Here is a 56,532-nt window from a genome sequence, read left to right as displayed (position 1 = left end):
CCGACGCGGCGCTCGAGGTGGCCTCGATCCGATCGCTCGCCGGCCTCCGGCCGAACGGCTCGCTCTCGTTCCGGCCCCCGTTCGAAGCGCCGCACCACACCGCGACCGCGGCGGCGATCGTCGGCGGCGGCAGCCGGATGATCCGGCCCGGCGCTGCCGCCCGGGCGACCCACGGGGTGCTCTTCCTCGACGAGGCACCCGAGTTCCCGCGAGCGGTGCTCGACGTGCTGCGGCAGCCCATCGAGTCGGGCACGATCTCGATCCATCGTGCGAACGCCGTCGCGACGTTCCCGGCACGCTTCCAGCTCGTGCTCGCCTCCAACCCCTGCCCGTGCGGCAACGCGGGCACGAGCGACTGCACGTGCGCACCGATCGTGCAACGCCGCTACCTCTCACGGCTCTCGGGCCCGCTGCTCGACCGCATCGACCTGCAGCTGCGCGTGCCGCGCATCACCGTGGCCGCGATGCGGATGGGCGGCGACGGCTCGACCGTCTCGACCGCGGTGGCCCGGCAACGTGTCACGGAGGCGAGACTGACGGCGGAGGAGCGCCTGCGCGGAACCCCGTGGCGCACCAACGCGGAGATGCCCGGCCCCTGGTTGCGCGGCTCCGGCGGCATGCATCCCGGAGGCACGGCGACGAAGGGCATCGACCGAATGCTCGAGCTCGGTGCGATCACGATGCGCGGCTACGACCGCATCCTCAAGGTCGCATGGACGCTCGCGGACCTCGCCGGGGCCGGCCGGCCCGACGCCGAGCACGTGGGTCGGGCGAGCTTCTTCAAGACGGGAGCCGAGGCATGAGCACCATCCGCCACGACGTCGACGCTGCCGTCGCCGACGCCGTCCGCGGCCGTCCCCGTGACGGCGACGAACGCCGTGCGGATGCCGAGGCACGGGCCCTCCTCGGGTTCCTGTCCGAACCGGGCGATGCCGTGCTCGGCCGAGCCGTCGCCGCGGCCGGTGCTCGCGCCGTCGTCGCGCTCGTCGTCGGCGACGCGCCCGCGTCGGCGCTCGCCGAGGTGCTGGGCCGCGACGGCGGGTCGGCGACCGTCCAGTCGGCGGTGCAGGCGCTGAGGCGGTGGCGACCGCGGCTCGACGACGAGGCGTTCGCCCGCTCCCTGCTGCAGGCCGCGAGGGTCGGTGCGCGGCTGCTCGTGCCCGGCGATCCGGAGTGGCCGTGGCGCGTCGACGACCTGGGTGCCGCGGCGCCCCTCGCCCTGTGGGTGCGCGGACGACCCGGCGCGCTCGCCGAGTCGCGGACCATCTCGCTCGTGGGCGCCCGCGCGGCGACCGGCTACGGCGAGCACATCACCGCCGAGGCCTCGGCGGGGCTCGTCGACCGGGGGTTCACGATCATCTCGGGCGGCGCGTACGGCATCGACGGCATGGCGCACCGCGCCGCGCTCGCGAGCGACGGCACGACCGTCGCCTTCCTCGCGGGCGGCATCGACCGCTACTACCCCAGTGGTCACGAGGCACTGCTCTCTCGTATCGCAGCGACCGGCGCGGTCTACTCGGAGGTCGCGTGCGGCACGTCGCCGTCGAAATGGCGGTTCCTCATGCGCAATCGGCTCATCGCCGCGACCGGCGATGCGACGGTCGTGCTGGAAGCCGGGCTCCGGTCGGGATCGCTCAACACCGCCACGCACGCCACCGAGCTCGGACGCCCGCTCGGGGCGGTGCCGGGTCCGGTCACGAGCCCGGCCTCGGCGGGCTGCCACCGGCTCTTCCGCGACCGCGACGCCATCTGCGTCGTGGACGCGGCCCAGATGGCCGAACTCGCCTCGGGCATCGGCGCGGCCGGCGACGTCGCGACGCCGGGAGGCTCTCGTTCGACGGCCGCACCCGGGCCCGCGCTCTTCGAGCCCGACCACGACGGGCTCCGCGTGCTCGACGCGCTCAGCACGCGTGCGGCGCGCGGCGTCGACGACCTGGCCCGTCGCAGCGGCATGGCACCCGGACACGTGATGGCCACGCTCGCCGAACTCGAGGTCGAGGGCCACGCCCGGCGCGACGTCGGCGGGCTCTGGACACGGCGGGCGGTACGGCGACGATGAACCGTCCGCACGCCGGCTCGTCCGATGGGACGATGCGGAGATCGAGGCGATGCGATCGTCGAACCGATGCGGTCGCGAACGGCGACCGGCGCGCTCACTCGTCGAGCGCGAGTTCCTTCGGCAGTTCGAATTCGCGGGTCGCGAGCTCTTCGACGTTGACGTCCTTGAAGGTGAGCACGCGCACGCTCTTGACGAAGCGGTCGGCGCGGTAGACGTCCCACACCCAGACGTCCTTCATGGTGAGCTCGAAGTAGAAGTCGTGCTCGGTGTCGCGGCGGACGAGCTCGACCTCGTTCGCGAGGTAGAACCGTCGCTCGGTCTCGACCACGTACTTGAACTGCGAGACGATGTCTCGATACTCGCGGTACAGGGCCAGTTCGACCTCGCGGTCGTAGTCTTCGAACTCGTCTTCATCCATCGCGATTCATCCTACGCCGAGCTCGAACAGCGCCGGTGCCTCGGGCTCGCGCTCGTGCAGCCACGTGCGCCGGTGCAGTTCGCTCGCGCCGTGCTGCTCGATCGCGGCGAAGTGGGCGCGGCTCGAGTAGCCCTTGTTCTCGTCCCAGGAGTAGATCGGGGTGTCCGCGTGGGCGCGACGCATCCCGCCGTCGCGGTGGACCTTCGCGATCACCGACGCCGCCGCGACCGAGGCGCAGTCGCGGTCGGCCTTGATGCGGGTGCGAACGCGCGCACGGTACTCGATCGCCGGGCTCAGCCAGTCGTGGTTGCCGTCGAGGATGAGGGGCGCACCGTGCACGGCGACCACGAGCTCGGGCGGCAGCGACGAGAGGGCCCGGGCGCCGGCGAGGCCCAGGCACGCCATGATGCCGAGCTCGTCGATCTCGTTCGCCGACGCCTCGCCGACGGCCGAGGCCATGACCCAGGCGGTCGCCCGCGGCGCCATGGCTTCGCGCCGCGGCTCGGTCATGAGCTTCGAGTCGCGCAGCCCCGTCGGCATGCGCCGCACGGCCGGGTCGATGACGACGAGGCCGACGGTGACCGGCCCCGCGAGCGCGCCACGTCCGACCTCGTCGCACGCGAGCACGAACGGCGCGCCCTCGTCGAACAGCTCGCGCTCGAGCTTGAGGTTCGGGATCGCCTGCTTGGGCATCAGCCGTCGCCTTCGTCGACGCCCTCGAACACCTCGGGGTGGTTGTCGAGCCAGGCCCAGTGCGAGATCGGCCAGCTGACGACGAACGCGCGTCCGACGACGTTCTCGATCGGCACGAACCCCTTCGTCGGCGTATCGGCGTTGTAGCGCGAGTCCTTCGAGTTGTAGCGGTTGTCGCCCATCACCCACAGCGAGTCGTCGGGGACGATCTCGTCGAAGTCCACCTCCGAGACCTTCGACTGGCCCGGCGGCAGGAACACGTACGGCGACTCGTCGAGCGGTACGCCGTTGACGCTCATCTGCCCGAGCGCGTTGCAGCACTCGACGTGGTCGCCGGGCAGGCCGATGACGCGCTTCACGAGGTGGTCGTTCGAGTCGGGGGCGCTCAGGCCGACGAACGCGAGGAACCAGTCGACGGCCGCGACGAGCGGCGGCTGCTGCACCTCGGGCCGAGCCGGCAGCCAGCCGCCCGGGTCCTTGAACACGACGACGTCGCCCCGCGAGATCGGCATCAGCTCGGGCTCGAGCTGATTCACGATGATGCGGTCGTCTTTCACGAGCGTCTCCTCCATCGACTGCGATGGGATGAAGAACGATCGGATGAGGAACGTCTTGATGAGGAACGAAACGAGCACCGCCACCACGAAGATGACGAGCAGATCCCGCAGGAAGAGGAGGATGCCGCGTTGCTTGCGTGTCGTTGCCGTACCCGCGCGATCTTCGCGCGTGGTGGTGTCTTCTGTCATTTAACCGCCCGAGCTCCCCACCAGTCTACGGTGGGGAGCTCGGTCGGAAGTTCGCGGCAGGCCGCGATTCGCGCGTGCCGGATCAGGCGTCGCGCTTCTCCTTGATCTTCGCCTTCTTGCCGCGCAGCTTGCGCAGGTAGTAGAGCTTCGCGCGACGCACGTCACCGCGGGTCACGACCTCGATGTGGTCGATGACCGGCGAGTGGACCGGGAACTTGCGCTCGACGCCCACCTGGAAGCTGACCTTGCGGACCGTGAAGGTCTCGCGGACGCCCTCGCCCGAGCGGCCGATGACGACGCCCTGGAAGACCTGGATGCGCGAGCGCGTGCCTTCGATGATGTTCACGTGGACCTTGACGGTGTCGCCCGCGCGGAAGTCGGGGATGTCCGACCGCAGGCTCGCCGCGTCGACATGGTCGAGGATGTGCATGATGATTCGCTCTCTGCGCCCGCCACCGGTCGAACGCGGATCTTGATGGGAAAGTGTCTGGTGCCGCCTCGCACGGTGACCGTGCGTCGCATGCTCCCCGGAGGCAGAGTCGTCGGCAGGATCGCTCCTGCAGCGGCACAATCCTCTATTGTGCCATGACCGGGGCCCGACGGCCAAAGCGACGAGACGGATGCCTTCGCGGTGCCGCGACCGTGATCAGTCGCGCACCTCGTGGATGATGATCACGTCGCCGTCGCCGTCGTCGAACGGCGGGCGCCGCCCCGAGGCATCCCCGCCGGCGGAACCCCCGCGCTGCTCGGCCGCGAGCCGTTCGAACTCCGCCATCGACGCGTTCATGCGCCTCGCCCCGTCGCGCACGAGCTCCCACAGGACGACCCAGAACGCGGCGATCGCGCCGATCACCGCGAGCAGGCCGAACACGCCGCCCGCAGCCGTGTAGAACCCCGTGCCGATGATGACGGCGTGCCATGCGCCGAGCACGGCGACGTCGGTCCACGAGACCGCACGCTCGCGGCGCACGGTCGGTCGCGCGTTCACGAGGAGTGCGACGACCCCGAGCGTGAGGAACGCGATCGGCACCGTGATGACGAGCCCGAGCGTGCCCCATCCGCCCGAGCCGAAGATCGCCCAGCCCACGAGGAGCCACACCGGCAGCGCGATGATCGCGATGAACTGCCAGCGGTAGAAGAGGCGCCGGATGAGCATGTGCCAAGGCTAATCCCGCCCGGCTGCGAGCGCGCCGGGTGTTCACTCAGGGCGGAGCCGACAGAATGGACTCGGAGAGGATGAGTGTGATCGAACTGAGGACCCCCGCCGAGATCGAGGAGATGCGGCCCGCCGGCCGTTTCGTCGCGAGTGTCATCGAGGCGACGTCGAAGGCCGCGGCCGTCGGCGTCAACCTGCTGGAGCTCGACGCGCTCGCGCACGAGATGATCCGCAAGGCCGGCGCGGAGAGCTGCTACATCGACTACCACCCGTCGTTCGGTGCGAGCCCGTTCGGCAAGGTCATCTGCACGTCGGTCAACGACGCGGTGCTGCACGGCCTCCCCCGCGACTACAAGCTCCGCGACGGCGACCTGCTGAGCCTCGACTTCGCCGCCTCCGTGAACGGCTGGGTCGCCGACTCGGCCCGCTCGATCGTCGTCGGCACCCCGCGCGACGAGGATCTCCGACTCATCGAGACGACCGAGCGCGCGCTCGCCGCCGGCATCGCCGCCGCCCGCCCCGGCAACCGCATCGGCGACATCTCGCGGGCGATCGGCGACGTCGCGAAGGCCTCGGGCTACCGCGTCAACACCGACTTCGGCGGACACGGCGTCGGCCGCACGATGCACGGCGACCCGCACGTGCCCAACTCGGGCCGCCCCGGTCGCGGGCTGCCGCTGAAGCCCGGCCTCGTGATCGCGATCGAACCGTGGTGGCTCGAGACGACCGACGAGATCTTCACCGACCCCGACGGGTGGACCCTGCGCAGCGCCGACGGCTCTCGCGGCGCGCACTCCGAGCACACGATCGCGGTCACCGAGGGCGACCCCATCGTGCTCACCGCCCGCGACTGAGCTGTTCGAGCGGCGTCGGGCTCAGGCCTCGAGCTCGACCTCGAGCATGCCGCCGACGATCCGCGTGCGGTACGTGCGCAGCGCGAGCGAGCCGTCGGTGAAGCACTCCCCCGTGCCGAGGTCGTAGACCTCCTTGTGCAGGGGCGAGGCGATCGTCGGGCGGTCGCCGCGCGACCCCACGATGCCGCGCGCCATCACGGGAGCGCCCGTGTGCGGATCGTGGTGGTCGACGGCGTACACCTCGCGCTCGTCGAGCCGGACCAGCGCGATCTGGTGGGATCCGTGCAGGGCGACCTCGCCCCAGCCGGGTTCGAGGTCGTCGACCTCGCAGGTCGCCAGCCAGGCGGTCGTCGGTTCGATGGCGATGGACATCGCGGGCTCCTCTCGTCGGCGGTCGGCGCGACCTGCGCACCGGACGGCGCGGATGCGACGCGCCGGCTGCTGTGCATCGACCGTAGTCGCGGGCTGTTTCGCCACCCCGCCCCTGCGTGTTTCGCGATCGTGAATCGCACCTCACATCGGCCCGTCGCCGTCGTGCGACGGGCGTGCCGGCTGGTTACCGCGCCGTAACACCGCCGAAACGGCCCCTTCCTACGCTCGCCTCAATCGAGCCCGGGGAGGCAGCATGACCGAGACCAGCCGCGCCGGCGTGCGCGACGTCGTGATCGTCGGCGGCGGGCCGGCGGCGCACCGCCTCGCCGACAGCCTGCACGCCCGCGACGCGGACGGGTCGCTCCGCGTCACCGTCGTCGGCGAGGAGCGCCATGCGCCCTACGACCGCGTCGCCCTGAGCACGAGGCTCGCGGATGCCTCGACCGACCTCACCCTGGAGCCGTCGACCCTGTGGGACGACGCGAGGATCGAGCTCGTCGTCGACGACCGCGTCGTCGCCGTCGACCCCGCCGCGCGCACGGCGACGACCGCGGCCGGCCGGGTGCTGCCGTGGGACGAGCTCGTGCTCGCGACCGGTTCGAGTGCGCCGGTGCCGGAGCTTCCGGGCGCCGAGCACGCCCGCGTGTACCGCACGATCGACGACGTCGACGCACTCGTCGCCGAGACCGCGGCGATCGCACGGGAGCGCGGTCGTCCCGCGCAGGTCGTCGTCGCCGGCGGCGGGCTGCTCGGCCTCGAGGCGGCGGGCGGGCTCGCCGCGCTCGGAGCGCACGCGGCGGTCGTGCACTCGGGCGGCTGGCTCATGTCGGCCCAGCTCGACGAGGGCGCGGGGCGCGCGCTCGGGAGGATCATCGCGGGCCAGGGCATCGGCCTGCATCTCGGCACCCGGCCGTCGAGCGTCGTCGTCGACGACGGCGCCGTCGTCGGCGTCGAACTCGCGAACGGCCGGCGCATCGACTGCGACGTCGTCGTCTTCGCGATCGGCATCACCCCGCGCGACGAGCTCGCCCGCGACCTCGGCCTCGAGCTCGGGCCGCGCGGCGGCGTCGCCGTCGACACCTCGTGCGCGGCATCCCTGCCGAACGTCTGGGCCATCGGCGAGGTGGCGAGCTTCGAGGGCCGCTGCACCGGGCTCGTCGCCCCGGCGAACGCGATGGCCGAGGTCGTCGCCGACCGGCTGCTCGGAGGGACCGCCGAGTTCACGACCGTCGACGACGCGACGAAGCTCAAGCTCTCGGGCGTCGACGTCGCGAGCTTCGGCGACGCGCTCGCACGGACGGAGCACGCGCTCGAGATCGTCTACGCCGATCCGGCACGCGGGCTCTACCAGAAGCTCGTCATGACCGACGACGCCAAGACCCTGCTCGGCGGTGTCTTCGTCGGCGACGCGGCTCCGTACTCCTCGCTCCGGCCGCTGCTCGGCACGGAGCTCTCGGCGGAACCCGCGGCCTACCTGTCGGCGGCCGGCGTCGAGCCGCCCGCCGGCGACGAGCTGCCGGCCGGCGCACTCGTCTGCGCGTGCAACAACATCACGGCGGGCACGATCCGCGACGCGGTCGCGGGCGACGGCCACGGGCCCGGCTGCACCGAGCTCGGCGAGCTCAGGGCCTGCACGCGGGCCGGCGCCCAGTGCGGCTCGTGCGTGCCGCTCGTGAAGAAGCTGCTCGAGTCGGAGCTCGTGAAGGCGGGCGTGACCCCGTCGCGCGCACTGTGCGAGCACTTCGAGCTCAGCCGGCAGGAGCTGTTCGAGTCGATCCGCGTGCTCGGACTCACGTCGTTCGACGAGATCGTCGAACGGCTCGGCACCGGGCGCGGCTGCGACGTCTGCAAGCCCGTCGTCGCCTCGATCCTCGCCACCCAGCACGGGTCGTACATCCTCGACGGCGGGCGCGGCGGCCTCCAGGACACGAACGACCGCGCGATGGCGAACATGCAGAAGGACGGCACCTACTCGGTGGTGCCGCGCATCCCGGCCGGCGAGGTCACCCCCGAGAAGCTCGCCGTCATCGCCGAGGTCGCGATGGAGTTCGGCCTCTACACGAAGATCACGGGCGGCCAGCGCATCGACCTGTTCGGGGCGCGCCTCGACCAGCTGCCCGACATCTGGCGCCGCCTCGTCGACGCCGGCTTCGAGTCGGGACAGGCGTACGGCAAGGCGCTGCGCAACGTCAAGAGCTGCGTCGGTTCGACGTGGTGCCGGTACGGCGTGCAGGACTCGGTCGCGATGGCCGTGCGCCTCGAGCTGCGCTACCGGGGCCTGCGCTCCCCGCACAAGCTCAAGTTCGGCGTCTCGGGCTGCGCCCGCGAGTGCGCCGAGGCCCGGGGCAAGGACGTCGGCGTCATCGCGACCGACGCGGGCTGGAACCTCTACGTCGGCGGCAACGGCGGGTTCCAGCCGGCGCACGCGCAGCTGCTCGCGAGCGATCTCGACGACGAGACGCTCATCCGCTACGTCGACCGGTACCTCATGTACTACATCCGCACCGCCGATCGCCTGCAGCGCACCGCGCGCTGGATGGAGGACCTCGACGGCGGGATCGACCACGTGCGCGAGGTCGTCGTCGACGACTCGCTCGGCCTCGCGGACGAGCTCGAGGCGGCGGTCGCGGCCCACGTCGACCACTACGAGGACGAGTGGGCGGCCACGCTCGCCGACCCCGAGCGGCTCCGGCGGTTCCGCTCCTTCGTCAACGCGCCGGGCACGCCCGACCCGTCGATCGCACGCGTGGCCGAGCGGGACCAGTTCCGGCCCGCGACGCCCGAGGAGCGCGCCGACGGTCGGGCGGTGCTCGTGGCGGGATCGCGGATCCCCGTGCGGGAGGGCGCGCGATGACGGGCCGGGTGACGATCGTCGGCGGCGGACCGGGTGCCGCCGACCTGCTGACCCTGCGGGCCGCGCGAGCGCTCGCCGACGCCGACGTCGTGCTCTACGACCGGCTCGCCCCGCACGACGACCTCGCCGGCCTCGCCCCGGGCGCCCTCCTGATCGACGTCGGCAAGCGTCCCGGCCACCACGCCGTGCCGCAGCACGAGATCGAGGCGATGCTCGTCGGCCACGCGGCATCCGGTGCGCACGTCGTCCGCCTGAAGGGCGGCGACCCGTACGTGCTCGGCCGCGGCGGCGAGGAGGTGCTGGCGTGCCACGCCGCCGGCATCCCCGTCGAGGTCGTGCCGGGCGTCACGAGCGCGATCTCGGTGCCCGCGGCGGCGGGCATCCCGCTCACGCACCGGGGCGTGAGCCACGCGTTCACCGTCGTGTCAGGGCACGCGCCGCTCACCGACGACGAGCTCCGCCACCTCGCGGGGCTCGGCGGCACCATCGTCGTGCTCATGGGCATCGGCACCCTGCCGTCGCTCGCGGCGGGGCTCGCCAGGCACGGACTCCCGGCGACCCATCCCGTCGCCGTCGTCGAACGAGGCTGCACCCCGGCGCAACGGACGACGCTCGGCACGCTCGGCGACATCGTGTCGACGGCCGCCCGGGCCCGGGTCGCCTCGCCCGCCGTCGTGGTCGTCGGCGAGGTCGTGCGCCTCGCGCACGACGGCGACGCGAGCGCCGCCGAGCTCATGGACCGGGCGGCACGCTGGTCGGTGGTCGCATGACGGACGCCTCGGACTGCGCGCCCGGCTTCCGCCCCGACCAGCTCGCCGGATTCCGGATCGGCGTGACGAGCGACCGCCGTGCGGGCGACCTCATCGACGCCCTCGCCCGCCGGGGCGCCCAGGTCCTCCATGCCCCCACCCTGCGGATGGCGAACGCGGTCTCCGACGACCCCGTGATCGAAGACACCCGCGCCATCATCGCGGCGCGGCCCGACGTGCTGCTCGCGACGACCGCGTACGGCGTGCGCCGCTGGTTCGAGGTCGCCGACGCGGCCGGTCTCGGCGAGGACCTCGTCGAGGCGCTCGCCGCCACCGACATCCTCGTGCGCGGGCCGAAGGCGCGCGGAGGCATCCGCGCCGCCGGCCTCGGCGACGTCGGCATGAGCGCCGAGGAGACCACCGAGTCGCTCGTCGACGAGGTGCTCGAGCGCTATCCGCCCGGGCTCACGATCGCGGTGCAGCTGCACGGCTTCCTGCAGCCGCACCAGCTCGAGCGGCTGCACGAGGCGCACGCCCGCGTGCTCACGGTCGAACCGTACCGCTGGGTGGAGACTGATCCCGACGACGACCGAGTCGACCGGCTCATCGACGCCGCCTGCTCGGGCGGGCTCGACTGCATCACGTTCACGAGCGCGCCGGCGGTGCACGCGCTGTTCGGCGCCGCGGAGGCGCTCGGGCGGTACGACGACCTCGTCGACGCGATGTGCGGTCCCGTCGTCGCCGCGGCCGTCGGCCCGGTCACCGCCGCCCCGCTCGAGGACGCCGGCATCAGCCCCATCACGCCCGAGCGCTTTCGGATGGGCGCGCTCATCCGGCTCGTCTGCGAGCACCTCGAGCAGTCGCGCGTCATCCGGCTCGACACCCGGCACGGGCCGCTCGAGCTGCGCGGCTCGGTGCTCGACATCCACGACCGTCGCGTGCCGCTCGCCCCCGTCGCGCTCGCGCTGCTGCGCGCGCTCGTGCTCGCGCACGGCGCGGTCGTGGCACGCGAACGCCTCGCATCTGGCCTGCCAGGCACGACCGACCCGCACGCCCTCGAGGTCGCGCTCAGCCGCCTGCGACGCACGATCGGCGTGCCCGGGCTCATCACGACGGTCGTCAAGCGCGGCTACCGGATCGACGTCTGACGTCGCCCTCACACGGCCCGGCCCACCCGGTGAGCAGGTCGAGACGCACCGTTCACGACCGGAGCGACCGACCGAAACACCCGCTCACTAGCGTCGACCGCACCGACCCCGACCGCAACGGAGGCCCCCGATGACCGACACCGTGCGCACCGACCCGCACCCGCCCACGACCACGACCACGACGCCGTCGACGCCGGCCCTCGTCACCCGACCGGGTCGGTGGATCGACGGCTGGGATCCCGAGGACGCGGCGCAGTGGGCCTCGGAGGGGCGGGCCATCGCCCGTCGCAACCTCCGCTGGTCGATCTTCGCGGAGTTCCTCGGCTTCGTCGTCTGGCAGCTCTGGTCGATCGTCGCGGTCGCGCTCCCCGCGGCGGGCTTCGACCTCTCGACGGGCGAGGTCTTCTGGCTCATCTCGATCCCGAGCCTCGTCGGCGCGACGCTCCGCATCCCGTACTCCTTCCTCGTGCCGCGGTTCGGCGGGCGCAACTGGACGATCGTGTCGGCCGGGCTGCTCCTCGTGCCCGCGATCGCGCTGGCCGTCTGCGTCGCGAACCCGGCGACCCCGTTCCCGCTGCTGCTCGCCGCAGCCGCGCTCGCCGGGTTCGGCGGCGGCAACTTCGCGAGCTCGATGGCGAACATCACGTACTTCTACCCGCAGCGCGAGAAGGGCTGGGCGCTCGGCCTCAACGCCGCGGGCGGCAACCTCGGCGCCGCGGTCGCGCAGTTCGCCGTGCCGGTCGTGATCACGATCGGCGCCGGGGCGAGCCTCCAGCTGCCGCTCGCCGGCTGGATCTGGGTGCCGCTCATCGTCGTCGCGATGGTCGGGGCCTGGCGCCGCATGGACAACCTCGTGGGCGCGAAGGCCGACCTCGCGAGCTCCGCCGCGGCCCTCAAGGAGCCGCACCTGTGGCTGCTCTCGCTGCTCTACATCGGCACCTTCGGTTCGTTCATCGGCTTCGCGAGCGTGTTCCCGAAGCTCATCGCCGACCAGTTCCCCGAGTACGCGTCGTTCGCGGTGGGCGGGGCCTCGGTCTCGCTCGCGTTCCTCGGCGCGCTCGTGGGCTCCCTCGCACGCCCGTACGGCGGCCGGCTCGCCGACCGCTTCGGCGGCGCCCGCATCACGATGACCTCGTTCGCGGCGATGGGCGCGATCACCCTCGTCGTCGTCTCGGTGCCGACGGCGGGATTCTGGCCGTTCCTCGGCCTGTTCCTCCTGCTGTTCGCGGCGGCGGGCGTCGGCAACGGCGCGACCTACCGGATGGTGCCGGTCGTCTTCGCACTCCGCGCCTCGGGCGACGATGCCGGCCGCCGCAGGAAGGCGGCGGCGGCGCTCGGCCTCATCTCGGCGATCGGCGCCTACGGCGGCTTCCTCATCCCGCAAGCGCTGAACCTCTCGTTCCAGGCGACCGGCGGGTACTCGGCCGCGTTCCTCGGCTTCGTCGCCGGCTACGCGGTGCTCCTCGTCCTGACCGCCCTCGTCTACGTGCGGCCCCTGCGGGCGCACCGAGTGTGAGGGGGGCCGGGATGCCCCGATCCGGCGCCGACACCCATTGCCCGTACTGCGCGCTGCAGTGCGCGATGACGCTGGCCGAGGCGGATGCCCCGGGGTCGGCCGACGCCTCGACGTCGACGACGGCGCCCGTCACCGTCTCGGGGCGCGACTTCCCGACGAACCGGGGCGGACTGTGCAAGAAGGGCTGGACGTCGCCGGAGCTGCTGCGGTCGTCGTCGCGCCTCGTCACGCCGCTCGTGCGCGGGGCGGACGGCGAGCTCCGCGCCGCGACCTGGGACGAGGCGCTCGACGTCGTCGCGACCCGGCTGCGCGGCATCCGCGACCGGTACGGTGCCGACGCCGTCGGCGTCTTCGGCGGGGGCGGGCTCACGAACGAGAAGGCGTACCTGCTCGGCAAGTTCGCCCGGCTCGCGCTCGGCACGAGCCGCATCGACTACAACGGCCGCTACTGCATGTCGTCGGCCGCCGCCGCGGGCAACCGGGCGTTCGGCCTCGATCGCGGGCTGCCCTTCCCGCTCGAGGACCTCGACGAGGCCGACACCGTGCTGCTGCTGGGCTCGAACGTGGCCGCGACGATGCCGCCGTTCATCGGCCACCTGGCGGGCGCGCAGGCCGCGGGCGGGCTCGTCGTCGTCGACCCGCGGCGCACGGCCACAGCCCGGCTGACCGACGAGGGCCGTGGGATGCACCTGCAACCGGCTCCCGGCACCGATCTCGCACTGCTGCTCGGGCTCGCGCACATCGTCGTCGCCGAGGGGCTCGTCGACGACGACTACCTCGCCCGGCGCACCGTCGGCCTCGAGGCCGTGCGCCGGAGCGTCGCGGGCTGGTGGCCCGCCCGGGTGCAGTCGGTGACGGGCGTCCCGGCGGCGGCACTGCGCGGGCTCGCACGCCGGCTCGCGGCGGGCGGGCGGACGTTCATCCTGACCGGACGCGGCGTGGAGCAGCACGTCGACGGCACCGACACCGCCACCGCCGCGATCAACCTCGCGCTGCTGCTCGGACTGCCCGGGCGCCCCGGCAGCGGCTACGGCACGCTCACCGGGCAGGGCAACGGCCAGGGCGGTCGCGAGCACGGCCAGAAATGCGACCAGCTGCCGGGCTACCGCCGCATCACCGACCCCGCCGCACGTGCCCACGTCGCACGCGTCTGGGGCGTCGACCCCGAGGAGATCCCCGGCGCCGGGGTGCCGGCCGTCGAGCTCCTGCGGTCGCTCGGCCGCCCGGGCGGTCTCCGAGCCCTCCTCCTGCACGGCTCGAACCCCGTCGTCTCGTCGCCGAACGTCGCCTCGGTGCGCGAGCGGCTCGCGGCCCTCGACCTCCTCGTCGTCTGCGACTTCGTGCCGTCGGAGACCGTCGCGATGGCCGACGTCGTGCTGCCGGTGCTGCAGTGGGCCGAGGAGGAGGGCACGATGACCTCGCTCGAGGGGCGCGTGCTGCGCCGGCGCCGTGCCGTCGAGCCGCCCGAGGGCGTGCGCGACGAGCTCGAGGTGCTCGCCGACCTCGCCCGCCGCCTCGGCTGCCGGGCGCGGTTCGACAGCGACCCCGCCCTCGTCTTCGAGGAGCTCCGGCTCGCGTCCGAGGGCGGCGTCGCCGACTACTCGGGCATCACGTACGAGGACCTCGACCGCGGCGAGCCCGCGTACTGGCCGTTTCCGCGCGGCGGCACATCGACGCCGCGGCTGTTCGCCGAGCGCTTCGCCCACCCCGACGGGCGCGCCAGGCTCGTCGCGGTCGTTCCCCGGCCGGCGGCACGCCCCGCACCGGCGCCCGACGAGTTCACGCTCATCACCGGCCGCCTGCTCGAGCACTACCAGAGCGGGGCGCAGACCCGGCGCGTGCCCGAACTGCTCGCGGCCCGGCCCGAGCTCGTCGCCGCGCTGCATCCCGAGACGGCCCGGCGCCTCGGCGTCGCCGACGGCGAGCGGATCGTGATCGAGAACGGACGGGGGCGCGTCGAGTGCCCCGTCGCCGTGACCACCGACATCCGCGTCGAGTGCGTGTTCCTGCCATTCCACTACGGCGACGCGGCCGCGGCGAACCTGCTCACCTCCGACGCCGTCGACCCCGTCTCGGCGATGCCCGAGTTCAAGACCACGAACGTGCGGATGCGGCGGGCGGGCGCGACCGCGCCGATCGCATCGGCCGCGGCATCCACCTCGCCGCCCGACCGCCCCGCCCGAGACGGGGAGGCCGCATGAACCGGCCGGAACGCGTCGTGCTCATCGGCTACGGCCCGGTCGGCGCCCGCTTCGTCGAGGAGCTGCTGCCCGCGGTCGCCGACGGGCTCGTCGAGCTCACGGTCGTCGGCGGCGAGGCCGTCGAGGCGTACAACCGGGTGCTCGTCGCCGAGTACGCCGTCGGCGGCACTGGGCTCGACGCGATGCTCGTCGGCGATCGCGGCGCCGCCGAGGCGGCGGGCGCCTCGATGCGGCTCGGGGTCACCGCGCGGGCGATCCACCGCGACGAGCGGTCGGTGGAGCTGTCCACCGGCGAACGGGTACGGTACGACCGCCTCGTGCTCGCCACCGGCGCGCGGGCCAACGTACCGACGCTCGACGGCGTCGAGCGGCACCGGCGCGACCTCCGTTCGCTCGAGCGACACCCCGCCGCCCTCGTCGGGCGCGACGATGCGCTGCCGGCCGGCGTCACGACCCTGCGCGACCTCGACGACGCCGAGCGGGTGCTCGCGGCGGTCCGCGGTCGCGAGCGCGTCATCGTGCTCGGCGCGGGGGTGCTCGGGCTCGAGCTCGCACTGGCTGCTCGTCATGCCGGCGCCGAGGTCTGCGTCGTGCACCACGGTCCGCACCCGATGCCGCGCAACCTCGACCGCGGCGCCGGGCTCGTGACGCGCGCCGCGCTCCGGCGCAGCGGCATCGCGGTCGTCGCGAACTCCCGCGCCGAGGCGGTCGGCTTCCGCGGCGAGGACGAGGCCCGGCGGTTCGACCGGCTCGTCACGGCCGACGGCAAGGAGCTGCGCGGCGACCTGCTCGTGCTCTCGTGCGGGGTCTCCCCCCGGAACGAGCTCGCGACGCTCTCGGGCCTGCGCACGGCGGTCGGCGTGCTCGTGCACCCGTCGCTGCAGTCGTGGACCGACCCGGCCGTCTACGCCATCGGCGACTGCGCGCAGGTCGCCGACCACGACCTGCACGGTGCCGACGCCGTCGTCCCCGGCGCACCGTCGGGTCTGATCGGGCCGGGATGGCGCCAGGCGGCCTGGCTCGCGGCGAGCTTCGCCGAGGCGGCCCGCGCCGGCGGCCCGGCCGCGAGCACGGAGCCGGCGGCGACCGGACCGACCGGGCCGACGAGTCGCCCCGAGCCCGCGCCACTCGCTCCCGAGCGCGAGCCGATCGTCATGCTGAAGGCCGAGCACCTCGACGTCGTCGCCGTCGGCGACGTCGCCGCCGACCCGTGGGACGACGACCCCGCCCGGCCGGACCGGCGCGTCGCCCAGTGGGCGGATCCCGAGCACGGCCGCTACGTCAAGCTGGTCACCGAGGGCGGGGTGCTCACCGCCTTCGCGAGCGTCGGGATGCCTCGCACGGCCGCCGAGCTCACGCTCCTGTTCGAGCGGGGCGCCGAACTGCCCGCCGACCGTTCTCTGCTGCTCAGGCTCGACGGCCCCGACGACGATCCGAGCGCGACGGCCGGCGCGCTCGCCCCCGACGCCACGGTCTGCTGGTGCAACGGCGTCACCCACGAGCGGATCGTCGAGTCGGCGGCCTGCGGCAACCGCACGGTCGAGGCGGTCGGCCGCGACACCCGGGCCGGCACGGGTTGCGGCGGCTGCCGCGGGAGGATCGCGGAGCTCCTCGCCGGCGCGCACGAGCCCGCGTCCGACGACGCCGCGAGCCGCGCCGGCTGACGCCGCGAGCCCCCCGGTGCGGGCTCGTCGGGCCGCTCAGGCGCGGGTCGCGGCGTACGTCGTGTCGAACCGGGCGAGCACGAGCTCGACGAGCTCGGTCGGCGCCGGCTCGCCGGGGACGAGCAGCGGCGCTGCGACGACGTCGGCTCCCGACTCGGCGACGGCGTCGAAGAACCGCCCCGGGGCCAGCAGGTAGGGCCCGACGACGACGCGCCGGCCGCGATGGACCTCGCGGATCATCTCGATCGCGTCGGGCAGTCGCGGGAGCGCCGCCGCGATGAATCCGACCGTCACCGGCCGTCCCAGCCGCAGGCCGAGCCGGCGAGCGGTCTCGAAGCACTCGCGCACCGCCCTCGGATCGTTGGAGCCGGCCGCGGCGAGCACGACGACGTCGTGGTCGTCGAGCCCCGCGCGATCGAGTCGGCTCGCGAGCACCCGCACGATGCGATCGTCGGGGCCGAGCTCGGCGGCGAGCCCGACGTCGGAGCCCGATCGGTCGAGACCGACCTGGAGCCCGGTGCGCACGTGGAAGCCGGCCGAGAGCACGAGCGGCACGATCACCGAGTCCTCGTCGCGGTCGGCGAGGAGGTCGGCCAGCCCGCCGGCCCGCGCGTCCACGAACCCGATCGAGACGTCGAGCGACGGCCGTGCCGAGGCGACGGCGTCGACCAGCCTGATGATCGCCTGGCGGTTCGCCGACGTCGGTTCGCCGTGCGTCACGGCGACCAGACGGAGCCGACCGGTGGACTCCTGCGGCTTCGGCCGCCCCGCACCCGTGACGATCATGCTCGAACCCGCGCCTTCCGGCGGGGTCCCTGCGCCCGCCGGTTCGACGGTAGGAACCGGGTGTTACGCGTTCGCGATGCGTGGATTTCGGGCGTGTGAAGAACGGCTCACGCGTCGGCCGCGCCGCGCGGCGCGTCACCCTCGCCGAGCAGCTCGGGCCGAACGCGCCGCGTGCGCTCGACCTGCTGCTCGTGCCGCCATGCCGCCACCGCTCCGTGGTTGCCCGAGCGCAGCACCGGAGGCACCTCGAGCCCGCGCCACTCGGCGGGCTTCGTGTAGCTCGGGTATTCGAGCAGGCCGTTCTCGTGCGACTCCTCGACGAGCGACTCGGGGTTGCCGACGACGCCCGGCACGAGGCGGCCGGCCGCCTCGATCATCGCCATCACGGCGACCTCGCCGCCGTTGAGCACGTAGTCGCCGAGCGAGATGAGGCGCACGCGCATGCGCGTCGAGTAGTGGTCGACGACGCGCTGGTCGATGCCCTCGTAGCGGCCGCACGCGAACACGAGGTGCGGCTCCTGCGCGAGCTCGCGCGCGAGCTGCTGGGTGAACGGCTCGCCGGCCGGCGACGGCACGACGAGGAGCGCCTCGGACTCGCCCTCGCCGACGATGGCGTCGAGCGCCTCGCCCCACGGCTCGGGCTTCATGACCATGCCCGCACCGCCGCCGTACGGCGTGTCGTCGACGGTGCGGTGCCGGTCGTGCGTGTAGTCGCGCAGGTCGTGCGCGGTGACCTCGAGCAGGCCCGACTCGCGGGCCCTGCCGAGCAGCGACAGGTCGAGCACCGAGAAGAACTCGGGGAAGATCGTGACGATGTCGACGCGCATCGGCGGTCCGTCAGGCGCGAGGCTCGTCGGCCGGAGGCTGGTCGACCGCGGGCTCGTCGCTGACCGATGCGGCCTCAGCAGGGGCCGTTGCGTCGTCGGCCTCGGCCGGCGCCTCGGCCGCGGCATCCGCCTCGATCTCGACGATCTCCTCGAAGAGGCCCGCCGGCGGGGTGACGGTGAGCGTGCCGGCCTCGAGGTCGACCTCGGGCACGATCGCCGAGACGAACGGCACCATGACCTCGCGGCCCGCGGCCTTGACGATCAGCAGGTCCTGCGCCGGCAGGTGGTCGACGTGGACGACCTCGCCGATGCGCTCGCCGTCGCGGAGCACCGCGAGGCCGATGAGCTGGTGGTCGTACCAGGCGTCGGGCTCGCCCGCTTCATCGTCGCTGTGCTCGACCCAGAGGATGGCCTTGATGAGCGTCTCGGCCGCCGTGCGGTCGTCGACGCCCTCGAAGAAGCCGACCGGGTGCCCGTTGTACCAGCGGAGCTCGCGCAGCACGAGGTGCTTGCCGTGCCAGGGCGACTCCTTCGGCACCTGCAGGGAGAACTCGGCCCCGGGCACGAAGCGACGCTCGGGGTCGTCGGTGTACAGCTCGAGCTTGATCGCGCCCTTCAGGCCGTGCGCCTTGGTGAGGCGGCCGACCCGGAGCTGCGTCTTCGGTGCGTCGGCCACGTCAGTCGTCGGTGTCGACGACGTCGACCCGCACGCGGCGGCCGTCGGCGAGCGCCGTGACGAGCGTGCGGAGGGCCTTGGCGGTGCGGCCGGCCCGGCCGATGACACGGCCGAGGTCCTCGGGGTTCACGTGAACCTCGAGGACCTCGCCGCGTGCGCTCGACGCGGAGACGACCTTCACGTCGTCAGGGTGATCGACGATCCCCTTGACGAGGTGTTCGAGCGCGGACTGGAGCAAGGCCTTACGCCTCGTCCGTCGCGGTCTCCGCAGCCTCGGCCTCGGCCTCGGCGGGCTCCTCGGCCTTGGGGGCCGGCTTCTCAGCCTTGGGCTTCAGCACCGGCTTCTTCTTCTCGTCGGCGACGAACTCGGCCTTGGCGTCCTTCGTCTGGACGGTCGAGACGGCGTTCGCGTCGCCCTTGAACTTGCCCCAGTCGCCCGTGAGCTTGAGGATGGCGAGCACCTGCTCGGTCGGCTGCGCGCCGACGCCGAGCCAGTACTGCGCACGGTCGGAGTCGACCTCGATGAACGAGGGCTGCTCGGTGGGGTGGTACTTGCCGATCTCCTCGATCACACGACCGTCGCGCTTGGTGCGCGAGTCGGCGACGACGATGCGGTAGTACGGCGCACGGATCTTGCCGAGACGCTTGAGACGGATCTTGACAGCCACGATTCTCCTGAATGTGTAGAAAGGTTGAACCGATCGCCTGGAGCGTGGGGTGCACACCCGGCGGAAGCTCGAATGGTCGGACCACGGCCTGATAGAGGGTCGGGCGGCGGTCCAACCCCCTATTCTGCCAGATCGGGGCGGATGCCGCGAACCGGCGCCGACCGGGCGGCCGGCGCCGATCGCGACGTCAGCGCAGCCCCGCCATCCACGCCTCGACGCCCGCCGCATCGATCGGCAGGCCGCGCGAGAGCACCTCGCTGCCGACGTCGGTCACGACGAGGTCGTCCTCGAGGCGGACGCCCAGGCCGCGGAGCTCGGGCGGGAGCGTCTCGTCGAACGCGTGGAAGTACAGCCCGGGCTCGACCGTCAGCACCATGCCCGGCCGCATCTTCGCACCCTGGTAGGCGGCGTGGCTCGCGGACGAGCAGTCGTGCACGTCGATGCCGAGGTGATGGCCCACCCCGCACACGATGTAGCGGCGGTGCTGCTGCCCGCCGGGCGAGAGCGCCTCGTCGACCGACACCGGCAGCAGGCCCCAGTCGGCGAGCCCGCGGGCGAGCACCTCCATGGAGGCGGTGTGGAAGTCGGCCCAGTCGCGCCCGGGACCGACGGCGGCGAGCCCCGCCCGATGCGACGCCTCGACGAGGTCGTGCACCTCGCGCTGCGCCGTCGAGAAGGTGCCGGAGGCCGGCAGCGTGCGGGTGACATCGGCGGTGTAGCCGCTCGGGCGCTCGACGCCGAGGTCGAGCAGCAGCAGCGCCTCGGGATCGACCGCGCCCTCGGCGCGCACCCAGTGCAGGATGGGCGCGTGCGCGCCCGACCCGACGATGGACGCGTAGCCGACCCCGGCGCCGAACGTGCGGGCGTGCCGGTCGAAGGTGCCCTGGAGCCACCGCTCTCCCCCGCGGCGCACGGCCGCGGGGATCTCGAGCGCGGTCGCCGCGAAGCCGTCGACGGTCGTGTCGACGGCGGCGCGGAGCTCGGCGAGCTCCCAGTCGTCCTTGGTCATCCGGAGTTCGGCGAGCACGCGGCCGAGGTCGCCCGATCGCGGCCGGCCGGCGATCACCGCAGCGGGACCGACCGACGGGACGGTGCCCGCGATCAGCGCACCGGCGGGCAGGTCGAGCGCGTCGATCGACCGGGTGCGCACGCCGAGCGCGTCGCCCCACTCGGCGAGGCCCGGCATGGGACCGACCCAGAGCTCGCCGCGCAGCGGGTCGGCGAAGAATCCCTCGTCGCCGGGGCGGAACGGCGTCGGCAGGTAGAGCGTCGCGTCGTGCCCGCCCGCCGCGGGCTCGAGCACGAGCACGGCGTCCTCGACCGCGGCTCCCGCGAGCCAGAGGAAGTCGCTGTCGGCGCGGAACTCGTGGGCGTTGTCGTTGACGCGCATGGGCGCACGGCCGGCGGCGATCGCGAGCACTTCGCCGGGGAACGCGGCCGAGAGCCGGCCGCGATGGCGGGCGGCCGCCTCCGGCGCACCGCCGGGGACGAGGGGGCTGCGGTCGGCGTCGCCCCAGCCCTGCAGCATGAACTCGCGGAACCCGGGCGATCCGGCGAGGCGCGGCATCCGCGGGTCGGGCTCCGACGGCCGGGGCATCGATCGAGCGGTGACCGGCTCGGCGAGCGGGGTCTCGACCGCGGCGGGTACCGATGCGGGTGCGCCCGGCTCCTCGACGTGGGTGATCGTGGTCGTGCCGTCGTGGGCGGGCATGCTCACTCCTCCTGCGCTGCGTCGCGCGTCACTCGTGGTGATCGGGTGGTGTATTACGCATCACATAGTAGACTCTCGGCATGTCCGATGTCATCGCCGCCATGCGGATGTTCGACGCCGCCGCGCTCCGCGCGCGCATCGACATGCCGAAGGCGATCCGTGCCCTCCAGGCCGCGCTCCGCGACGGCTTCGACCCCGACGACGACCCGCCCCGCTCGATCGTCGACGTGCGTCACGGCCAGCTGCTGCTGATGCCCGCCGACCTCGGCCGGTATGCCGGCCAGAAGCTCGCGACGGTCGCTCCGGCCAACCCGTCGATGGGCCTCGAGCGCATCCAGGCGATCTACGTCGTGCTCGACGCCGAGACGCTCACCCCCGTCGCCCTGCTCGACGGCACCGAGCTCACGAGCCTGCGCACCCCGGCGATGTCGGCCGCGATGCTCGACCTCGTGGCCGAACCCGACGCCACGAGCCTCGTCGTCTTCGGCACGGGCCCGCAGGGGATCCGCCACGTCGAGGCGATGCGCGCGATCCGCCCGATCGAGCGCGTGCGGTTCGTCGGCCGCGACCGGGCGAAGGCGATGCGAGCGGTGGCCGCGTGCGAGGCACCCGGACTCGACGTCGCCGTGGGCGAGGCCGCCGACGTCGCCGACGCCGACCTCGTGGTCTGCGCGACGACGGCTCGCACGCCGCTCTTCGACGCCGACCTCGTGCGCGACCGAACCGCGCTCGTCGCGGTCGGGTCGCACGAGCGCGACGCGCGCGAGCTGCCGGGGGCGCTCCTCGGCCGCGCCCAGGTCGTCGTCGAGACCGATCGGGTCGCGCGCACCGAGGCGGGCGACGTCATCATGGCGTTCGACGAGGGGCACCTCTCCCCCGGCGACGTCGTGCCGATGGCGCGCATCGCGACGGGCGCCGTCGCCGTCGCGAACGACCGGCCCCGCATCGTGAAGACGTGCGGCATGGGCTGGCAGGATCTCGCGGTCGCCCAGGCCGCGATCGACGACGAGGACGGAGCAGCGTGATGCGCTGGAGCACCGAGGACTGGCACACGGCCGGCGAGCCGTTCCGCATCGTCGAGGGCGTCGCGACCGAGGGGGCGACCGTCGCCGAGCGGCGCGTGCACGCCATGACGGGCGAGCCCGATCGGGTGCGCCGGTTCCTCTGCCTCGAGCCGCGCGGTCACGACGACATGTACGGCGGGTTCATCACGCCGCCCGACGACGACGGCGCCGACTTCGGCGTGCTGTTCTGGCACAAGGACGGCTTCTCGACCGCGTGCGGGCACGGCACCATGGCGCTCGGCGCCTGGGCCGTCGCGACCGGCCGGGTCGCCGCCCCCGACGACGGCGAGGCGGTCGTCGTGATCGACGTGCCGAGCGGGCGGGTGGAGGCGCGCGTGCAGCGGTCGGGCGGCGTGACGACCGGCGTCGTCTTCCGCAACGTCGAATCGCGCGTCCTCGAGCGCGGCATCCCGCTCGCGACGAGCCGCGGCGAGGTGCTCGTCGACCTCGTGTTCGGCGGCGCCGTCTACGCGACCCTCCCGGCCGCCTCGCTCGGCCTCGAGGTGGCCCCCGCCCACACGACCGAGCTCATCCGGCTCGGCCGCGAGATCAAGTGGGCGCTGAACGACCACCCGGCCGCGCAGCTCGACGACGACCGGCTCTCGGGCGTCTACGGCACCATCCTCGTCGACGACCTCGGCCGCACCGGAGACGGCCCGTGGCAGCGCAACGTCACGGTCTTCGCCGACGGCGAGGTCGACCGCAGCCCGTGCGGCTCGGGGACCGCGTCGCGAGTCGCGTTCCTCGCGCACACGGGCGAACTTGCCGACGGCGAAATGCTCACGCACGACTCGATCATCGGCACGCGGTTCCTCGCGCGGGTGGCCGCGCGCACCGAGGCCGGGGTCATCCCCGAGGTCACCGGCCAGGCCTACCGGGTCGGCCGCTGCGAGTTCGAGCTCGACCCCGCCGACCCGCTCGCCGACGGCTTCAGCCTGCGCTGATCGCCCCGGGCCGCCGCCTCGGTGATCGAGTGGGCAGAAGTCGTCCAGAATCAGCCCGATCTCGGACGTTTTCCGCCCACTCGGTGCAGACCCGCCTGGCGGCGACCGTCGAGTGGGCAGATGTCGTCCAGAATCAGCCCGATCTCGGACGTTTTCCGCCCACTCGGTGCAGACTCGCCTGGCGGCGACCGTCGAGTGGGCAGAAATCGTCCAGAATCAGCCCGATCTCGGACGTTTTCCGCCCACTCGATACGACACGACGACGGCGGATGCCTCGGGCCGGCCCCGAGGCATCCGCCGTCGTCGTTCGTGCGTCAGTGCGCGCCGGTGAGGCTGCCCCACTCGGCCGAGCGGCCGGCCGCACTGCGGCGCTGCGGCACACCCCACGGGTTGTCGTCGCGGAGCGGTGCGGGCAGCAGCGCCTGCGGTGCGTTCTGGTAGGCGACGCCGCGCAGGAACCGCGTGATCGCCGCGGTGCCGACGCTCGTCGCATCGGTCGTCGTCGCGGGGTACGGGCCGCCGTGCTGCATGGCGCTCGTGACCGAGACGCCCGTCGGCCAGCCGCCGAAGAGCACCCGTCCGCTCGTCTCCGCGAGGGCGTCGACGAGGTCGGCGAGCCCGCCGTCCTCCAGCTCGGCGTCGCTCGCGTGGAGCGTCGAGGTGAGGTTGCCGGGGAACAACTCGCGCTGCACGTCGGGCAGCTCGGCCGCGTCGTCGTAGCGCACGATGATCGAGAGCGGGCCGAACGACTCCTCGAGGAGCTCGTCGCGGTGCTCGCGCAGCGTGCCGAGGTCGACCTCGACGACCGTCGGCGTCGCGAAGCGCTGCTCGGCGTCGTCGACGCGCACCTCGCCCGCGGCGAGCACGGTGACGCCGGGTGCGTCGAGCACGGCCCCGCGCCGCTCCTCGAACGCGCGGCCGATGCCCGGGTTGAGCAACCGGTGTTCGGCGACCGCGGCCGCGGCGTCGCCCACCGCACCGAGCTCGGCCTCGCGCGGCACGAAGAGGAAGCCGGGTTTCGTGCAGAGCTGCCCCGCCGACCCCGAGACCGAGGTCAGGAAGCCATGCAGCAGGTCGGGGTCGCCCGCCACCGCTCCCGCGGTCGCATAGACGGGGTTGACGCTGCCGAGCTCGCCGTAGAACGGGATCGGGCGAGGCCGCGACGCCGCGAGGTCGGCGAGCAGGCGTCCGACGTGCGTCGACCCCGTGAAGGCGCCGGCGCGGATGCGGTCGTCCGTCAACAGCTCGACGCCGGCCTGCTGGCCCGCGACGACCTGGAAGACGCCGTCGGGCATGCCGGCGGCGGCGAGGGCCTCGGCGACGATCTCACCCGTGCGTCGCGACAACTCGGGGTGGCCCGAGTGCGCCTTCACGATGAGCGGGCAGCCCGCCGCGAGCGCCGCAGCCGAGTCGCCGCCCGCGACCGAGAACGCGAACGGGAAGTTCGAGGCCGCGAAGTTGAGCACCGGCCCGACGGGCTCGAGCACGCGCCGCACGTCGGGGCGCGGGCCGATCACGTAGCCGGGGTCGGCGTCGTCGATGCGGGCGTCGAGGTAGGCGCCGTCGACGATCACCTCGGCGAAGAGGCGCAACTGGTTCGAGGTGCGGCGCACCTCGCCCGTGAGGCGGGGCTCGGTCAGGCCCGTCTCGCGCATCGCGATCGCGATGAGCTCGGCGGCGTTCGCGTCGATCGCGTCGGCGACGCCCACGAGCGCGGCCGCTCGGGCGCGGGGCTCGGTCTCGGCGAAGGGGCGGGCGGCGCGCGCCGCGCGGGCCGCGACGGCGTCGAGGTCGGTCTCGGTGGTCATGGATGCCTCCAGCTGGGTCGATTCGAAGGTCTGCGTGGGTGCGTGATTCAGGAGCGGAGGTGTGTGGCACGGCGTGTCGGGCGCCCGACCGGGCCGACACGCCGCTGCGTCCCTGAACAACGCACGGGGCACGTCGTCAGAAGACGAAGCCCTCGGGGAACGGGTCGTCCTCGTCGAGGAAGTACTGGCCGAGGCCGGTCACCCAGGCGCGGCCGGTGATGGTCGGCACGACGGCCGGCACCCCGCCGACCTCCGTCTCGCGGATCAGGCGCCCGGTGAACTCGGTGCCGATGAACGACTCGTTGACGAAGTCGGTGTCGAGCGCGAGCTCGCCGCGGGCGAAGAGCTCGGCCATGCGGGCGCTCGTGCCGGTGCCGCAGGGCGACCGGTCGAACCACCCGGGGTGGATCGCCATTGCGTGCCGCGACCGCACGGCGTCGGAGCCGGGCGCGATGAACTCGACGTGGTGCACGTGGTTCGCGCCCGCGATGACGGGGTGCTGCGGCGGCGCCTGCGTGTTGATGGCGTCCATGATCGCAAGGCCCGCGCGCAGGATGTCGTCTTTGCGGGCCCGGTCGAACGGCAGCCCGACCGCGTCGAGCTCGACGAGCGCGTAGAAGTTGCCGCCGAACGCGACCGAGTACGGCACCTCGCCGTAGCCGGGCACCTCGATCGAGGCATCCAGCCGCTCGGCGAAGCTCGGCACGTTCTCGATCGTGACGTGCTTCGCCCGGCCGCCTTCGACGGCCACGCGCGCGATCACGAGCCCCGCGGGCACGTCGAGCCGGATCTCGGTGACGGGTTCGGTCACCTCGACCATGCCCGTCTCGACGAGCACGGTCGCGACGCCGATGGTGCCGTGCCCGCACATGGGCAGGAACCCGGATGCCTCGATGAAGACGACGCCCCAGTCGGCATCGTCGCGCGCCGGGGGCTGCAGCAGCGCGCCCGACATCGACGCGTGGCCGCGGGGCTCGTTCATGAGCAGGCCCCGCAGCCCGTCGAGGTGCTCCATCGCGTAGAGCCGGCGGTCGTTCATGGTCGCGCCGGGGATCCGGCCGACGCCGCCCGTGACGACCCGGGTCGGCATGCCCTCGGTGTGGGAGTCGACCGCGGAGAGGACCCGGCGCGCCCGCATCAGGCGACCGCCGCCTGCCGCGCCGCGAGCGCCGCGAGCGCCCGCTCGGTGTCGGCGGTGACCTGGGCGTGCTGCTCGGGCGAGAGCGGGCCGCGCGGCGGGCGGGTCGGGCCGCCGTAGGAGTTGCCGCAGATGTCCATCGAGAGCTTGATGGCCTGCACGAACTCGGTGCGCGAGTCCCAGCGGAACACGGCGACGAGCTGCTCGTAGAGCGCCTTCGCCTCGTGCCACTTGCCGTCGGCGCAGAGGTTGTAGAGCTCGACGGCCTCGCGCGGGAACGCGTTCGGGTAGCCGGCGAACCAGCCGACCGCGCCGTTCACCATGAGCTCGAAGAGCACGTCGTCGGCACCGGCGATGATGTCGATGTCGCACAGTTCCTTGATCTCGTAGACGCGGCGCACGTCGCCTGAGAACTCCTTGATCGCGACGACCTCGGGGATCTCGGCGAGCTTCGCGACGAGCGAGGGCACGAGGTCGACCTTCGTGTCGAACGGGTTGTTGTAGGCCATGATCGGCAGCCCGACCTTCGCGACCTCCTGGTAGTGCGCGATGACCTCGCCCTCGTTGGCGCGGTAGATCGTCGGCGGCAGCAGCAGCACGCCGTCGGCGCCGTCCTCCTCGGCGTACTCGGCCCACTGGCGCGCCTGGTGGCTGCCGACGCCGTGCACGCCCGCGATGACGATGCCGCGGCCGTCGACGGCCTCGACGGCGACCTGGATGACCTTGCGGCGCTCCTCGTCGGTGAGCGACGAGTACTCGCCGAGCGAGCCGTTCGGGCCGACGCCGCGGCAGCCGTTCGACATCAGGAAGTCGACGTGCTCGCCGAACTTGTCGTAGTCGACGGCGAGGCCGGCGGGCGCCGAGGCATCGGGCTTGAAGGCCAGGGTGGTGGCGACGACGACGCCGCCGAGGTCCATGTTCTGCGTGGTCATTTCGTGTTCCATTCTGATCGTTGTGGTCGCAGGATGCGACGGGGTGAGGTGAAGTCGGGGCAGTGCGCCGCGCCGCGGCGCCGGGGGTCAGTCGCGCATCGATCGCCGGTTGGTCTCGGGCATCGTCACGACGACGAGGAGGGCGAGCACCGTGACCGCGACCACGTACCAGGCGGGCGCGACGGTCGAACCGGTGAGGCCGATCAGCCAGGTCGCGATGAGCGGCGCGGTGCCCCCGAAGATCGTGAAGGCGAGGTTGTAGCTGATCGACGCGCCCGTGTAGCGCACCCGGGCCGGGAAGAGCTCGACGAAGGCGGCGCCGGCGGGGCCGAAGAAGAGCCCGAGGGCGAGGCCGAGCAGGCTCTGGCTCACGATCGCGGCGGGCAGGGTGCCGACGCCGACGAGGAGGTACGCGGGCACCGCGACGAGTGCGCCGAAGAGGCCCGCGATGAGCAGCATTCGCCGTCGGCCGATGCGGTCGGACACGAGCGCCGCGACCGGCACGGTGAAGAACGTGATGAGGAGCGCGATGCTGTTCGAGATGAGCGCGGCCGACGAGTCGAGGCCGATCGTCACCGTCATGTACGAGTAGAAGTAGCCCGTGAGCGAGTAGTAGCCGAGGCTCGCGACGGCCGCGATGCTGAAGCAGACGACCATGTTGCGCCACTGCTCGCGGAACACCGTGCGGATCGGCGCCGACTCGACCTGGCGGCTTTCGCGCATCTCGACGAAGGCGGGCGACTCGTCGACGCGGGTGCGGATGTAGAGGCCGACGACGGCGAGCGGGGCGCCCAGCAGGAACGGCACGCGCCAGCCCCACGTCTCGTAGGCCTCGGGCGAGAGCACGGTGGTGAGCGCGAGCACGAGCAGCGCCGCGACGACGGGCGGCAGGTTCGACCACGTGTAGACCATGCCGACGTTGACCCCGCGGCGCCTGATCGGCGAGTGCTCGGCGACGAAGGAGTTCGAGCCGATGGTCTCGCCCGCTGCCGACAGCCCCTGCACCATGCGCAGCAGTATCAGCAGTACGGGCGCGGCGACCCCGATGGCCGCGTAGGTGGGCAGCAGGCCGATGAGGGTGGTCGAGATGCCCATGACGAGGATGACGCCGGCGAGCACGCGCTTGCGCCCGAACCGGTCGCCGAGGTTGCCGATCACGAAGGCGCCGATGGGGCGCGCGACGAAGCCGACGGCGTAGACGGCGAACACGGCCATGAGCGCGGCGGCCGGGTCGGACTGCGGGAAGAAGAGCGTCGCGATGACGGGCGCCGCGTACGCGTACACGGCGAAGTCGAACCACTCGACGAAGTGCCCGATGGCCGAGGACGTCATGACCTTGCGGACACGGCGGGCCTCGGCATCGCCGGGCGGGGCGATCTGCTCGTCGAGGTCGGTGGTGGTGCTCATTGCGGCTCCTTTGTCGCGTTACGTGATGTGTAATATATCACACACTACAAGGCGGATGCCGCGGGCCGCTGCGATCGCCGGGCCGGCGGCCGATCGGCTCAGCCTCCGGCGGCCTCCCCCGACGGCGCGCCGGCGCAGTCCGCGAGCTCGCCGATGCGCACCGACGACAGCACGGGCCGCCGGTCGAAGCCGATCGGGCGCCCGAGCACGTCCTCGACGCTGCGACCGCACGTGCGTCCCTGGCAGGCGCCGAGTCCGGCGCGGGTCGCGAGCCGGATGCCGCGGCTCGAGCCCGCCGCATCGGCGGCGCCGCGCAGCGCGGCCACGGTCACCGACTCGCACCGGCACATGATCGTCTCGTCGTCGAGCCACGCGGTCCAGCCCGGTGCGATGTCGTGCGTCGCGAGCCGTGCCGCGAACGCGTGCATGCGACGGCGGGCGGCGAGCGGGCCCCGCATGCGCGGGTCGTCGAGGTCTCCCCCGGCGGCGGCGAAGCCCGCGACCGCGCCCTCGGCCAGGGCCGCGTCGGCCCCGGCGATGCCGGTGACCTCGCCCGCGGCGTACACGCCGTCGACGCTCGTTGACTGTCGGACGTCGACCTCGACGAATCGTGCGGCGCTGATCGCGCAGCCCGCCTGGATCGCGGCCTCGAGCCGAGGCGTGAAGCCGTGGCCGAGCGCGACGGCGTCGCACTCGACGTACCGTTCGGTGCCGGCGATCGGTCGCCACCGGGCGTCGATGCGCTGGATCGTCACGCCCTCGACCGCGGACTCCCCGTGGATGCGGGTGACGGCCCGGCCGAGCCGGTACGGGGTGCGATAGCGGGCGAGCGAGACGGCGTACTCGCCGAGCTCGCCCGCCTTGCCCGCGACGCCGGCCAACTGCCAGGGAGCACGTCCCCAGCCGCGCGCGATGGCGCGCGGCCCGACGGCCTCCACGACCTCGACGACCTCGCCGCCCACGCGTGCGATGCTCGCCGCGACGGGCAGCAGGAACGGTCCGGCCCCCGCGACGACCGTACGGCGCCCGAGCGCGACCCCGTCGCGCTTCGCGAGCGCCTGGGCCGCGCCGGCCGTCGTGACGCCGGGCAGCGTCCACCCGGGCACGGGCAGGGCGCGGTCGTGCGCACCGGTCGCGATCACGAGCGCGTCAGCCTCGATCGTGAGCGCCGTGCGGGCGGCCGCGTCGGCGGGCCCCTGCAGGGCGTGTACGCGGAGGCCCTGCTCGGTGTCGACGCGCCACACGCTCGTCGACGAGTGCACGGTCGCGCGGTCGAGCGCTGCGTGCAACCGCTCGAAACGCGCCCACTGGTGCTGGAGGTGCGGGTCGGTGAGCGTGTCGTGGTGGCGCCAGAACTGGCCGCCGACCCGCTCGCCCTCGTCGATCACCACGACGTCGGCGCCGTGGGCGAGGGCGGCCTGCGCGGCCGCGAGCCCCGCCGGCCCCGCGCCGAGCACGACGACGCGCCGCTTCATCGCGTCTCCCGTTCGACGACGTCGCCGTCGCACGCGGTGCGCTGGCAGGCGCGCACGCTCTCGATGCCGTTCACGGTCACGACGCAGTCCTGGCAGACGCCGATGCCGCAGAACACGCCGCGCTCGGCGCCGTCGGCGGTGCGCCAGCTTCGGCGCCCGGCGGCGAGGAGCACGCCCGCGATGGTCTGGCCGTCGCGGCCGGCGAGCTCGTCGCCTGCGAAGGTGATGCGGATGGTCATGCGACCTCCTTCCGGAGCGCGATTCTCGTGGGCAGGAAGGGTGCCGGGTCGATCGGCGCGGGCGTGCCGAGCACGGCATGGGCGACGAGCTCGCCCGTCGTCGGCGCGAGCCCGATGCCGGCCCCCTCGTGACCGGCGGCGTGGAAGAGCCCGCCGATCTCGCCGTCGGCGCCGATCGCCGGCAGGTGGTCGGGCGCGTACGGGCGGAACCCGTGGTAGCTGCGCAGCAGCATCGTGTCGGCGAGGAACGGGAAGAGGCGAGTGGCCTTCGCCGCGATCTCGGCGAGCGCGGGCAGCGCGTGCTCGGCGCTGAATCCGACCCGCTCGCGGCTCGACCCGATGAGCACGGTGCCGGCCGGCGTCGACTCCACGACGGTCGACGTCTGCAGCGAGGCGTCGCCCGAGCCCACTGCGCCCACGTAGTCGGCGTCGTACACCTTGTGGAAGACCCGCTGCGGCATCGGCACCGTCACGAGGATCATGCCGCGACGCGGCCGGATGTCGAGCCGTGCGCCGAGGAGCGCGGCGACCTCGCCGGCCCACGGCCCCGCGCAGTTGACGACCGCGTCGCCCTCGATCGGCCCCTCCCGCGTCTCGACGCCGACGAGGCGGCCGTCGCGGAGACGGGCGCCGGTGACCTCGGTCACCCGGAGCGTCGCACCGAGGCGCACGGCCGTGGCGATCATCGCCTGCGTGGCGAGGCTCGGTTGCACCTGGGCGTCGTCGGGGTAGTGGATGCCGCGTGCGATCTCGGGCGACAGGTGGGGTTCGAGCGCACGCAGCTCCGCGGCATCCACCTCGTTCGCCGTGATGCCGATGCCGCGCTGCGAGGCGGCGAAGTCGCCGAGCGCGTTCGCGCCGCCCGCGAACGCGACGACGACGCCGCCCTTCGCCTCGAACTCGGTCGCCGGCTGGCCGGCGCCGCGATCGGCGTCGAGCCGTTCGGCGAGCGCGCGCCAGGCGCGGTTCGCGATGATCGCGAGCTCGGCCTCGGGGCCGGGGCCCTTGTCGGAGACGAGGATGTTGCCCTCGCACCGGCTCGAGGTCTCCCCCGCGACGCCTGCGCGATCGACGACGACCACCTCCGCTCCCGCTTCGGCGAGTGCGAGTGCGGTGGCCGCGCCGATCGCGCCGGCTCCGATCACGATGACGCGCACGGCGTCACCCCTTCCTGTGTCGTTCTGCGGTCGCTTGCCTCGAGCCGGCGCGGGCGCTCACGCGCCGAGGTACGCCTCGACCACGCGCGGGTCGGCGGCGAGCTCGGCGGCGGGGCCCGACAGGGTCACCGCGCCGGTCTCGACGACGTACGCGCGATGCGCGATCTTGAGGGCGGCGCGGGCGTTCTGTTCGACGAGCAGCACGGTCGTGCCCTGAGCGTTGACCTGCTGGATGATCTCCATCACCTGCTTGACCACGAGCGGCGCGAGCCCCATCGACGGTTCGTCGAGCAGCAGCAGCTTCGGGCCGCCGATGAGCGCCCGGCCGATCGCGACCATCTGCTGCTCGCCGCCCGAGAGCGTGCCGCCCTGCTGCTTGCGTCGCTCGGCCAGGCGGGGCATGAGCTCGTACACCTCGTCGAGCCGCGACTGGATGGCCCGCTTGTCGCGCACGGTGTAGCCGCCGAGCAGGAGGTTCTCGTGCACGGTCATCGTCGAGAAGATGCGGCGCCCCTCGGGCACGTGCAGCAGCCCGGCGGAGACGATGCTCCACGGCTTCTCGGTCGCGAGGTCGAGGTCGTTCCAGCGGACCGTTCCCGACTTCGGGCGCACGAGCCCCGAGAGCATGTTCATCGTCGTCGACTTGCCGGCGCCGTTGTTGCCGAGCAGGCACACGATCTCGCCCTCGTCGACCGAGAAGCTCAGCTGCCGCAGCGCGTGCACCCTGCCGTAGTAGACGTCGGCCTCGTTCACCTCGAGCACGCTCATCACCGGCCTCCGTCCGCCTCGACGGTGCTCGCGGCACCGCCCTCCTCCTCGTCGACGCCGAGGTAGGCCTCGATCACGACGGGGTCGTTCTTGATCTCGTCGGGTGAGCCGTCGGCGATCTCCTTGCCGTAGTTCAGCACGACGATGCGTTCGGCGAGTTCCATGACGAGGCCCATGTCGTGCTCGATGAGCACGACCGCGACCCCCATGGCGCGGATCTTGCGGATCAGCTCCATGAGCGACTGCTTCTCGTTGAAGTTGAGGCCTGCGGCCGGTTCGTCGAGCAGGATCAGCTTCGGGCTCGTCGCGAGCGCGCGGGCGATCTCGACGCGTCGCTGCTCGCCGTACGGCAGCTGCGTGACGTAGAGGTTCTCGTCCTCGGCGAAGCCGACGAAGTCGAGCCAGCCGCGCGCCTCGCGGGCGCACGCCTCCTCGGCCCTGCGGTAGCCCGGCGTGTGCAGCAGGGTCGACCAGAACCCCTCGCGCAGGTTGGCGTGCATCGCGGTCTTGACGTTGTCGAGCACGCTGAGCTCGCGGAACAGGCGCAGGTTCTGGAACGTGCGGGCCATGCCCCACTTCGTGACGCGCGAGGGCAGCACCCGGTAGAAGCCGAAGCTCTGCAGCAGGTGGGTGAGCCCGAGCCGGCGCCAGAACGCCGGCACCTCGCGCACGATGCGATTGCCGTCGAACACGACCGAGCCCGACGTCGGCAGGTAGAACGCCGAGATGCAGTTGAACGCGCTCGTCTTGCCGGCGCCGTTCGGGCCGATGACGGCGAGGATCTCGCCCTCGCGGACCTCGAAGCTCAGGCCGTCGACCGCCTTGACGCCGCCGAACTGCAGTCGCAGGTCGCGGACCTCCAGGAGCGCGCTCACGGCTGCCTCCCCTCCTCCGCGTCGGTCGCGGGCAGGCCGTCGACCGACTCCATCACGCTCGGCGGCACGGTCGGCTCGCCGAAGTCGACCGCCGACACCGCCGACGTGAAGGGCGGCGGTTGCGGCTTCTGCCGCTTGAGCCACGGCAGCACCGCGGTCGCCGGCCACAGGCCCGCCGGGCGGAACAGCATCACGACGACGAGCAGCACGCCGAAGATGAGGAAGCGCCATTCGGCGAAGTCGCGCAGCAGCTCGGGCGCGAGCGAGACGAACAGGGCGCCGATGATGACGCCGGGCGTCGAGCCCATGCCGCCGAGCACGACGGCCATCAGGATGAGCGCCGAGTACAGGAACTGGAAGCTGTTCGGACTGATCGCCGACAGGTGCGTCGCCATGAGCTGTCCGGCCATGCCGGCCCAGACGGCCCCGATGATGTACGCCGAGATCTTGGCGACGTAGGTGTTGATGCCCATCGCCTCGGCGGCGTCCTCGTCGTCGCGCACGGCCTTCCAGGCGCGCCCCATCTTGCCCTTGCCGAGCCGTCCGGCGCCGATCACGCCGACCACCACGACCACGAGCGCGACGAAGTAGTAGAACACGACGTAGCCGGGGAACTCGATGCCCCCGATCGTGAAGCCGTCGTCGAAGCTCCAGCCGCCGAACTCCCACGACGGGATGCCGTGGATGCCGCTCGGGCCGCCCGTGATCTCGAGGTTGTTCGCCGTGATGCGGATGATCTCTCCGAACCCGAGCGTCACGATCGCGAGGTAGTCGCTGCGCAGTCGCAGCGTCGGTGCGCCGATGACGATGCCCGCGAGCACGCACGAGCAGATCGTCGCGATGAGCGCGAGCCACATCGGGAAGCCGAGCACCGTCGTGAAGATGCCCGAGACGTAGGCGCCGACCGCGAAGAACGCGATGTACCCGAGATCGAGGAGGCCCGCGAAGCCCACGACGACGTTGAGGCCCATGCAGAGCATGACGTAGATGAGCGCGCTCGTCGCGATCGACATCGTGTACCGCGAGGCATCGATGAAGGGCAGCACGAGCAGCAGGAGGACGGCGAGCCCGCCGAGTGCCCGGAGGAACCCGGTCTGCGACGTGAACACGCCGCGGGGTGCGCGCGGTCGGTCGAAGAGCGGCGCGGGCGCGCGCAACGGCGCGTGCTTGAGCGCATGGTCGAGTCGCGTGGCCATGTCACATCCTCTCGACGACGCGGGCGCCGAGCAGCCCGGTGGGTTTGAAGGTCAGGAACAGGATGAGGAACGCGAACGAGAACACGTCGCGCCACTCGCCGCCGAACCACGCCGCCCCGAACGACTCGAGCAGGCCGAGCAGCAGCCCGCCGAGCATGGCGCCGTAGAGGTTGCCGATGCCGCCGATGACCGCCGCCGTGAACGCCTTGAGCCCGATGATGAAGCCCATCAGGAAGTCGATCGAGCCGTAGTAGGCGCCCGCCATGACGCCGGCCGCGCCCGCGAGCGCCGAGCCGATGAAGAAGACGGTCGCGATGACCCGGTTGACGTTCACGCCCATGAGCTGGGCGCCCTGCGGGTCGAGGGCGATGGCGCGCATCGCGCGGCCCTGGCTCGTGCGCTCGACGATGTGGGCGAGCACGAGCATGAGCACGGCGGCGATGACGACGAGCACGAGCTGCGACGCCGTGATGCGCATGCCGAGCACGTCGAACCCGGTCGAGGCGAGCCGGATGGGGAACGCCTCGGGGTTCGGGCCGAACAGCTGGCGCACGCCGTACTCGAGCGTGAACGAGACGCCGATCGCGGTGATGAGCACCGCGAGCCGCGGACTGTTGCGCAGCGGCCGGTAGGCGATCCGCTCGATGCCGACGCCGATGAGGCCCGTGGTCACCATCGAGAGCAGCATGATGACGAGCAGCAGGGGGATCGAGGTCTCGTTCGAGATGCCGAACGCCGAGAGGGTGAAGAACCCGACGAAGGCGCCGAGCATGTAGATGTCGCCGTGCGCGAAGTTCAGCAGCTTGATGATCCCGTAGACCATGCTGTAGCCGAGCGCGACGAGGGCGTAGAACGAGCCGACGATGAGCCCGTTCCAGATGAGTTGCATCACGACAGCGGTGTCCTTTCCGCCGGGGCCTGGGGGTTCGAGGCGGGGCGAGGGCTCGCGCCCCCGCCCCGGCGTCTCAACCCTGCAGGTCGTCCTTCAGCACGAACGCGCCCGTGGCGGGATCGATCGCGACGATGACGAAGCCGCCGCCCGAGAGGGTGTGGTCGTCGGTGAAGGTCAGCGGGCCCGCGAAGGTGTCGAAGTCCTTCAGCCCCTCGAGGCCGGCGACGACCTCGTCGAAGTCGGTCGAGCCGGCGTCCTCGATGGCCTGCGCCATGACCCGCACGGCGTCGTACGACTGCGTCGAGTACGGCCCGGGCGCGGCACCGGCGAGCTCGGTGTAGTCGGCGATCCACTGGTCGGCGCCCTCGATCATGTCGGGCGTCTGCGTGAAGGTGCCCACGACGTTGTCGGTGTAGCCGTCGCCCGCGATCTCGGCGAACTTGGCGTCGACCGAACCGTCGCCGACGAGGAACACGCCCTCGAAGCCGGCGTCCTTCGCCTGGCGGGCGATGAGGCCGCCCTCCTGGTAGTAGCCGGTCCAGTAGACGAGGTCGGGCTGCCCGTTCGCGAGCTGCGTCGCGACGGCCGAGTAGTCGTTCTCGCCCGGGGTGATCGTCGCCTCGAACGCGACGTCGAGGCCGGCGTCGGTCGCCTGCTCGACGAAGGATGCCGCGAGGTCGGCCGAGTACGCGGTCGCGTCGTCGATCGCGGCGACGGTCTTCGCGTCGATCTTCTCCGAGTACGCGACGGCGGCCTGCGCCTGCTGGGTGCCCGTGCCGTTGATGAGGAACACGCCCGGGAGCTGCTGCTCGACGAGCTCGTTCGAGTTCGCGGCGGGGATGACCATCGGGATGCCGGCCTCGTCGAAGATCGGGAGGGTCGGCAGCGTCGCGCCCGAGCAGTAGCCGCCGACCGAGGCGGCGACGCCGTCGGTCACGAGCTTGTTCGCACCGGCGACGGCGGTCGTCGCGTCGCACGCGTCGTCTTCGACGACGAGCTCGAGGTCGCGCCCGAGCACGCCCCCGTCGGCGTTGATCTCGTCGACGGCGAGCTGGGCGCCGTTCTTCATGTAGTCGCCGAACGCCGACTCGCTGCCCGAGAACGGGGCGAGCATGCCGAACTTGATGGGGCCCTCGTCGGAGCCGCCGTCGTCGCCTCCGCCGCCGAGTCCGCCGGAGCAGCCGGCGGTGGCGATCACGAGGCTCGCCGCGGCGGCGAACTGCAGGAGGCGCGTGCGGCGCCGTGGAGCGTGGGACATGGGGACTCTCCTCGTCTGCGACATTGCATGACCTCGGGCTCGCGTCGCTTGGTGCCACGCCGCCGAGCGGTACGTGACATATTACTCACGATCGCCGGTCGCGCAAACCGACGGCCGACCCGGTACGCGATTCCGGAGCGGACGCGCGTCGCACCGACGCTTCACCGGCCTGCGCGCCGCGACACGCCCCTCCGCGCCCGAGTCGCAGACGGGGTCGCGAGCGCGAAGCGTCGGCGAAGCGCCGCCCCCGGACCGGCCTGCCGGCGGAGAACGCCGCGGACGGGGCTATTCGTCGAGCCCGCTCCAGAGCCCGGCGACATGGCCGATGTGCCGGCGCATGAGCGCCTCGGCCGACTCGCCGTCGCCCGCGACGAGCAGGCGCACGAGCTCGGCGTGCTCGAGCGACGAGGCCGCGAGGGCGTCGGTCTCGGCGAGGTCCACGAGCCCGACGAGGCGGGTCTGCTGGCGCAGCTCGCGCACGAGGCGCACGAGGTGGCTGTTGCCCGTGAGCTCGAGCAGTGCGAGGTGGAACGCCGTGTCGGCCTCGAGGTAGTCCTCGAATCGCCCCTCGCGGCCCGCGCGCACGATCTCGTCGGCGAGGCCGTTGAGCGCGTCGACCGTGTCGGCGGGCAGCTTGCCCGCGATCGCCCGCATCGGCGGCGCCTCGAGCAGCACGCGCACCTCGCGCAGCTCGCGCAGCTCGTCGTCGGAGACCTCGGTGACCCGGAAACCGCGGTTGCGGATCGGGCTCAGGAACCCGCGCCTCGCGAGGTTCAGCATCGCCTCGCGCACGGGCGTCGCGCTCACCCCGAACTCGTTCGCGAGCGTCGGCACCGTCAGCACGGTGCCCGGCGCGAACTCGCCCGCGACGATGCGCGACGACAGGGTACGCTCGACCTGCTCGCGGAGGCTCTGCACCTCGAGCACGCGGATCGGCTCGGGGCTCATCGCGCACCGCGCACGTGATACATCATGTGGCACATGATAGGCCACGCCCGCCCTCGAGCCCCGGAGAGACCCGCCCGGCCCGGTTGCCGTGTCACGCGGCGACGCACCCGCGCCCGCGGCGGTCGCCCGTGTCATGATTGCCGCACGGGCCCCGCCCAACGGCCCGCCCCGAGGAGGGCAGCGCATGCCGATCGAGTTCGCCAGGTCGCCCCGCTCCACCGTGGGCCTCGAGTGGGAGATCGCGATCGTCGACCGGGCGACCGGGGAGCTCGCCTCCGTCGGCGACCGGGTGCTCGCGATGCTCGACGCGATCAGCCCCGGCGGCAAGCACCCGTTCATCACGTCGGAGCTGCTCACGAACACGGTCGAGCTCGTGTCGAGCGTGCACGCCACGGTCGCCGCCGCGGTCGCCGACCTCGAGCACCAGCTCGCCGAGATCCGCACCGTCGTCGAGCAGCTCGGCGACTACGAGCTCATCTGCGCGGGCTCGCATCCGTTCAGCCAGTGGTACGACCAGCACCTCACCGACAAGCCCAGGTACCACAAGCTCATCGAGCGCACCCGCTGGTGGGGACGCAACATGATGATCTGGGGCGTGCACGTGCACGTCGGTCTCGAGGAGCGCGACAAGGCCCTGCCGATCCTCGACGGCCTGCTGACCTACCTTCCGCACCTGCAGGCGCTGAGCGCCTCGAGCCCGTTCTGGGCCGGCGTCGAGACCGGCTACGCCTCGAACCGCGCCCTCATGTTCCAGCAGCTGCCGACCGCGGGGCTCCCCTACCGCCTCGCCGACTGGGCGGCGTACGAGCGGTTCGTCGACGACCTCCAGCGCACCGGCGTCATCGAGGACCACAGCGAGGTGCGCTGGGACATCCGGCCGTCGCCGCGCTGGGGCACGGTCGAGGTGCGCGTCTGCGACGGGGTCTCGACCGCCCGCGAGCTCGGCGCGATCGGCGCGCTCGTGCAGTGCCTCGTCGAGTGGATGTCGACGAGGCTCGATCGCGGCGAGCCGCTCGAGGTGCTGCAACCCTGGTACACCCGTGAGAACAAGTGGCGGGCCGCCCGCTACGGTCTCGAAGCCGTGGTGATCACCGATGCCGCGGGTGCCGAGCGCCCCGTCGCCGCCGACCTGCTCGAGCTGGTCGAGACGCTCGCGCCCGTCGCGCAGCGGCTCGGGTGCGAGCACGAGCTCGCCGAGGTCGCCCACATGGTCGCGGCGGGGGCGAGTGCGCAGCGCCAGGTGCAGGTCGCCGAGGCATCCGGCGGAGACCTGCGGACCGTGGTCGCCCACCTCGCGCAGGAGCTGCGCGAAGGCATGGACGGCGACTGACGCGACACCGAGGGGCGCCGTGCCCGCTCGGTGGCGTCAGCGGCCGCCGAGGAGCTTCTGCATCGCCGCGAGGTCCTGCTCGCTCGGCTGGCCCTGCTTGGCGCCGCCGAGCCCGAAGCCCGATCCGGTCGGTGCGCCGCCCTGGCCCGCGGGCGTGACGCCCGAGGCGATCGCCGCGTTCTCGGCCGCGCGCTTGGCGGGGTTGCCCGAGCGCGAGCCGCCCGACTTCTTCTTGTTCTTGGCCGCCTGGCGCTTGCCGCCGCCGTAGCCGCCGGCGCCCGGGATCGGGCCCACGCCGGGGATCTGGGGCACGCCGCCGCGCGCGACGGTCTTCATCATCTTCGCCGCCTGCTCGAAGCGCTGCACGAGCTGGTTGACGTCGGTGACCGTCATGCCCGAGCCCTTCGCGATGCGCAGTCGACGCGAGCCGTTGAGCAGCTTCGTGTTCTTGCGCTCGGCCGGGGTCATCGACTGGATGATCGCCTCGGTGCGCACGATCTCGCGCTCGTCGAAGTTCTCGAGCTGCTGCTTCATGCCGCCCGCACCCGGCAGCATGCCGAGCATCTTCTTGATCGACCCGGCGCCGCGCAGTTGCTGCATCTGCGCGAGGAAGTCGTCGAGGGTGAACTGCTCCTTCGCGAGCTTCTCGGCGACCTTGAGCGCCTCCTCTTCGTCGAAGGCCTGCTGGGCCTGCTCGATGAGGGTGAGGATGTCGCCGAGGTCGAGGATGCGGCTCGCCATGCGGTCGGGGTGGAACGGCTCGAAGTCGTCGAGCCCCTCGCCCGTCGACGCGAAGATGATCGGGCGGCCCGTCACCGAGGCGACCGAGAGCGCGGCGCCGCCGCGCGCGTCGCCGTCGAGCTTCGAGAGCACGACGCCCGTGAAGTCCACGCCCTCCTGGAAGGCCTTCGCCGTGGCGACCGCGTCCTGGCCGATCATCGCGTCGATGACGAAGAGCACCTCGTCGGGGTCGGTCGCCTTGCGGATGTTCGACGCCTGCTTCATCATCTCGGCGTCGACGCCGAGGCGGCCGGCGGTGTCGATGATGACGACGTCGTGCTGGGCGCGACGGGCCTCGGCGACTCCGTCTTTCGCGACCTTCACCGGGTCGCCGACGCCGTTGCCCGGCTCGGGCGCGTACACGGGAACACCGGCCTGCGAACCGACCACCTGGAGCTGGTTCACGGCGTTCGGGCGCTGCAGGTCGCTCGCGACGAGCAGCGGCGTGTGCCCCTCTTTCGCGAGGTGCTTCGCGAGCTTGCCCGCGAGCGTCGTCTTGCCGGCGCCCTGGAGGCCCGCGAGCATGATGACCGTCGGCGGGTTCTTCGCGAACTGCAGGCGTCGCTGCTGGCCGCCGAGGATCGCGACGAGCTCTTCGTTGACGATCTGCACGACCTGCTGGGCCGGGTTCAGCGCCTTGTTGACCTCGTCGCCGAGGGCGCGCTCGCGCACGTGCGCGGTGAACTGCTTGACCACGTCGAGCGAGACGTCGGCGTCGAGCAGCGCGCGACGGATCTCGCGGACGGTGCCGTCGACGTCGGACGCGGAGAGCTTGCCCTTGGTGCGGAGGTTCTTGAAGGTCTCGGCGAGGCGGTCAGACAGGTTTCCGAAGGTAGCCATGGTGCCTTCGATTCTAGGCGAGTCCGGATGCCTCCCCGCTGCGCGGGCCCGAGCCCGCCCGCCGACCCGGCGTTCAGCCCTCGAATCGCACGTCGACGATCTCGCGCTCGAGGTCGATCGCGGCGATGAGGCGCTCGTCGGTGTCGTCGGGGGCGAGCGCGTACTCGAACTCGGCGAACGCGTCGCCCGGCTCGTCGGCGTCGGGGCGCAGGTCGACCCGCACGAGGCTCATCGAGCGCAGTGCGTCGACCTGGCGGTCGCCCGACTCGCGGCCGATCGCGGCCTCGACGTCGTCGGCCTGCTCGAGCTCGGGGTCGAGCACCGTGTCGAGGTAGCGCACGATCGGCGAGCCCTTCGTGTCGAGCTGGCTCACGAACGCCTGGCGCAGCTCGTCGTCGATGAGCTCGAGCTCGCCGACCATCGTCGACGCGACGTCGAGCGCCGCGATCGAGACGAGGTCGGCGTCGGCGTCGAGCACGACCTCGACGCGCTGGTCGGCGTACTCGAACGTCTCCGACCAGTAGTCGCCGACGAGTCCGAAGTAGTCGTGTTCGATCGACATGGTCTCCCCTCCCGAGTCCCTGCTATCCGACGAGCTTCTGGGCGAACACGTGCGGCGTGAAGCCCGTGAGGTCGCCGATGCCCTCGCCCTGCCCGATGAGCTTGATGGGCAGGCCGGTCTTCTCCTGCACGGCGAGCACGAAGCCGCCCTTGGCCGAGCCGTCGAGCTTCGTGAGCACGAGCCCCGTCACTCCCCCGTGCTCGATGAAGGCCTCCGCCTGCGCGAGCCCGTTCTGCCCCGTCGTCGCGTCGAGCACGAGCAGCACCTCGCTGATGGGCGCCTGCTTCTCGACGACGCGCTTGATCTTGCCGAGCTCGTCCATGAGCCCGCCCTTGGTGTGCAGGCGCCCGGCGGTGTCGATGATGACGATCTCGGTGCCGTCCTGCTTGGCCTTGTCGACGGTCTGGAACGCGACCGACGCCGGATCCTGCCCCTCGCGCTCGGGTCGCACGATGCCGACGCCCGCGCGGTCGGCCCAGGTCGCGAGCTGGTCGACCGCCGCGGCGCGGAACGTGTCGGCGGCGCCGACCACGACCGAGCGGTCGTAGGTGCGCAGGAAGCGGGCGAACTTGCCGATCGTCGTCGTCTTGCCGACGCCGTTGACGCCGACCACGAGCACGACCGCCGGCCGCTCGGTGAGCTTCAGCGTGGGGTCGTACTTCGACAGCCGCTCCTCGACGATCTCGCGCAGCATGCGCTGCACGTCCTTCGGATCGGTCGTCTTGTACCGCTCGACCTGCGCCTTGATCTGGTCGACGATCTCCTCGGTGACGGCCGGGCCGAAGTCGGCCGTGATGAGCGCAGCCTCGAGGTCGTCCCACGTGTCCTCGTCGATCGTCTTCGCCCCGAAGATGCCACGCAGGGCGTTGCCGAGCGACCATGAAGCGCGTTCTGCCATGTCTCAAGCCTACGGGGCGGATGCCACGCCGCTGCGCCGACCCGATACCCGCCGCCCGCGACCGGTGCAAGGGGGTTGCCCGCCGCCGGCGCCCGCAGGATTCTCGGAGGGACCGGAGAGGAGTGCCGATGACGATCGTGGGCTTCCACGCCTCGCACGAGCAACTGCCGCCCGGCCGCCTGCTCGAAGCCGTCGTGCGCGCCGAGCAGGCGGGGTTCGAGGCGGCCATGTGCAGCGACCACCTCGCTCCCTGGAGCGTCCGGCAGGGCCATTCCGGATACGCCTGGAGCTGGCTCGGCGCGGCGCTCGAGGCCACCCGGTTCTCGATCGGCGTCGTCACCGCCCCCGGGCAGCGCTACCACCCGGCCGTCGCGGCGCAGCGGATCGCCACGCTCGCCGAGATGTACCCGGGCCGGTTCTGGGCGGCGCTCGGGAGCGGCGAGGCGATCAACGAGCACGTCACCGGCGACGCCTGGCCGCCGAAGGACGTGCGCGACGCACGGCTCGTCGAGACCGTGGGGGTCATGCGCCGACTGCTCGCCGGCGAGGAGGTGACGGCCGACGGCCTGATCAGCGTCGATCGCGCACGCGTGTGGAGCCTCCCCGACGTGCCGGCGCCGCTCCTGGCCGCCGCGGTGAGCGCCGAGACCGCCCGCGCGGCCGCGAGCTGGGCCGAGGGCGTCATCACGGTCGACCAGCCCCGCGACGCGCTCCGCGCGTTCATCGACGCCTACCGCGGGGCCGGCGGACGCGGACCGGTCGCCGTGCAGGTGCACCTGAGCTGGGCGCGCACGGACGACGAGGCGCGGGCGATCGCCCACGAGCAGTGGCGCCAGGGGCTCGTGCCCGCCCACCTCTCGTGGGAGCTCGACCGGCCCGAGGACTTCGATGCCCGAACCGCCGACGCCACCGCCGACGACGTGGCCGAGACGCTGCTCGTCTCCGCCGACCCATCGCGCCACCTCGACCACCTGGCGGGCATCGCCGAGCTCGGCGTCGACCGGATCTACCTGCACCACGTGGGCACCGAGCAGGGTTCGTTCATCGACGCGTTCGGCGAGCACGTCGTGCCGATGCTGCAGGGGGCGGATCGATGAAGATCACCGATCGCGGCGACCTCTGGTGGAAGACCGCCGTGGTCTACTGCCTCGACGTCGAGACCTACATGGACTGGAACGACGACGGCTCGGGCGACTTCGAGGGGCTCGCCCACCGGCTCGACCATCTGGCCGAGCTCGGTGTCACGTGCATCTGGCTCATGCCCTTCCAGCCGACGCCCGACCGCGACGACGGCTACGACATCACCGACTTCCTCGGCGTCGACCCGCGTCTGGGGTCGCTCGGCGACGTGGCCGAGTTCACGCGCACGGCCCGCGACCGCGGCATGCGCGTGATCATCGACTTCGTCATGAACCACACCTCGGAGCGGCATCCCTGGTTCACCTCCGCCAGGCGCAGCCGCACTTCGCCGTTCCGCGACTGGTACGTGTGGCGCGACGACCCGCCGAAACAGGCGAACACCGTCTTCCCCGGCGAGGAACGGTCGGTCTGGGAACTCGACGAGCGCACCGGGCAGTACTACCTGCACAGCTTCTACCGGCACCAGCCCGACCTCAACATCGCGAACCCGGCCGTCCGCGATGAGATCGCGCGCACGCTCGGCTTCTGGCTGGAGCTCGGCATCTCGGGGTTCCGGGTCGATGCGGTGCCGTTCCTCATCCAACCGCCCGAGGGCGTCGACATCGGCGACCCGCACGAGTTCCTCCGCGACCTCCGCCGGTTCCTGCAGCGCCGTTCGAGCGAGGCGGTGCTGCTCGGCGAGGTGAACCTCCCGTACGCCGAGCAGCTCGAGTACTTCGGCACGGTCGGCGAGGCCGCCGAGCTCACGATGCAGTTCGACTTCCTCGGCATGCAGGCGCTCTACCTCTCGCTCGCCCGCGAAGACGCCCGCCCGCTCGCCGAGGCGCTGTCGAAACGCCCCACGCTCGAGCCCGAGGCGCAGTGGGCCAACTTCGTGCGCAACCATGACGAGCTCACGCTCGACAAGCTCTCCGAGGCGGAGCGCGAGGAGGTCTTCGACGCGTTCGCCCCCGAGGACTGGATGCGCGTCTACGATCGCGGGATCGTGCGCCGGCTGCCGACCATGCTCGACGGAGACCCGCGCCGGGTCAAGCTCGTCTACAGCCTGCTCTTCTCGCTCCCCGGCACCCCGGTGCTCTTCTACGGCGAGGAGATCGGCATGGGCGAGAACGGCGAGCAGGCCGGCCGGCTGGCGGTGCGGACCCCGATGCAATGGACCGACGAGCGGAACGGCGGATTCTCGCGGGCCCGGCCGTCGCGCCTCGTGGCCCGGCCACCGAGCGACGGCTATGCCCCCGAGCACGTGAACGTCGAGGCGCAGATGCACGACCCCGACTCGCTGCTCTCGTTCATCAAGCGGCTCGCCACCCGGTACCGCAGCTCGCCCGAGATCGGGTGGGGCGAGCTCGACGTGCTGCCGGCCGGGCACGACGGAGTGCTCGCGCACCGGATCACCGCCGACGTGGGGCGCTTCATCGCCGTGCACAACTTCTCGTCCGTTCCGGCGCTCGTCCCGCTGGAACTCGGCCCGGTCGCGCCCGACACCGTGCTCTCCGACCTGTTCGCGCCCGACACCTACCCGCTCGACGAGCGGGGGCGCATCGATGTGCACCTCGACGCCTACGGGTATCGGTGGTTCCGCATCGTCGAGACCGACGATCGCCGGCTGACCTGAGACCGCCCCGGCCTCGGCTCAGCTCGCCTGCGCCTCGCGCTCCTCGCGCACGCGCTGGCCGACGACCGCCGAGACACCGTCCTGGCGCATCGAGACGCCGTAGAGGGCGTCGGCGATCTCCATGGTGCGCTTCTGGTGGGTGATGACGATGAGCTGGCTGGCGTCGCGCAGGCTCTCGAACGTCGTGAGCAGTCGCCCGAGGTTGGCGTCGTCGAGCGCCGCCTCGACCTCGTCCATGATGTAGAACGGGCTCGGGCGGGCCTTGAAGATCGCCATGAGCAGCGCGACGGCCGCGAGCGAGCGCTCGCCGCCCGAGAGCAGCGAGAGCCGCTCGATCTTCTTGCCCGCGGGCTTCACGCTCACCTCGATGCCCGTCGTGAGCATGTCGTCGGGGTTCGTGAGCGAGATGCTGCCGCTGCCGCCGGGGAAGAGCACGGGGAACACCTCGGCGAACGCGGCCTGCGTGTCGTCGAAGGCGCTGCGGAAGATCGCCTCCATCTTGCCGTCGATCTCCTCGATGATCGTCAGCAGGTCCTTGCGGGTGTTCGCGAGGTCGGTGAGCTGTTCGCTGAGGAACTGGTGGCGCTGCTCGAGCGCGGCGAACTCCTCGAGGGCGAGCGGGTTGACCCGGCCGAGCTGGGTGTACTTGCGCTCCGCGGCGGCGAGCCGCCGCTGCTGCTCCTCACGGCGGAAGGGCACGGCCTCGCCGTCCTCCGTCTCGGCCGGCACGGGCTGCTCGGGGCCGTACTCGGCGATCAGCACCGTCTCGTCGAGGCCGAGCTCCGACTCGGCCCGCTCGACGAGGCCCGTGACGTGCAGCTTCTTCTCGTAGATGCGCAGCTCGAGCCCGTGCACGTCCTCCGTGACCGACTGCAGCCGCTCGCGCACGGCTGCCTCCTCGCGCCGCACCGCCTGGAGCTCCTCGTTGCGGCTCGCCCGCTCGGCCTCCGCCCGGCCGAGCGCGACGCGCGCCTCGGCGACCGACGCGTCGACCGACGCGAGCGCGGGCGGCAGCGCCGTCGCGACGCGACGCGCCGCGGCGAGCTGCGCGCGCCGGATCACGGCGCGACGCGCCGCCTCCTCGGCCGCGCGCCGCTCCTGGTCGAACTGCGTCTCCATCGCGCGGATCCGCGCCTCCTCGGCGCGCACCCGCTCCTTCGCGGTCTCGAGCTTGAGCTTCGCCTCGACCTCCGCCTCGCGGGCCGCCTCGACCGCGGCGAGCGCGCCGTCGCGCACGGCGACGTCGAGCACCGGGCGCGGCACCGCGCGGGCGGCCTCGAGTGCGGCCTTCGCCTCGTCGGCGGCGCGCTCGGCCTCGGCGACCCGCTCCTCGGCGTTCGCGGCGGCCTGCTGCAGTCGCTCGGACTCCGCCTCGGCGGCCTCCGCCTGCACCCGCGCGCGATTGAGGCGCTCGGTGCGCTGGGCGAGCTGGGCGTCGAACTCGCGGAGTGCCGCGAGGGCGCGCTTCGACTGCTCCTTCGACTGCTCGACGAGCTGCCGCTGCTCGCCGAGCTCGGCGCGGCTGCGCTCGATCTCGCCGCGCACCTCCTCGAGCCGCGCCGCGGCGCGATCGCGCTCGGCGATGAGCTCGATGCGGCTCTGCGTGCGGCCCGAGCCGCCGCGCACGACGAACCGGCCGATGACGGTGCCGTCGCGGGTGATGACGGTGACGGGGCGGTCGAGTGCGGCGAGGGCGGGCTCCGCGGCGCGCGCAGCCGCGAGGTCGTCGGCGACGAGCACCTCGGCGAGGAGGCCGCGCACGCCCGCGGGTGCGGTGACCACGGATGCCGCGGGGCGGAGTCCGTCGATCGCGGCCCCACCGGCCGCGGCGTCGCCACCACCGGGCTCGGCGACGGCGAGCGCGACCCGGCCCAGCTCGCCCTGCTCGGCGCGGTCGAGTGCGCGGTACGCGGCATCGCGGTCGTCGACGAGCACGGCGTCGGCGAGCGAGCCGAGCGCCGCGGCGATCGCGGCCTCGTACCCGGGCTCGACCTGCATCGACTCCGCGAGGAGGCCCCGCACCCCGGCGACGCCGGCGGCCACGAGGGCCGCCGAGCCGTCCTTCTGGTCGAGCGCGAGCGAGAGCGCCTGCGTGCGGGCGCCGAGCGCGCCCTGCTCGCGTTCGCGGCCGTGCAGCTCCTCGCGGATGCGCTCGATCTCGGCTTCGGCCTCGAAGACGGCGGCCTGCGCGAGCTCGTACGCCTCGTCGAGGTCGGTCTCGGCCGACTCCTCGATGTCGGCGGCCGCCTCGGCCTCGACGAGCGCGGCGGCCGCGGTCGCACGGCGACCCGCCGACGCCTCGAGGGCGTTCGCGTGGCGGAGCACCTCGCCGCGCACGGCGGCGAGCTTCGAAGCGGCCGAGTCGGCCTGGCCCGACAGCTTCGAGAGCTCGAGGTCGTAGGCCGACACCTGTGCGGACTGCCGGGCGATCTCCTGGTCGACGGCGTCGAGCTCGGCTCGCGTGCGCATGGTCGCCTCGTGCGCTTCGTCGAGCGCGGATGCCGCGGCGCCGATGCCGTCGCGGAGGCCCTCGAGCTCGGCGACGGCGGCGTCGATCATCTCGCGGGTGACGCTCGGCGCGGCATCCGTCTCGTCGGACGCCCCCTCGAGGAGGGCGATGCGCTGGCGGGCGAGCGAGTCGAGCGACCGGAGCCTGGCCTGGGCCTGCTCGAGCGCGAAGCTCGTCGAACGGGCGCGGTCGACGTCGTCGCCGCCCTGCGCCTGCTCGAGTGCGGTCACCTTCAGCTGGTGCTGTTCGAGGCGTTCCTGGAGCACGAGCCGCTCGGCGTGCCGCTCGTGCTCGCTCCTGCCGTGCTCCTCGAGCGCACGACGGAGGCCGACGACCTCGTCGGCGAGCAGGCGCGCCTTCGCGTCGCGCACGACGGCGGCGATCGTGGCGGCCTCGCGCGCGACCTCCGCCTGCCGCCCCAGCGGCTTCAGCTGCCGACGGATCTCGCCGGCGAGGTCGGAGAGCCTGGTGAGGTTCGTCTGCATCGCGTCGAGCTTGCGGAGGGTCTTCTCCTTGCGCCGGCGGTGCTTGAGGATGCCGGCGGCCTCCTCGATGAAGCCGCGCCGGTCCTCGGGCGTCGCGCGCAGCACCTGGTCGAGCTGGCCCTGCCCGACGATGACGTGCATCTCACGGCCGAGTCCCGAGTCGCTGAGCAGCTCCTGCACGTCGAGCAGTCGGCACTGGTCGCCGTTGATGGCGTACTCGCTCGTGCCGTTGCGGAAGAGCGTTCGCGAGATCGTGACCTCGGTGTACTCGATCGGCAGCGCGCCGTCGGTGTTGTCGATGGTGAGGCTCACTTCGGCGCGACCGAGCGGGCCGCGCGTCGACGTGCCCGCGAAGATGACGTCCTCCATCTTGCCGCCGCGGAGGGTCTTCGCACCCTGCTCGCCCATGACCCACGCGAGCGCGTCGACGACGTTCGACTTGCCCGAGCCGTTCGGTCCGACGATGCACGTGACGCCGGGTTCGAAGGCGAAGGTCGTCGGCTGCGCGAAGGACTTGAAGCCCTTGAGCGTCAGGCTCTTCAGGTACACGTCCCACCCTCTCCTGCTCGCGAGAACGCTGCGGACTACGGTAGCCGAGGTTCAGGGCCGAGCCGCGCACGCGCGCCGCGCTTCGGGGATCGGGGTATTGCCGCCCGTGGGCGGTCTCGATATTCTGATCGGCTGCCCGTGCCCGGCAGCAGTGCGAGCAGAGGAGCCGTCACGTGTCCGTCGAGATCCGCCCCGTGACGATCCCCGTCGCACTCGGCACGCCCGAGTCGGTCGAGTTCGAGCGCGTCGTCGACCTCGCGACCGCGTGCGAGATCGAGCGGTGGGGCGACGACCGCCTCGCCTACACGGCGACGGAGCTGCTCGCGATGTACCGCGACGAGTACCTGCCGCGGCGGGTCTTCGCCGCGTGGAGCGGCGAACGCTGCGTGGGCCGCGCGACCGTGTGGTGGGAGGCCGATCCCGCCGCCGTGCGGGGCGACATCGTGGTCGAGGTCGCGTCAGATCAGCGTCGGGCCGGCATCGGCTCGGCGCTCCTCGAGCGCGCCGAAGGCGTGATCCACGATCTCGGTCGCGACGTGTTCGGCATGTTCGTGGACCTGCCGATCGCGGCGGCCGAGGGCGCCGGTGAGCGCCTGCACGCGCCGCAGGGCGATGCCTCGATCCCCGCCGGCCTGCCCGCGGCGCGCTTCGCCATGCGGCACGGCTACACCCTGCGCCAGCTCGAACGGCAGAGCGGCCTGACCGTCGCGGGCCGCCTCGACGAGTTCCGCGCCGCATCCGAGGAGCGCGAGTCCGAGGCATCCGGCCATCGGCTCGTCGGCTGGGTCGACCGCGCACCCGACGAGCTCGTCGACGGCTATGCGGCGGCGCGGGCCAGGATGGTGCTCGACGTGCCGGCCGGCGGCCTCACGATCGACGAGGAACGCTGGGATGCCGCGCGCGTGCGCGCCCACGAGGACCGCGCGCTCGACGGCGGACGGTCGCTGCTCGTGCAGGCCGCGATCGCCGCCGACGGTTCGGTCGCCGGCTACACCGAGCTCGAGCTGCCGCCCGGCAAGACCGTCGCCTACCAGTCCGACACGCTCGTCGTCGCCGCCCATCGCGGGCACGGGCTCGGCCTGCGGATGAAGCTCGCGAACCTCGTGCGACTCGCCGAGCTCGCGCCCGAGCGCACCGAGGTGTTCACCTGGAACGCCGACGAGAACGAGCACATGCTCGCGATCAACGTCGCGCTCGGCTTCGAGGTGCGCGGCCTCTCCGCGGAGTGGCAGCGCGGGTGACGTGGCGGGCGGTCAGCCCGACGACGTCGCCGGTCGCCGCAGCCGCTGGCACCTCGGGCAGAAGTGACTCGACCGGTTCATGAAGGGCGCCCGCACGATCGGCGTGCCGCACCGCGAGCACGGCTCGCCCGTCTGCCCGTAGGCGTTGAGCGAGTGCGCGAAGTAGCCCGACGCGCCGTTCACGTTGACGTACTGCGCGTCGAAGCTCGTGCCGCCCTCGACGAGCGCGCGGCCGAGCACGTCGCGCACGGCCGCGAGCAGCTCGTTCGCACGGCGCCGGCCGAGCGACGCCGCCGGCTGATCGGGATGCAGGCGAACCGCCCACAGCGTCTCGTCGGCGTAGATGTTGCCGATGCCGCTCACGACGCCCTGATCGAGAAGGACCCGCTTGATGCCCGTGCCCCGTCGCGCGAGCTGCGCCGCGAACGTCGCGTCGGAGAAGGCGGGATCGAGCGGGTCGCGAGCGATGTGGGCGACCTGGCTCGGGATGCTGCGCGCCCACTCCCCCGTGACCGAGGCCGAGAAGCCCGCGACCTCGCCGTCGGCCGTCGGCAGCAGGCGGTCGACCGCGAGCGAGCCGAAGATGCGCTGGTCGACGAAGTCGACCCGCAGCTCGCCGTGCTCGGGATGGTCGACGTGCAGGCGCACGCGCGCGTGCCGGTCGTCGCCGGGATGGTCGGGCGTGCGGAGCAGCAGCTGCCCGCTCATGCCCAGGTGGCCGACGATCGCGCGCTCACCGGCGCCGTCGAGCGGCAGCCACAGGAACTTGCCGCGACGCACGGCCGCCGCCACCCGGGCGCCCGTGAGCAGGCGTTCGAAGTCGCCGATCGTCGGGTCGTGGCGCTTGAGCGATCGCCGGTCGAGGACGTCGACGCCGGAGATGACCGCGCCGGTCACCGCGGGCGCGAGCCCTGAGCGGACGACCTCGACCTCGGGGAGTTCGGGCACGTCAGCCCGCGGCGTTGAGGAGGGTCCAGGCCTCGAGCGCGGCGGCCATCTCGGCCTGCTTCTTGCTCGAGCCCTCGCCCGACGCCTCGACGAGGTCGCCGACCGTCACGGTCGCGACGAAGTGCTTGTTGTGGTCGGGGCCCGACTCGGCCACCGAGTACGACGGCGCGGGAGCGCTGCGACGCGCCGCGATCTCCTGCAGGCTCGTCTTCGGGTCCATCGCGGCACCGAACCGCTCGGGGTCTTGCATGAGCGGCGTGATGAGCCGCAGCACGAGGTCGGTCGCGACCTCGCCGCCGGCGTCGAGGTAGACCGCGCCGATGATCGCCTCGACGGTGTCGGCGAGGATCGACGGCTTGTCGGCGCCGCCCGTGAGCGTCTCACCGCGACCGAGGCGGATGTACCGCCCGACGCCGATCGCGCGGCCGACCTCGGCCAGCGCGACGCTCGAGACGAGGCTGGCGCGCCGCTTCGCGAGTTCGCCCTCGTCGAGGTCGGGATGGTCTCGGAAGAGCTTGACGGTGACCGCCTGGCCGAGGATCGAGTCGCCGAGGAACTCGAGGCGCTCGTTGGTCGGGATGCCGCCGTTCTCGTACGCGAACGACCGGTGCGTGAGCGCGAGGAGCAGGAGGGCGGGATCGATCTCGATCTGCAGCGTCTGCTGCAGGTCATCGAGCGTGCGTTCCTCGCTGGCCCTGCGTTCCGTTCGCGTCACGACCGGTCGTCGGTGCGTCTTCGGCCGACTAGACGTCGGCGACCTTGCGGCCCTTGTACTCGAGGAAGAGCGGGGTGCCCGCCGAGTCCTCGACGACCTTGGCGCGGTGCGGGAGGCTGTAGGTGACCTTGCCGTTCTCGACGGTCTTGACGAGCGTGGGGACCTCGGCCTTCCACTGCGAACGGCGCGCGTGGGTGTTGGCGCGTGACTTCTTCCGCTTGGGAACAGCCATGACTATCTCTCTTCTCTCTGCTGATCGGCGCCGGACGACGCATCCGGACCGTTGTCTTCGGAAGCCTGGAACCCCGCGAGCGCGGCCCAGCGAGGATCGCTGTGCTCAGGGGTGACGAGTTCCGGATGATCGGCCAGTCGGAGCCCGGTCTCAGGGTCGAGACCCGGGCAATCCGGTCGGCACACCGGCTGGAACGGCAGTGCCAGCACCACCGCATCTCGGATGAGTGGTTCAAGATCCACGTGGTCGTCTTGAACCTCATACTCGATTGCTTCCCCGCCATGATACCCGAAGAGTTCTTGGAACTCGACTCGGACGGGCAGGGCGATGTCGGTCAGGCACCGCCCGCACTCGCCCTCGGCGGTCGCGTCGACCTCGGCCGTCACGAGGATTCCCTCGTGCACCGACTCGAGCCGGAGGTCGAGCTCGAGCTCCGAACCGGCCGCGACCGCGACGAGGCCCTCGCCGAGCTGCTCGGGCGCGGGCACGGTGATGAGCGCTTCGCGCATCTCGCCGGGACGGTTGAGGAGATCGCGGACGTTCACGCTGAACGGGGACTGCTTGATGGCCACGAGCGACGATTCTACGCGCCGGCGGCCGGGCGTTCGCCGAACGACGGGCGCACCCGGTCGAGCAGCGAGCGCGGCACGAGCACCGCGCGGTACCGCTCGGCCATCGGCTCGCCGTCGGCGAGCGCGGCGCGTGCGCCCGACAGCGCGTCGAGCAGGCGATCGACGGATGCCTCGTCGGCGTGTCGCGCGGGCCCGTAACGTTCGTGCTCGACGGCGTTCCGCAGCGTGACGAGGGCGGCCGACGCCTCCGGCGGCCCGAATCCGGGGCGTGCCGCGAGCCGCGCCGCGACCGCACGCGGCGTGGCGGTCGCATCGACCCGCACCCCGAGGTCGCGAGCGCTCGCGACCAGCTCGTCCCACGCGGCATCCGCCGGTCGTTCGCCGCGGCGGATGCGGCGCAGCCGCGCCGCCCGCTGCCCGGCGCGCGATGCGGCCGGGGCGCACAGCAGGGCCGCCACGAGCAGCACGATGACGCCGCCTCGAAGCCACCAGCCGTCGCCCCCGACGCCGCCGCCGGCCGAGGCGCCGAGGCCGCGATCGGGGTCGAGCTCCGGACGACCGCTCGCCGGCCCGCTCGATGCACCCGGCGTCGGCGTCGGCGTCTCGGCGACCTCTCCGGCGTTCGGTCGCGAGTAGTCGGGCACGCTCCCGCGACCGGGCGTCGGTTCGAAGGGCACCCAGCCGACGCCCTCGAAGTAGAGCTCGGGCCACGCGTGCAGGTCGTGCGAGTCGACCTCGACCCGCTGCACGCCGCCGACGCGCTCCTGCGTGGCGGTGCCCTGGGTGTAGCCGATCGAGATGCGCGACGGGATGCCCGTCTCTCGCGCGAGCACCGCCATCGTCGAAGCGAAGTGCACGCAGTAGCCCGACTTGTTCTCGAGGAACTTCGCGATCACGTCGAATCCGCCGCCGTCGTAGCCCTCCTCGACGGGCGCCTCGGTCGAGTACTCGAACTCGTCGGAGCGGAGGAACGCCTGGATGGCGACGGCCGCGTCGTACGGCGTCGCGGCACGGCCCGCGACCGACGCCGCGGTCTCGGCGATGACCGGCGGGACGTCGCCGGGGAGCGCGAGGTACCGTTCGAGCTCGGGGTTGCGCGACACGGGAGCCGAGCGCAGCTGCGTCGGCTTCGGCTCGCGCTCGAGCCACGTCGCGCGGTACCGCTGCCCGCCCGTGTCGGCATCGACGCTGCGCACGGTGAGGGCACCCGGGTCCCAGAACCAGGAGCCGTTGAGGCCCTCGACCTTGCGAGTCGGGTACGGCAGCGGCAGCCACGTCGTGCGCACCTCGTCGACCACGATCTCGATCGGGTGCTCCTGCACCGCGACGTCGTCGTCGAGCCCGTCGGGCAGCGGCAGTGCGTCGATCGTGTTGTCGGCGTCGACGGGCGTCTCGGTGACCCCCCAGGCGGCGCCCTCGAACCGGTCGAGCGTGAGCAGTGTGAAGTACGGCCGGTCGTTGTCGCGGGCGAAGTAGTGGAACGCGGGTCGCGGATCGGGGCGCCGGAGATCGCGGCCGAGGTCGATGAACGGCGTCACCCCGCGACCGAAGATCGCGCCCTGCGAGCCGGTGCCGAGGAGGAGGCTCGTCGAGATGCTCGGCGTCGACGCGGCGAGCACGGAGGCGACGAGGATGCCCGCGGCCGTGAGGCCGAGCGTGGTCACGAGTCCCGAGGCGACCGGGGTGCGCGCCGGAGGCACGACGACGGCGGCCTGCTCGTCGTCGCTTCGCCCGGCGAGGTTCGCCCGCCGCCGCACCCGCACATCGACCCGCAGCAGCAGCAGGTACGCCGCAGCCGAGAAGACGAGCGCAGGCACCTCGGCACCCGATTCGATGATGAACCCGGGGATGAGGATCGGCACGAGCGCCGGAGCGGCGGCGAGCGCGGGCATGCGCACCGTCTGCACGAGCACGTCGACGCAGACCGCGAGCACGCCGACGCCGAGCGCGAGCACGAACGAGAGGGCCGGCACCGCGATCGCGGGCACCGCCTGCTGCTGGATCGTACGCTGCGCGCCGTCGAGGAGATCGCCGAACAGCGGGAACGTGTCGGCGGTCGGCACGATGAGTGCGAAGCTCGTCGGCCCAGCGAAGACGAGGGTCAGGAGCAGGAGGAGGATGACGAGTTCGCCGAAGGGCACGAGGACGCCCGGCACCCGCAGGGCACGCAGGCCGGCACCGCCGAACATCGTGCCGGCTGCGATGAACGCGCACAGCCACCACCACGCACTGCCCGCGATGAGCGGCCCGAGCGCCATCGACGCGACCGCGACGAGCAGGAACGACGCGGCCGTGAGCGCGAGTCGCTGCGGCCGGCTGAGGGGGCGGTCATCGGGATGCATCGCGCCCGGCCTCCCCCGTCGTCGCACGGCGCTCGGCGCGCACCGCGATGCCCGACCACGCCTCGCCGATCGCGGCGGGCCGACGCACCCGGACGACGCGCCAGTCGGCCGCCTCGAGCGCGTCGACCACGCGGGCGGTCACCGTCTCGGCGACGAACGCGATCGCCGGTTCGATCGTCTGGCGCAGACCGACGAGCGTCGCGGCGTCGCGCTCGTCGGGTTCGACGAGCACCGCGAAGCCCGGCATCCGCGCGTCGCGCGCGCGGACCTCGCCGATGACGCCCTCGCCGCGCGGCATCCGGTCGGTCGCATCGTCGCGGCGCGCGACCTCGAGTCGCGCCAGGTCCTCGAGGAGCAGGCGATCGCCGCCGGGCATGCGATACGGGCCGCCGGAGGCGGCCGATGGGGCGACGGAGCCCCGCGCCGGGTCGGCGACGGGGCCGCAGCGCACGCGGAACCCGCGTTCGAGCAGGTGCACGCCGATCGACGCGACGACCTCGATGCCGAGCTCGAAGCCGGCGTGGGCCTGGTCAGGGGCCGCGTGGGCGAACGCGCCGGTGCGCGGCCGGCCGGCGAGCGTCGTGTCGATGAGGATGCGCACCTCGGGATCGCCGCGCTGCTCCTCCTCGCGCACCATGAGCTCGCCCCGTCGGGCGGTCGCCGCCCAGTTGACGCGGCGCATCGGATCGCCGTACCGGTACTCGCGGGCGATCAGTTCGTCGGAATTGGGGTGCGTGCGGCGCTGCAACCCGTGCAGGACGCCGTCGACGCTCGCCGCCGAACCGAGCGCCCGCTCGAGCGGGGTCACCCGCGGCGTGACGACGACCTCGTGGCGGGTGCCCGCGTCGCGATCGATCCGCGCGAGCGCGAACGGGTCGAAGACGCCGACGCGCAGGGGCCCGATACCGTACACCCCGCGCCGCGGCAGGCGGAGCCGGTACTCGAGCCGGACGGTGTCGTCGCCCGAGGGCAGCACGCCCTCGTACGGGCCGATCGCGGGCAGCACCGCCTCTGCGGGGGCGTCGAGCCCCTCGGGCACGCGATCGCGCCAGTGCGCGCCGTCGAACGTGCGCCGGGAGCGGTTGCGCACCGTGATGGCGACGCTCGCACCGGAGCCCGCGCTCACGACCGGGGGCGTGAAGGTGCGGGTGACGCCGAGCCGCGGGGCGCGTACGGCGACGAAGAGCGCGGCGACCGCCGGCATCGCGATGCCGACGAACGCGAGCAGCATGATGTCGCGCAGGTCGAACCAGAGCGAGACCGCGAGCAGCACGAGCCCGACGACGAGGAGCGCACCGCCGCGCCTCGTCAACCGCGGCCATGCGGTGGCTCGGAGCAGGCGCGGGCGCTTCATCTCAGTTCCTTCGTGCGCTGCCGACCGGAACCGGCGTCTCCCCCACGATGCGTCGGACGATGGCGTCGATGAGCGGCCCGGCGTCGCGGTCGTGGGCGCCGAGCGCCCGGCTCGTCGGCACGAGGCGGTGGGCGAGCACGGGCACGGCGAGCGCGTCGACGTCGTCGGGCAGCACGAAGTCGCGCCCGTGCATGGCGGCATGCGCCTTCGCGGCGCGGATGAGCTGCAGGGTGGCGCGGGGGCTCGCCCCGAGGCGGAGCTGCCGGTCGTCGCGCGTCGCACGGGCGAGGTCGACCGCGTACTCCTTGACGGGCTGCGACGTGAAGACGTGCTGCACGGCCTCGATCATCGCGCGCAGCTCGTCGAGCGAGACCACGGGGTCGAGGTCGTCGAGCGGGCTCGAGGTCTCGCGCGTCGAGAGCATCGCGAGCTCGTCGGCCGAGGCGGGGTAGCCCATCGAGATGCGCGCCATGAATCGGTCGCGCTGCGCCTCGGGCAAGGGGTACGTGCCCTCCATCTCGACGGGGTTCTGCGTCGCGACGACGGTGAACGGCGCATCGAGTCGGTAGGTCGTGCCGTCGGCGGTGACCTGCCGCTCCTCCATGCACTCGAGCAGCGCCGACTGCGTCTTCGGGCTCGCCCGGTTGATCTCGTCGCCGATGACGAGGTTCGCGAACACGGGACCGCGCTTGAACTCGAACCGGCGGCTCGACTGGTCGAAGACCGAGACGCCCGTCACGTCGCTCGGCAGCAGGTCGGGCGTGAACTGGATGCGGTTGATGGTCGCGTCGACCGAGCGCGCGAGCGCCTTGGCGAGCATGGTCTTGCCGACGCCGGGCACGTCTTCGATGAGGAGGTGCCCCTCGGCGAGCAGCACCGTGAGCGCGGCGGTGACGGCGTCGCGCTTGCCGGCGATCACGGTCTCGACGTTGGCGACGATGCCCGCGGCGAGGGCGCCGACCTCGTCGATGGCCATCGTCTCGGGGCGCCCCGCGGCCGCCCCGCCCGACACCGCGACCGCCTCGCTCATGGGGTCATCGCCGTCTCGAGGTAGTCGGCCACGACGGTCGGCACGTAGGGGGCGACGTCGCCGCCGAGCGACGCGACCTGCCGCACGAGCGAACTGGACACGTGGGCGTTCGCCGGATCGGGCAGCAGGAAGACCGTCTCGACGCCCGCGAGATGCCGGTTCACGATCGCCATGGGCGTCTCGTAGGCCAC

52 protein-coding genes (2 of these 52 running past the window's edge) are annotated in these 56,532 nt (G+C 72.7%); 15 read left to right on the top strand and 37 right to left on the bottom strand.

Translation table 11 applies throughout. The annotated features are described in order from the left end of the window. A protein-coding gene (locus AC3RJ6_RS11740) for a YifB family Mg chelatase-like AAA ATPase (protein WP_491427254.1) crosses the window boundary here: on the top strand, window positions 1–803 show its 3' portion. 733 nt of this gene lie to the left of the window's left edge; only the last 803 of its 1,536 coding nucleotides appear in the window; its start codon lies beyond the left edge, outside the window; its stop codon occupies window positions 801–803. Next, window positions 800–2,059 (top strand): DNA-processing protein DprA, encoded by a 1,260-nt coding sequence (dprA, locus tag AC3RJ6_RS11735; RefSeq protein WP_491427253.1) that lies wholly within the window; start codon window positions 800–802, stop codon window positions 2,057–2,059. Before AC3RJ6_RS11740 ends, dprA begins: the two co-directional genes overlap by 4 nt. A gap of 94 nt (window positions 2,060–2,153) precedes the next feature. Here the strand turns inward: dprA and AC3RJ6_RS11730 are convergent, their stop codons facing one another. The 5 genes from AC3RJ6_RS11730 to AC3RJ6_RS11710 form a co-directional block, all read right to left on the bottom strand. Further along, window positions 2,154–2,477, bottom strand: coding sequence for a DUF2469 family protein (locus AC3RJ6_RS11730; RefSeq protein WP_022891843.1), 324 nt, complete (start codon window positions 2,475–2,477; stop codon window positions 2,154–2,156). A gap of 6 nt (window positions 2,478–2,483) precedes the next feature. Then, complete coding sequence (gene rnhB, locus AC3RJ6_RS11725) at window positions 2,484–3,170, bottom strand: ribonuclease HII (protein ID WP_491427252.1); 687 nt, start codon at window positions 3,168–3,170, stop codon at window positions 2,484–2,486. Next, window positions 3,170–3,916, bottom strand: a complete 747-nt coding sequence (gene lepB / locus AC3RJ6_RS11720; protein WP_491427251.1) for a signal peptidase I — start codon at window positions 3,914–3,916, stop codon at window positions 3,170–3,172. Before lepB ends, rnhB begins: the two co-directional genes overlap by 1 nt. A gap of 82 nt (window positions 3,917–3,998) precedes the next feature. Then, the gene (rplS, locus tag AC3RJ6_RS11715; protein WP_244853740.1) at window positions 3,999–4,346 is read right to left on the bottom strand and encodes a 50S ribosomal protein L19; all 348 of its coding nucleotides are present in this window, start codon (window positions 4,344–4,346) and stop codon (window positions 3,999–4,001) included. 216 nt (window positions 4,347–4,562) lie between these two features. Next, window positions 4,563–5,072 carry a hypothetical protein gene (locus AC3RJ6_RS11710; protein WP_491427250.1) on the bottom strand — a complete coding sequence of 170 codons (510 nt, stop codon included), beginning with the start codon at window positions 5,070–5,072 and terminating at the stop codon, window positions 4,563–4,565. A gap of 86 nt (window positions 5,073–5,158) precedes the next feature. Between AC3RJ6_RS11710 and map the strand changes: the two genes are divergently transcribed. Further along, entirely contained in the window at window positions 5,159–5,926 is a 768-nt protein-coding gene (map, locus tag AC3RJ6_RS11705) for a type I methionyl aminopeptidase (RefSeq protein ID WP_491427249.1), read from the top strand. Between the two features lie 21 nt (window positions 5,927–5,947). Here map and nirD read toward each other — a convergent pair whose 3' ends face one another. Beyond that, a complete protein-coding gene (gene nirD / locus AC3RJ6_RS11700; protein ID WP_491427248.1) occupies window positions 5,948–6,298 on the bottom strand; it encodes a nitrite reductase small subunit NirD in 351 nt (116 codons plus the stop codon). Between the two features lie 253 nt (window positions 6,299–6,551). On the opposite strand from nirD, the gene nirB reads away from it, so the two are divergent. The 6 genes from nirB to AC3RJ6_RS11670 all read left to right on the top strand — a co-directional run bounded on the left by nirB (window position 6,552) and on the right by AC3RJ6_RS11670 (window position 16,430). Further along, the gene (gene nirB, locus AC3RJ6_RS11695) at window positions 6,552–9,152 is read left to right on the top strand and encodes a nitrite reductase large subunit NirB (RefSeq protein ID WP_491427247.1); all 2,601 of its coding nucleotides are present in this window, start codon (window positions 6,552–6,554) and stop codon (window positions 9,150–9,152) included. Further along, complete coding sequence (gene cobA / locus AC3RJ6_RS11690) at window positions 9,149–9,922, top strand: uroporphyrinogen-III C-methyltransferase (RefSeq protein WP_491427246.1); 774 nt, start codon at window positions 9,149–9,151, stop codon at window positions 9,920–9,922. The genes nirB and cobA overlap by 4 nt, the downstream gene beginning before the upstream one ends. Next, window positions 9,919–11,049 (top strand): uroporphyrinogen-III synthase, encoded by a 1,131-nt coding sequence (locus tag AC3RJ6_RS11685; protein WP_491427245.1) that lies wholly within the window; start codon window positions 9,919–9,921, stop codon window positions 11,047–11,049. Before cobA ends, AC3RJ6_RS11685 begins: the two co-directional genes overlap by 4 nt. Window positions 11,050–11,179: 130 nt before the next feature. Then, the gene (locus AC3RJ6_RS11680; RefSeq protein ID WP_491427244.1) at window positions 11,180–12,565 is read left to right on the top strand and encodes an MFS transporter; all 1,386 of its coding nucleotides are present in this window, start codon (window positions 11,180–11,182) and stop codon (window positions 12,563–12,565) included. 11 nt (window positions 12,566–12,576) lie between these two features. Further along, a complete protein-coding gene (locus tag AC3RJ6_RS11675; protein ID WP_491427243.1) occupies window positions 12,577–14,766 on the top strand; it encodes a molybdopterin oxidoreductase family protein in 2,190 nt (729 codons plus the stop codon). Beyond that, complete coding sequence (locus tag AC3RJ6_RS11670) at window positions 14,763–16,430, top strand: FAD-dependent oxidoreductase (protein WP_491427242.1); 1,668 nt, start codon at window positions 14,763–14,765, stop codon at window positions 16,428–16,430. Before AC3RJ6_RS11675 ends, AC3RJ6_RS11670 begins: the two co-directional genes overlap by 4 nt. 36 nt (window positions 16,431–16,466) lie before the next feature. Here the strand turns inward: AC3RJ6_RS11670 and AC3RJ6_RS11665 are convergent, their stop codons facing one another. The 6 genes from AC3RJ6_RS11665 to AC3RJ6_RS11640 form a co-directional block, all read right to left on the bottom strand. After that, entirely contained in the window at window positions 16,467–17,216 is a 750-nt protein-coding gene (locus AC3RJ6_RS11665; RefSeq protein ID WP_491427241.1) for a sirohydrochlorin chelatase, read from the bottom strand. A 107-nt stretch (window positions 17,217–17,323) separates the two neighbouring features. After that, window positions 17,324–18,043 carry a tRNA (guanosine(37)-N1)-methyltransferase TrmD gene (trmD, locus tag AC3RJ6_RS11660; protein WP_491427240.1) on the bottom strand — a complete coding sequence of 240 codons (720 nt, stop codon included), beginning with the start codon at window positions 18,041–18,043 and terminating at the stop codon, window positions 17,324–17,326. Window positions 18,044–18,053: 10 nt separating this feature from the next. Continuing rightward, window positions 18,054–18,719, bottom strand: coding sequence for a ribosome maturation factor RimM (gene rimM / locus AC3RJ6_RS11655; RefSeq protein WP_491427239.1), 666 nt, complete (start codon window positions 18,717–18,719; stop codon window positions 18,054–18,056). A gap of 1 nt (window position 18,720) precedes the next feature. Then, a complete protein-coding gene (locus AC3RJ6_RS11650) occupies window positions 18,721–18,957 on the bottom strand; it encodes an RNA-binding protein (protein WP_056651189.1) in 237 nt (78 codons plus the stop codon). A 4-nt stretch (window positions 18,958–18,961) separates the two neighbouring features. After that, on the bottom strand, window positions 18,962–19,387 hold the full coding sequence (gene rpsP / locus AC3RJ6_RS11645) for a 30S ribosomal protein S16 (protein ID WP_491427238.1): 426 nt from the start codon (window positions 19,385–19,387) through the stop codon (window positions 18,962–18,964). A 187-nt stretch (window positions 19,388–19,574) separates the two neighbouring features. Further along, window positions 19,575–21,098 carry an aminopeptidase P family protein gene (locus AC3RJ6_RS11640; RefSeq protein WP_491427237.1) on the bottom strand — a complete coding sequence of 508 codons (1,524 nt, stop codon included), beginning with the start codon at window positions 21,096–21,098 and terminating at the stop codon, window positions 19,575–19,577. Between the two features lie 80 nt (window positions 21,099–21,178). Between AC3RJ6_RS11640 and AC3RJ6_RS11635 the strand changes: the two genes are divergently transcribed. Together AC3RJ6_RS11635 and AC3RJ6_RS11630 are read left to right on the top strand one after the other, a co-directional pair. Further along, the gene (locus AC3RJ6_RS11635; protein WP_491427236.1) at window positions 21,179–22,123 is read left to right on the top strand and encodes an ornithine cyclodeaminase family protein; all 945 of its coding nucleotides are present in this window, start codon (window positions 21,179–21,181) and stop codon (window positions 22,121–22,123) included. Continuing rightward, a complete protein-coding gene (locus AC3RJ6_RS11630; protein WP_491427235.1) occupies window positions 22,123–23,106 on the top strand; it encodes a proline racemase family protein in 984 nt (327 codons plus the stop codon). The genes AC3RJ6_RS11635 and AC3RJ6_RS11630 overlap by 1 nt, the downstream gene beginning before the upstream one ends. Before the next feature lie 314 nt (window positions 23,107–23,420). Here the strand turns inward: AC3RJ6_RS11630 and AC3RJ6_RS11625 are convergent, their stop codons facing one another. The 13 genes from AC3RJ6_RS11625 to AC3RJ6_RS11565 form a co-directional block, all read right to left on the bottom strand. After that, a complete protein-coding gene (locus AC3RJ6_RS11625) occupies window positions 23,421–24,926 on the bottom strand; it encodes an aldehyde dehydrogenase (NADP(+)) (protein WP_491427796.1) in 1,506 nt (501 codons plus the stop codon). Between the two features lie 124 nt (window positions 24,927–25,050). Beyond that, window positions 25,051–26,052: a proline racemase family protein gene (locus AC3RJ6_RS11620; RefSeq protein WP_491427234.1), complete on the bottom strand. Its 1,002-nt coding sequence runs from the start codon at window positions 26,050–26,052 to the stop codon at window positions 25,051–25,053. Then, on the bottom strand, window positions 26,052–26,984 hold the full coding sequence (locus AC3RJ6_RS11615; RefSeq protein ID WP_491427233.1) for a dihydrodipicolinate synthase family protein: 933 nt from the start codon (window positions 26,982–26,984) through the stop codon (window positions 26,052–26,054). Before AC3RJ6_RS11615 ends, AC3RJ6_RS11620 begins: the two co-directional genes overlap by 1 nt. 87 nt (window positions 26,985–27,071) lie before the next feature. Beyond that, window positions 27,072–28,391 (bottom strand): MFS transporter, encoded by a 1,320-nt coding sequence (locus AC3RJ6_RS11610; protein WP_491427232.1) that lies wholly within the window; start codon window positions 28,389–28,391, stop codon window positions 27,072–27,074. A 98-nt stretch (window positions 28,392–28,489) separates the two neighbouring features. Further along, the gene (locus AC3RJ6_RS11605; protein WP_491427231.1) at window positions 28,490–29,866 is read right to left on the bottom strand and encodes an FAD-dependent oxidoreductase; all 1,377 of its coding nucleotides are present in this window, start codon (window positions 29,864–29,866) and stop codon (window positions 28,490–28,492) included. Continuing rightward, a complete protein-coding gene (locus tag AC3RJ6_RS11600) occupies window positions 29,863–30,105 on the bottom strand; it encodes a (2Fe-2S)-binding protein (RefSeq protein ID WP_491427230.1) in 243 nt (80 codons plus the stop codon). Before AC3RJ6_RS11600 ends, AC3RJ6_RS11605 begins: the two co-directional genes overlap by 4 nt. Then, entirely contained in the window at window positions 30,102–31,262 is a 1,161-nt protein-coding gene (locus AC3RJ6_RS11595) for an NAD(P)/FAD-dependent oxidoreductase (protein WP_491427229.1), read from the bottom strand. The genes AC3RJ6_RS11600 and AC3RJ6_RS11595 overlap by 4 nt, the downstream gene beginning before the upstream one ends. 57 nt (window positions 31,263–31,319) lie before the next feature. Continuing rightward, complete coding sequence (locus AC3RJ6_RS11590; RefSeq protein ID WP_491427228.1) at window positions 31,320–32,030, bottom strand: ABC transporter ATP-binding protein; 711 nt, start codon at window positions 32,028–32,030, stop codon at window positions 31,320–31,322. Next, complete coding sequence (locus tag AC3RJ6_RS11585) at window positions 32,030–32,905, bottom strand: ABC transporter ATP-binding protein (protein ID WP_491427227.1); 876 nt, start codon at window positions 32,903–32,905, stop codon at window positions 32,030–32,032. Before AC3RJ6_RS11585 ends, AC3RJ6_RS11590 begins: the two co-directional genes overlap by 1 nt. Beyond that, window positions 32,902–34,101: a branched-chain amino acid ABC transporter permease gene (locus AC3RJ6_RS11580; RefSeq protein WP_491427226.1), complete on the bottom strand. Its 1,200-nt coding sequence runs from the start codon at window positions 34,099–34,101 to the stop codon at window positions 32,902–32,904. Before AC3RJ6_RS11580 ends, AC3RJ6_RS11585 begins: the two co-directional genes overlap by 4 nt. 1 nt (window position 34,102) lies before the next feature. Next, a complete protein-coding gene (locus AC3RJ6_RS11575; RefSeq protein ID WP_231432314.1) occupies window positions 34,103–34,990 on the bottom strand; it encodes a branched-chain amino acid ABC transporter permease in 888 nt (295 codons plus the stop codon). Between the two features lie 76 nt (window positions 34,991–35,066). Beyond that, entirely contained in the window at window positions 35,067–36,251 is a 1,185-nt protein-coding gene (locus AC3RJ6_RS11570; protein ID WP_491427225.1) for a branched-chain amino acid ABC transporter substrate-binding protein, read from the bottom strand. Window positions 36,252–36,536: 285 nt separating this feature from the next. Beyond that, entirely contained in the window at window positions 36,537–37,199 is a 663-nt protein-coding gene (locus AC3RJ6_RS11565; protein ID WP_491427224.1) for a GntR family transcriptional regulator, read from the bottom strand. Between the two features lie 184 nt (window positions 37,200–37,383). Here AC3RJ6_RS11565 and AC3RJ6_RS11560 point away from each other — a divergent pair, with 184 nt between their 5' ends. Next, entirely contained in the window at window positions 37,384–38,529 is a 1,146-nt protein-coding gene (locus tag AC3RJ6_RS11560; protein ID WP_491427223.1) for a glutamate--cysteine ligase, read from the top strand. Window positions 38,530–38,565: 36 nt separating this feature from the next. Here AC3RJ6_RS11560 and ffh read toward each other — a convergent pair whose 3' ends face one another. The 3 genes from ffh to ftsY form a co-directional block, all read right to left on the bottom strand. Further along, window positions 38,566–40,149 (bottom strand): signal recognition particle protein, encoded by a 1,584-nt coding sequence (gene ffh, locus AC3RJ6_RS11555; protein ID WP_491427222.1) that lies wholly within the window; start codon window positions 40,147–40,149, stop codon window positions 38,566–38,568. Between the two features lie 73 nt (window positions 40,150–40,222). Beyond that, a complete protein-coding gene (locus AC3RJ6_RS11550) occupies window positions 40,223–40,711 on the bottom strand; it encodes a DUF2004 domain-containing protein (protein ID WP_491427221.1) in 489 nt (162 codons plus the stop codon). A 22-nt stretch (window positions 40,712–40,733) separates the two neighbouring features. After that, complete coding sequence (gene ftsY / locus AC3RJ6_RS11545) at window positions 40,734–41,609, bottom strand: signal recognition particle-docking protein FtsY (RefSeq protein WP_491427220.1); 876 nt, start codon at window positions 41,607–41,609, stop codon at window positions 40,734–40,736. Window positions 41,610–41,737: 128 nt separating this feature from the next. Here ftsY and AC3RJ6_RS11540 point away from each other — a divergent pair, with 128 nt between their 5' ends. Together AC3RJ6_RS11540 and AC3RJ6_RS11535 are read left to right on the top strand one after the other, a co-directional pair. After that, a complete protein-coding gene (locus tag AC3RJ6_RS11540) occupies window positions 41,738–42,706 on the top strand; it encodes a TIGR03885 family FMN-dependent LLM class oxidoreductase (RefSeq protein ID WP_491427219.1) in 969 nt (322 codons plus the stop codon). Beyond that, window positions 42,703–44,364 (top strand): alpha-amylase family protein, encoded by a 1,662-nt coding sequence (locus tag AC3RJ6_RS11535; protein WP_491427218.1) that lies wholly within the window; start codon window positions 42,703–42,705, stop codon window positions 44,362–44,364. The genes AC3RJ6_RS11540 and AC3RJ6_RS11535 overlap by 4 nt, the downstream gene beginning before the upstream one ends. 18 nt (window positions 44,365–44,382) lie before the next feature. On the opposite strand, the gene smc is transcribed toward AC3RJ6_RS11535, so the two are convergent. Continuing rightward, window positions 44,383–47,907, bottom strand: a complete 3,525-nt coding sequence (gene smc, locus AC3RJ6_RS11530) for a chromosome segregation protein SMC (protein ID WP_491427217.1) — start codon at window positions 47,905–47,907, stop codon at window positions 44,383–44,385. Window positions 47,908–48,080: 173 nt separating this feature from the next. Between smc and AC3RJ6_RS11525 the strand changes: the two genes are divergently transcribed. Then, window positions 48,081–49,148 (top strand): GNAT family N-acetyltransferase, encoded by a 1,068-nt coding sequence (locus AC3RJ6_RS11525; RefSeq protein ID WP_491427216.1) that lies wholly within the window; start codon window positions 48,081–48,083, stop codon window positions 49,146–49,148. Window positions 49,149–49,160: 12 nt separating this feature from the next. Here the strand turns inward: AC3RJ6_RS11525 and mutM are convergent, their stop codons facing one another. The 8 genes from mutM to coaD all read right to left on the bottom strand — a co-directional run. Then, window positions 49,161–50,096, bottom strand: a complete 936-nt coding sequence (mutM, locus tag AC3RJ6_RS11520) for a bifunctional DNA-formamidopyrimidine glycosylase/DNA-(apurinic or apyrimidinic site) lyase (RefSeq protein ID WP_491427215.1) — start codon at window positions 50,094–50,096, stop codon at window positions 49,161–49,163. 1 nt (window position 50,097) lies between these two features. After that, window positions 50,098–50,763, bottom strand: coding sequence for a ribonuclease III (gene rnc, locus AC3RJ6_RS11515; protein ID WP_491427795.1), 666 nt, complete (start codon window positions 50,761–50,763; stop codon window positions 50,098–50,100). A gap of 76 nt (window positions 50,764–50,839) precedes the next feature. Continuing rightward, window positions 50,840–51,043: a 50S ribosomal protein L32 gene (gene rpmF, locus AC3RJ6_RS11510; RefSeq protein ID WP_022887809.1), complete on the bottom strand. Its 204-nt coding sequence runs from the start codon at window positions 51,041–51,043 to the stop codon at window positions 50,840–50,842. A 2-nt stretch (window positions 51,044–51,045) separates the two neighbouring features. Beyond that, entirely contained in the window at window positions 51,046–51,615 is a 570-nt protein-coding gene (locus AC3RJ6_RS11505) for a YceD family protein (RefSeq protein WP_491427214.1), read from the bottom strand. Window positions 51,616–51,626: 11 nt separating this feature from the next. Beyond that, entirely contained in the window at window positions 51,627–53,957 is a 2,331-nt protein-coding gene (locus tag AC3RJ6_RS11500; protein ID WP_491427213.1) for a transglutaminase TgpA family protein, read from the bottom strand. Further along, the gene (locus AC3RJ6_RS11495; RefSeq protein ID WP_491427212.1) at window positions 53,944–55,311 is read right to left on the bottom strand and encodes a DUF58 domain-containing protein; all 1,368 of its coding nucleotides are present in this window, start codon (window positions 55,309–55,311) and stop codon (window positions 53,944–53,946) included. Before AC3RJ6_RS11495 ends, AC3RJ6_RS11500 begins: the two co-directional genes overlap by 14 nt. Before the next feature lies 1 nt (window position 55,312). Then, window positions 55,313–56,341 (bottom strand): AAA family ATPase, encoded by a 1,029-nt coding sequence (locus tag AC3RJ6_RS11490; protein WP_491427211.1) that lies wholly within the window; start codon window positions 56,339–56,341, stop codon window positions 55,313–55,315. Continuing rightward, a protein-coding gene (coaD, locus tag AC3RJ6_RS11485; RefSeq protein WP_491427210.1) for a pantetheine-phosphate adenylyltransferase crosses the window boundary here: on the bottom strand, window positions 56,338–56,532 show its 3' end. It continues 297 nt past the right edge of the window; only the last 195 of its 492 coding nucleotides appear in the window; its start codon lies beyond the right edge, outside the window; its stop codon occupies window positions 56,338–56,340. The genes AC3RJ6_RS11490 and coaD overlap by 4 nt, the downstream gene beginning before the upstream one ends.

It is taken from the genome of Agromyces cucurbitae, from assembly GCF_058349945.1.
This window is presented reverse-complemented; position numbering and strand designations above follow the sequence as displayed.

Bases quoted from the DNA above. Each gene is read 5' to 3' on its own strand.
- AC3RJ6_RS11620 (WP_491427234.1), bottom strand. From the start codon at position 26,052: ATGCGGGCGCGCCGGGTCCTCTCCGCGGTCGACTCCCACACCGAGGGC.
- cobA (WP_491427246.1), top strand. From the start codon at position 9,149: ATGACGGGCCGGGTGACGATCGTCGGCGGCGGACCGGGTGCCGCCGAC.
- AC3RJ6_RS11560 (WP_491427223.1), top strand. From the start codon at position 37,384: ATGCCGATCGAGTTCGCCAGGTCGCCCCGCTCCACCGTGGGCCTCGAG.
- nirB (WP_491427247.1), top strand. From the start codon at position 6,552: ATGACCGAGACCAGCCGCGCCGGCGTGCGCGACGTCGTGATCGTCGGC.
- AC3RJ6_RS11550 (WP_491427221.1), bottom strand. From the start codon at position 40,711: ATGTCGATCGAACACGACTACTTCGGACTCGTCGGCGACTACTGGTCG.
- AC3RJ6_RS11610 (WP_491427232.1), bottom strand. From the start codon at position 28,391: ATGAGCACCACCACCGACCTCGACGAGCAGATCGCCCCGCCCGGCGAT.
- AC3RJ6_RS11500 (WP_491427213.1), bottom strand. From the start codon at position 53,957: ATGCATCCCGATGACCGCCCCCTCAGCCGGCCGCAGCGACTCGCGCTC.
- AC3RJ6_RS11600 (WP_491427230.1), bottom strand. From the start codon at position 30,105: ATGACCATCCGCATCACCTTCGCAGGCGACGAGCTCGCCGGCCGCGAC.
- AC3RJ6_RS11630 (WP_491427235.1), top strand. From the start codon at position 22,123: ATGCGCTGGAGCACCGAGGACTGGCACACGGCCGGCGAGCCGTTCCGC.
- AC3RJ6_RS11640 (WP_491427237.1), bottom strand. From the start codon at position 21,098: ATGCCCGCCCACGACGGCACGACCACGATCACCCACGTCGAGGAGCCG.
- rplS (WP_244853740.1), bottom strand. From the start codon at position 4,346: ATGCACATCCTCGACCATGTCGACGCGGCGAGCCTGCGGTCGGACATC.
- AC3RJ6_RS11580 (WP_491427226.1), bottom strand. From the start codon at position 34,101: ATGGCCACGCGACTCGACCATGCGCTCAAGCACGCGCCGTTGCGCGCG.
- AC3RJ6_RS11635 (WP_491427236.1), top strand. From the start codon at position 21,179: ATGTCCGATGTCATCGCCGCCATGCGGATGTTCGACGCCGCCGCGCTC.
- AC3RJ6_RS11685 (WP_491427245.1), top strand. From the start codon at position 9,919: ATGACGGACGCCTCGGACTGCGCGCCCGGCTTCCGCCCCGACCAGCTC.
- AC3RJ6_RS11540 (WP_491427219.1), top strand. From the start codon at position 41,738: ATGACGATCGTGGGCTTCCACGCCTCGCACGAGCAACTGCCGCCCGGC.
- ffh (WP_491427222.1), bottom strand. From the start codon at position 40,149: ATGGCTACCTTCGGAAACCTGTCTGACCGCCTCGCCGAGACCTTCAAG.
- AC3RJ6_RS11590 (WP_491427228.1), bottom strand. From the start codon at position 32,030: ATGAGCGTGCTCGAGGTGAACGAGGCCGACGTCTACTACGGCAGGGTG.
- AC3RJ6_RS11565 (WP_491427224.1), bottom strand. From the start codon at position 37,199: ATGAGCCCCGAGCCGATCCGCGTGCTCGAGGTGCAGAGCCTCCGCGAG.
- ftsY (WP_491427220.1), bottom strand. From the start codon at position 41,609: ATGGCAGAACGCGCTTCATGGTCGCTCGGCAACGCCCTGCGTGGCATC.
- AC3RJ6_RS11615 (WP_491427233.1), bottom strand. From the start codon at position 26,984: ATGACCACGCAGAACATGGACCTCGGCGGCGTCGTCGTCGCCACCACC.
- AC3RJ6_RS11675 (WP_491427243.1), top strand. From the start codon at position 12,577: ATGCCCCGATCCGGCGCCGACACCCATTGCCCGTACTGCGCGCTGCAG.
- AC3RJ6_RS11730 (WP_022891843.1), bottom strand. From the start codon at position 2,477: ATGGATGAAGACGAGTTCGAAGACTACGACCGCGAGGTCGAACTGGCC.
- trmD (WP_491427240.1), bottom strand. From the start codon at position 18,043: ATGCGCGTCGACATCGTCACGATCTTCCCCGAGTTCTTCTCGGTGCTC.
- rpmF (WP_022887809.1), bottom strand. From the start codon at position 51,043: ATGGCTGTTCCCAAGCGGAAGAAGTCACGCGCCAACACCCACGCGCGC.
- AC3RJ6_RS11605 (WP_491427231.1), bottom strand. From the start codon at position 29,866: ATGAAGCGGCGCGTCGTCGTGCTCGGCGCGGGGCCGGCGGGGCTCGCG.
- lepB (WP_491427251.1), bottom strand. From the start codon at position 3,916: ATGACAGAAGACACCACCACGCGCGAAGATCGCGCGGGTACGGCAACG.
- AC3RJ6_RS11670 (WP_491427242.1), top strand. From the start codon at position 14,763: ATGAACCGGCCGGAACGCGTCGTGCTCATCGGCTACGGCCCGGTCGGC.
- dprA (WP_491427253.1), top strand. From the start codon at position 800: ATGAGCACCATCCGCCACGACGTCGACGCTGCCGTCGCCGACGCCGTC.
- AC3RJ6_RS11535 (WP_491427218.1), top strand. From the start codon at position 42,703: ATGAAGATCACCGATCGCGGCGACCTCTGGTGGAAGACCGCCGTGGTC.
- AC3RJ6_RS11570 (WP_491427225.1), bottom strand. From the start codon at position 36,251: ATGTCCCACGCTCCACGGCGCCGCACGCGCCTCCTGCAGTTCGCCGCC.
- AC3RJ6_RS11680 (WP_491427244.1), top strand. From the start codon at position 11,180: ATGACCGACACCGTGCGCACCGACCCGCACCCGCCCACGACCACGACC.
- AC3RJ6_RS11575 (WP_231432314.1), bottom strand. From the start codon at position 34,990: ATGCAACTCATCTGGAACGGGCTCATCGTCGGCTCGTTCTACGCCCTC.
- AC3RJ6_RS11665 (WP_491427241.1), bottom strand. From the start codon at position 17,216: ATGATCGTCACGGGTGCGGGGCGGCCGAAGCCGCAGGAGTCCACCGGT.
- AC3RJ6_RS11490 (WP_491427211.1), bottom strand. From the start codon at position 56,341: ATGAGCGAGGCGGTCGCGGTGTCGGGCGGGGCGGCCGCGGGGCGCCCC.
- AC3RJ6_RS11710 (WP_491427250.1), bottom strand. From the start codon at position 5,072: ATGCTCATCCGGCGCCTCTTCTACCGCTGGCAGTTCATCGCGATCATC.
- nirD (WP_491427248.1), bottom strand. From the start codon at position 6,298: ATGTCCATCGCCATCGAACCGACGACCGCCTGGCTGGCGACCTGCGAG.
- rnhB (WP_491427252.1), bottom strand. From the start codon at position 3,170: ATGCCCAAGCAGGCGATCCCGAACCTCAAGCTCGAGCGCGAGCTGTTC.
- AC3RJ6_RS11495 (WP_491427212.1), bottom strand. From the start codon at position 55,311: ATGAAGCGCCCGCGCCTGCTCCGAGCCACCGCATGGCCGCGGTTGACG.